The 57,671-nt window shown below is 55.3% G+C and carries 51 protein-coding genes (2 of these 51 running past the window's edge); 33 read left to right on the top strand and 18 right to left on the bottom strand.

All coding sequences use genetic code 11. From position 1 onward, the window contains the following. The 3 genes from ACT2B1_RS15205 to ACT2B1_RS15195 all read left to right on the top strand — a co-directional run. Positions 1-11, top strand: the 3' end of a protein-coding gene (locus ACT2B1_RS15205; protein WP_481668065.1) for an alcohol dehydrogenase. 1,030 nt of this gene lie to the left of the window's left edge; only the last 11 of its 1,041 coding nucleotides appear in the window; its start codon lies beyond the left edge, outside the window; it ends in the stop codon at positions 9-11. An 87-nt stretch (positions 12-98) separates the two neighbouring features. Continuing rightward, positions 99-1,706, top strand: a complete 1,608-nt coding sequence (locus ACT2B1_RS15200) for a GMC family oxidoreductase (protein ID WP_481668064.1) — start codon at positions 99-101, stop codon at positions 1,704-1,706. Positions 1,707-1,726: 20 nt separating this feature from the next. Continuing rightward, positions 1,727-2,215, top strand: a complete 489-nt coding sequence (locus ACT2B1_RS15195) for an acyl-CoA thioesterase (protein WP_481668063.1) — start codon at positions 1,727-1,729, stop codon at positions 2,213-2,215. Positions 2,216-2,337: 122 nt separating this feature from the next. On the opposite strand, the gene ACT2B1_RS15190 is transcribed toward ACT2B1_RS15195, so the two are convergent. From ACT2B1_RS15190 to ACT2B1_RS15160, 7 genes are all read right to left on the bottom strand, one after another. Beyond that, a complete protein-coding gene (locus tag ACT2B1_RS15190; RefSeq protein ID WP_171123383.1) occupies positions 2,338-3,066 on the bottom strand; it encodes an SDR family NAD(P)-dependent oxidoreductase in 729 nt (242 codons plus the stop codon). A 47-nt stretch (positions 3,067-3,113) separates the two neighbouring features. Further along, on the bottom strand, positions 3,114-3,728 hold the full coding sequence (locus tag ACT2B1_RS15185; RefSeq protein WP_171123381.1) for a 2-hydroxychromene-2-carboxylate isomerase: 615 nt from the start codon (positions 3,726-3,728) through the stop codon (positions 3,114-3,116). 44 nt (positions 3,729-3,772) lie between these two features. Beyond that, positions 3,773-4,543, bottom strand: coding sequence for an SDR family oxidoreductase (locus ACT2B1_RS15180; protein WP_171123379.1), 771 nt, complete (start codon positions 4,541-4,543; stop codon positions 3,773-3,775). A gap of 215 nt (positions 4,544-4,758) precedes the next feature. After that, complete coding sequence (locus tag ACT2B1_RS15175) at positions 4,759-5,541, bottom strand: crotonase/enoyl-CoA hydratase family protein (RefSeq protein WP_171241231.1); 783 nt, start codon at positions 5,539-5,541, stop codon at positions 4,759-4,761. Positions 5,542-5,782: 241 nt separating this feature from the next. Then, positions 5,783-6,649: an acyl-CoA thioesterase gene (locus tag ACT2B1_RS15170; RefSeq protein ID WP_481668062.1), complete on the bottom strand. Its 867-nt coding sequence runs from the start codon at positions 6,647-6,649 to the stop codon at positions 5,783-5,785. 36 nt (positions 6,650-6,685) lie between these two features. Next, positions 6,686-7,153: a MaoC family dehydratase gene (locus tag ACT2B1_RS15165; protein WP_171123374.1), complete on the bottom strand. Its 468-nt coding sequence runs from the start codon at positions 7,151-7,153 to the stop codon at positions 6,686-6,688. Further along, entirely contained in the window at positions 7,150-9,033 is a 1,884-nt protein-coding gene (locus ACT2B1_RS15160) for an AMP-binding protein (protein WP_481668061.1), read from the bottom strand. The genes ACT2B1_RS15165 and ACT2B1_RS15160 overlap by 4 nt, the downstream gene beginning before the upstream one ends. Before the next feature lie 248 nt (positions 9,034-9,281). On the opposite strand from ACT2B1_RS15160, the gene ACT2B1_RS15155 reads away from it, so the two are divergent. From ACT2B1_RS15155 to ACT2B1_RS15135, 5 genes are all read left to right on the top strand, one after another. Then, positions 9,282-9,854, top strand: coding sequence for a TetR/AcrR family transcriptional regulator (locus ACT2B1_RS15155; protein WP_171123370.1), 573 nt, complete (start codon positions 9,282-9,284; stop codon positions 9,852-9,854). Between the two features lie 121 nt (positions 9,855-9,975). After that, a protein-coding gene (locus ACT2B1_RS15150) for an IS3 family transposase (RefSeq protein ID WP_481668060.1) occupies positions 9,976-11,102 on the top strand; the annotation gives its coding sequence in 2 pieces (ribosomal slippage) (positions 9,976-10,240 and positions 10,240-11,102; 1,128 coding nt in all). 786 nt (positions 11,103-11,888) lie between these two features. After that, positions 11,889-13,346: a xylulokinase gene (gene xylB, locus ACT2B1_RS15145; RefSeq protein ID WP_481668059.1), complete on the top strand. Its 1,458-nt coding sequence runs from the start codon at positions 11,889-11,891 to the stop codon at positions 13,344-13,346. Continuing rightward, complete coding sequence (locus ACT2B1_RS15140) at positions 13,343-14,296, top strand: aldose epimerase family protein (protein ID WP_171241227.1); 954 nt, start codon at positions 13,343-13,345, stop codon at positions 14,294-14,296. Before xylB ends, ACT2B1_RS15140 begins: the two co-directional genes overlap by 4 nt. Beyond that, positions 14,293-15,594: a cytochrome-c peroxidase gene (locus tag ACT2B1_RS15135; RefSeq protein WP_171241226.1), complete on the top strand. Its 1,302-nt coding sequence runs from the start codon at positions 14,293-14,295 to the stop codon at positions 15,592-15,594. The genes ACT2B1_RS15140 and ACT2B1_RS15135 overlap by 4 nt, the downstream gene beginning before the upstream one ends. Here the strand turns inward: ACT2B1_RS15135 and ACT2B1_RS15130 are convergent, their stop codons facing one another. Further along, positions 15,595-17,106 carry a CRTAC1 family protein gene (locus ACT2B1_RS15130; protein WP_481668058.1) on the bottom strand — a complete coding sequence of 504 codons (1,512 nt, stop codon included), beginning with the start codon at positions 17,104-17,106 and terminating at the stop codon, positions 15,595-15,597. Further along, positions 17,096-18,313 carry an ROK family protein gene (locus ACT2B1_RS15125; protein WP_481668057.1) on the bottom strand — a complete coding sequence of 406 codons (1,218 nt, stop codon included), beginning with the start codon at positions 18,311-18,313 and terminating at the stop codon, positions 17,096-17,098. The genes ACT2B1_RS15130 and ACT2B1_RS15125 overlap by 11 nt, the downstream gene beginning before the upstream one ends. 151 nt (positions 18,314-18,464) lie before the next feature. Between ACT2B1_RS15125 and xylF the strand changes: the two genes are divergently transcribed. The 4 genes from xylF to xylA are packed head-to-tail and all read left to right on the top strand — an operon-like array spanning position 18,465 to position 22,963. Continuing rightward, a complete protein-coding gene (xylF, locus tag ACT2B1_RS15120) occupies positions 18,465-19,484 on the top strand; it encodes a D-xylose ABC transporter substrate-binding protein (protein ID WP_171123347.1) in 1,020 nt (339 codons plus the stop codon). A gap of 60 nt (positions 19,485-19,544) precedes the next feature. Continuing rightward, positions 19,545-20,843 carry a sugar ABC transporter permease gene (locus ACT2B1_RS15115; RefSeq protein WP_171241222.1) on the top strand — a complete coding sequence of 433 codons (1,299 nt, stop codon included), beginning with the start codon at positions 19,545-19,547 and terminating at the stop codon, positions 20,841-20,843. Next, the gene (locus ACT2B1_RS15110; RefSeq protein WP_171123344.1) at positions 20,843-21,646 is read left to right on the top strand and encodes an ATP-binding cassette domain-containing protein; all 804 of its coding nucleotides are present in this window, start codon (positions 20,843-20,845) and stop codon (positions 21,644-21,646) included. Before ACT2B1_RS15115 ends, ACT2B1_RS15110 begins: the two co-directional genes overlap by 1 nt. Positions 21,647-21,655: 9 nt before the next feature. Continuing rightward, positions 21,656-22,963, top strand: a complete 1,308-nt coding sequence (gene xylA, locus ACT2B1_RS15105) for a xylose isomerase (protein ID WP_481668056.1) — start codon at positions 21,656-21,658, stop codon at positions 22,961-22,963. Between the two features lie 315 nt (positions 22,964-23,278). Here xylA and ACT2B1_RS15100 read toward each other — a convergent pair whose 3' ends face one another. Together ACT2B1_RS15100 and ACT2B1_RS15095 are read right to left on the bottom strand one after the other, a co-directional pair. Then, positions 23,279-23,494 (bottom strand): hypothetical protein, encoded by a 216-nt coding sequence (locus ACT2B1_RS15100; RefSeq protein WP_171123340.1) that lies wholly within the window; start codon positions 23,492-23,494, stop codon positions 23,279-23,281. 312 nt (positions 23,495-23,806) lie between these two features. After that, positions 23,807-24,589, bottom strand: coding sequence for a lysophospholipid acyltransferase family protein (locus tag ACT2B1_RS15095; protein WP_171126027.1), 783 nt, complete (start codon positions 24,587-24,589; stop codon positions 23,807-23,809). Between the two features lie 281 nt (positions 24,590-24,870). Between ACT2B1_RS15095 and ACT2B1_RS15090 the strand changes: the two genes are divergently transcribed. The 3 genes from ACT2B1_RS15090 to ACT2B1_RS15080 all read left to right on the top strand — a co-directional run bounded on the left by ACT2B1_RS15090 (position 24,871) and on the right by ACT2B1_RS15080 (position 26,736). Further along, a complete protein-coding gene (locus ACT2B1_RS15090) occupies positions 24,871-25,929 on the top strand; it encodes an adenylate/guanylate cyclase domain-containing protein (RefSeq protein WP_481668055.1) in 1,059 nt (352 codons plus the stop codon). A 21-nt stretch (positions 25,930-25,950) separates the two neighbouring features. Next, positions 25,951-26,199 (top strand): nucleotidyl cyclase domain-containing protein, encoded by a 249-nt coding sequence (locus ACT2B1_RS15085; protein WP_481668054.1) that lies wholly within the window; start codon positions 25,951-25,953, stop codon positions 26,197-26,199. A gap of 198 nt (positions 26,200-26,397) precedes the next feature. Beyond that, positions 26,398-26,736: a hypothetical protein gene (locus ACT2B1_RS15080; protein ID WP_481668053.1), complete on the top strand. Its 339-nt coding sequence runs from the start codon at positions 26,398-26,400 to the stop codon at positions 26,734-26,736. 3 nt (positions 26,737-26,739) lie between these two features. Here ACT2B1_RS15080 and ACT2B1_RS15075 read toward each other — a convergent pair whose 3' ends face one another. Further along, the gene (locus ACT2B1_RS15075; RefSeq protein ID WP_171211892.1) at positions 26,740-27,753 is read right to left on the bottom strand and encodes a LacI family DNA-binding transcriptional regulator; all 1,014 of its coding nucleotides are present in this window, start codon (positions 27,751-27,753) and stop codon (positions 26,740-26,742) included. A 109-nt stretch (positions 27,754-27,862) separates the two neighbouring features. Between ACT2B1_RS15075 and ACT2B1_RS15070 the strand changes: the two genes are divergently transcribed. The 8 genes from ACT2B1_RS15070 (at position 27,863) to ACT2B1_RS15035 (ending at position 36,267) form a co-directional block, all read left to right on the top strand. Continuing rightward, complete coding sequence (locus ACT2B1_RS15070) at positions 27,863-28,711, top strand: sugar phosphate isomerase/epimerase family protein (RefSeq protein ID WP_481668052.1); 849 nt, start codon at positions 27,863-27,865, stop codon at positions 28,709-28,711. Then, positions 28,708-30,228 carry a sugar ABC transporter ATP-binding protein gene (locus tag ACT2B1_RS15065; protein ID WP_481668051.1) on the top strand — a complete coding sequence of 507 codons (1,521 nt, stop codon included), beginning with the start codon at positions 28,708-28,710 and terminating at the stop codon, positions 30,226-30,228. Before ACT2B1_RS15070 ends, ACT2B1_RS15065 begins: the two co-directional genes overlap by 4 nt. Continuing rightward, the gene (locus ACT2B1_RS15060) at positions 30,225-31,190 is read left to right on the top strand and encodes an ABC transporter permease (RefSeq protein WP_171126012.1); all 966 of its coding nucleotides are present in this window, start codon (positions 30,225-30,227) and stop codon (positions 31,188-31,190) included. The genes ACT2B1_RS15065 and ACT2B1_RS15060 overlap by 4 nt, the downstream gene beginning before the upstream one ends. After that, positions 31,187-32,140 (top strand): ABC transporter permease, encoded by a 954-nt coding sequence (locus ACT2B1_RS15055; protein ID WP_481668050.1) that lies wholly within the window; start codon positions 31,187-31,189, stop codon positions 32,138-32,140. The genes ACT2B1_RS15060 and ACT2B1_RS15055 overlap by 4 nt, the downstream gene beginning before the upstream one ends. A 32-nt stretch (positions 32,141-32,172) precedes the next feature. After that, complete coding sequence (locus tag ACT2B1_RS15050; protein WP_171211887.1) at positions 32,173-33,297, top strand: substrate-binding domain-containing protein; 1,125 nt, start codon at positions 32,173-32,175, stop codon at positions 33,295-33,297. A gap of 62 nt (positions 33,298-33,359) precedes the next feature. After that, positions 33,360-34,421 carry a sugar phosphate isomerase/epimerase family protein gene (locus ACT2B1_RS15045; RefSeq protein WP_481668049.1) on the top strand — a complete coding sequence of 354 codons (1,062 nt, stop codon included), beginning with the start codon at positions 33,360-33,362 and terminating at the stop codon, positions 34,419-34,421. Beyond that, positions 34,418-35,548 carry a Gfo/Idh/MocA family protein gene (locus tag ACT2B1_RS15040; RefSeq protein WP_481668048.1) on the top strand — a complete coding sequence of 377 codons (1,131 nt, stop codon included), beginning with the start codon at positions 34,418-34,420 and terminating at the stop codon, positions 35,546-35,548. The genes ACT2B1_RS15045 and ACT2B1_RS15040 overlap by 4 nt, the downstream gene beginning before the upstream one ends. Positions 35,549-35,949: 401 nt before the next feature. Further along, entirely contained in the window at positions 35,950-36,267 is a 318-nt protein-coding gene (locus ACT2B1_RS15035) for an SMP-30/gluconolactonase/LRE family protein (RefSeq protein ID WP_481668047.1), read from the top strand. Positions 36,268-37,024: 757 nt separating this feature from the next. Here the strand turns inward: ACT2B1_RS15035 and ACT2B1_RS15030 are convergent. Continuing rightward, a complete protein-coding gene (locus ACT2B1_RS15030; RefSeq protein WP_481668046.1) occupies positions 37,025-39,082 on the bottom strand; it encodes a DEAD/DEAH box helicase in 2,058 nt (685 codons plus the stop codon). Positions 39,083-39,436: 354 nt separating this feature from the next. Between ACT2B1_RS15030 and ACT2B1_RS15025 the strand changes: the two genes are divergently transcribed. Next, complete coding sequence (locus ACT2B1_RS15025; protein ID WP_481669030.1) at positions 39,437-40,099, top strand: substrate binding domain-containing protein; 663 nt, start codon at positions 39,437-39,439, stop codon at positions 40,097-40,099. Between the two features lie 766 nt (positions 40,100-40,865). Here ACT2B1_RS15025 and ACT2B1_RS15020 read toward each other — a convergent pair. Both ACT2B1_RS15020 and ACT2B1_RS15015 read right to left on the bottom strand, forming a co-directional pair. Then, positions 40,866-42,986 (bottom strand): glycosyltransferase family 2 protein, encoded by a 2,121-nt coding sequence (locus tag ACT2B1_RS15020; protein ID WP_481668045.1) that lies wholly within the window; start codon positions 42,984-42,986, stop codon positions 40,866-40,868. Next, positions 42,983-43,885, bottom strand: coding sequence for an FkbM family methyltransferase (locus tag ACT2B1_RS15015; RefSeq protein ID WP_481668044.1), 903 nt, complete (start codon positions 43,883-43,885; stop codon positions 42,983-42,985). Before ACT2B1_RS15015 ends, ACT2B1_RS15020 begins: the two co-directional genes overlap by 4 nt. 247 nt (positions 43,886-44,132) lie before the next feature. On the opposite strand from ACT2B1_RS15015, the gene ACT2B1_RS15010 reads away from it, so the two are divergent. Further along, on the top strand, positions 44,133-44,459 hold the full coding sequence (locus ACT2B1_RS15010; protein ID WP_481668043.1) for a hypothetical protein: 327 nt from the start codon (positions 44,133-44,135) through the stop codon (positions 44,457-44,459). Positions 44,460-44,986: 527 nt separating this feature from the next. Here ACT2B1_RS15010 and ACT2B1_RS15005 read toward each other — a convergent pair. Next, entirely contained in the window at positions 44,987-45,940 is a 954-nt protein-coding gene (locus ACT2B1_RS15005; protein WP_481668042.1) for an SDR family oxidoreductase, read from the bottom strand. Positions 45,941-46,101: 161 nt separating this feature from the next. Here ACT2B1_RS15005 and ACT2B1_RS15000 point away from each other — a divergent pair, with 161 nt between their 5' ends. The 4 genes from ACT2B1_RS15000 to ACT2B1_RS14985 all read left to right on the top strand — a co-directional run bounded on the left by ACT2B1_RS15000 (position 46,102) and on the right by ACT2B1_RS14985 (position 49,339). After that, positions 46,102-46,992 (top strand): AraC family transcriptional regulator, encoded by an 891-nt coding sequence (locus tag ACT2B1_RS15000; RefSeq protein ID WP_481668041.1) that lies wholly within the window; start codon positions 46,102-46,104, stop codon positions 46,990-46,992. Positions 46,993-47,656: 664 nt separating this feature from the next. Further along, positions 47,657-47,848 carry a hypothetical protein gene (locus tag ACT2B1_RS14995; RefSeq protein WP_481668040.1) on the top strand — a complete coding sequence of 64 codons (192 nt, stop codon included), beginning with the start codon at positions 47,657-47,659 and terminating at the stop codon, positions 47,846-47,848. A gap of 40 nt (positions 47,849-47,888) precedes the next feature. Next, a complete protein-coding gene (locus ACT2B1_RS14990) occupies positions 47,889-49,193 on the top strand; it encodes a DUF6538 domain-containing protein (protein WP_481668039.1) in 1,305 nt (434 codons plus the stop codon). Beyond that, positions 49,190-49,339, top strand: coding sequence for a hypothetical protein (locus tag ACT2B1_RS14985; RefSeq protein WP_481668038.1), 150 nt, complete (start codon positions 49,190-49,192; stop codon positions 49,337-49,339). Before ACT2B1_RS14990 ends, ACT2B1_RS14985 begins: the two co-directional genes overlap by 4 nt. 225 nt (positions 49,340-49,564) lie before the next feature. Here ACT2B1_RS14985 and ACT2B1_RS14980 read toward each other — a convergent pair whose 3' ends face one another. Next, positions 49,565-51,937, bottom strand: coding sequence for an autotransporter family protein (locus ACT2B1_RS14980; protein WP_481668037.1), 2,373 nt, complete (start codon positions 51,935-51,937; stop codon positions 49,565-49,567). 607 nt (positions 51,938-52,544) lie between these two features. On the opposite strand from ACT2B1_RS14980, the gene ACT2B1_RS14975 reads away from it, so the two are divergent. Continuing rightward, positions 52,545-54,155 carry a hypothetical protein gene (locus tag ACT2B1_RS14975; RefSeq protein WP_481668036.1) on the top strand — a complete coding sequence of 537 codons (1,611 nt, stop codon included), beginning with the start codon at positions 52,545-52,547 and terminating at the stop codon, positions 54,153-54,155. Positions 54,156-54,747: 592 nt separating this feature from the next. On the opposite strand, the gene ACT2B1_RS14970 is transcribed toward ACT2B1_RS14975, so the two are convergent. Continuing rightward, the gene (locus ACT2B1_RS14970; RefSeq protein ID WP_481669029.1) at positions 54,748-55,269 is read right to left on the bottom strand and encodes a HupE/UreJ family protein; all 522 of its coding nucleotides are present in this window, start codon (positions 55,267-55,269) and stop codon (positions 54,748-54,750) included. A 224-nt stretch (positions 55,270-55,493) separates the two neighbouring features. On the opposite strand from ACT2B1_RS14970, the gene ACT2B1_RS14965 reads away from it, so the two are divergent. The 3 genes from ACT2B1_RS14965 to ACT2B1_RS14955 all read left to right on the top strand — a co-directional run. Continuing rightward, positions 55,494-55,892 (top strand): nuclear transport factor 2 family protein, encoded by a 399-nt coding sequence (locus ACT2B1_RS14965; protein WP_481668035.1) that lies wholly within the window; start codon positions 55,494-55,496, stop codon positions 55,890-55,892. Between the two features lie 554 nt (positions 55,893-56,446). Beyond that, positions 56,447-57,655: a site-specific integrase gene (locus ACT2B1_RS14960; RefSeq protein WP_050602988.1), complete on the top strand. Its 1,209-nt coding sequence runs from the start codon at positions 56,447-56,449 to the stop codon at positions 57,653-57,655. Continuing rightward, positions 57,652-57,671, top strand: the beginning of a protein-coding gene (locus ACT2B1_RS14955) for a hypothetical protein (RefSeq protein ID WP_050602987.1). 484 nt of this gene lie beyond the right edge of the window; the window shows 20 of its 504 coding nt (coding positions 1-20); it begins with the start codon at positions 57,652-57,654; its stop codon lies beyond the right edge, outside the window. The genes ACT2B1_RS14960 and ACT2B1_RS14955 overlap by 4 nt, the downstream gene beginning before the upstream one ends.

Here is a 57,671-nt window from a genome sequence, read left to right as displayed (position 1 = left end):
TGACCCCATGAAAGCGGTCTGAACGCGACCCGCAGTTTGAAAGCAAAGCAGGCCTTGGAGCCGGATTTCATTGATAGGTATTGGGAGGTGCCGGGCAGGTGGACGCGGATTACATCATTGTTGGGGCAGGTTCAGCGGGCTGTGTGTTGGCCAACCGGCTGACTGCTGACCCAAAAAACAAGGTCATATTGCTGGAGGCCGGGGGCAAGGATAACAGCCCCTTCATTCATGCGCCTGCGGGCTTTGTGAAAATGCTTCGAAATGAGAAGTATAACTGGTGCTATTCAACCGAACCTGATCCCGGCTTAAACGGGCGGCGGCTTTTCTGGCCGCGCGGCAAGACGCTTGGGGGGTCATCGTCGATAAACGGGTTGCTATACGTGCGCGGGCAGCCGTCCGATTATGACCGTTGGCGGCAATTGGGCAACGAAGGCTGGGGCTGGGAAGATGTCCTGCCGCTGTTCAAAGCCACCGAAGGGCGCGAGGAAGGTGCTGAGGATCAATACGACTCTGACCTGCGGGGTAGCGACGGCGAAATGACGGTCAGCACCCCTCGTTCGCGCCATCCGCTGAGTGAGAAATGGGTCGAATCTGCAGTTGCAGCGGGTTACCCGTATAACCCTGATCACAATGCAGAGCGGCAGGAAGGGGTCGGCTTTTTTCAGACAACCATCGCCTATGGCAAACGTCATTCGACGGCGAATGCGTTTCTGAAACCGATCAGGTCGCGCCCCAATTTGCGTGTGATCACGCATGCCCATGTGCAGCACGTGGACCTGGATGGCAAACGCTGTACAGGCATCACCTACAAGGATCGCTCGGGTAGATTGGTGTCGCTTAGGGCCGGGCGCGAGGTGATCTTGTCGGCCGGGTCGATCGGGTCGCCTCAGATACTTATGCTGTCGGGGATTGGAAATCCCGATCACTTGTCTGAAAACGGCGTGCAGCTCCGTCACGAGCTTCCGGGTGTGGGGCAGGCGATGCAGGATCATCTTCAGGCCAAGATGGTGCATCGGATGTCGGTGCCCACATATAACCGCGAAGGTAAGTCGCTGATGCGTCAGGCGGCCATCGCCGCCCAATACTATTTCGTGGGCCGGAACGGGCCTTTGTCGATGCCAGCGGCGGATGCTACCGCTTTTCTGAAAACGCACCCTGATCTGCAAACGCCAGACATTCAGTTTCACGTGCAGCCCTTTTCTTATGATGCGGAAGGGAACCTGCATGACTTTTTCGGCTTCACTTCAACCGTCTGCCAGTTGCGTCCCGAAAGTCGTGGGCAGATTCTGTTAAATGGTCCTGACCCTGCCACTTATCCCAAAATTCACCCCAACTATCTGTCTACGGAAACCGATTGCCGTACGTTGGTCGAAGGAATTCGCATCGCCCGCACGATTGCGGCGCAGTCACCCTTGGCGAGCCATATCGCGTCTGAGTTTTTGCCGGGCAGCGCGATAGAAAGCGACGATTACGACGCGATGCTGGACTGGGCGCGCGGTCACGCTGTGACGATCTTCCATCCGTCAGGGACCTGTAAAATGGGACCGGGGCCGGATGCAGTTGTGGATGCCAAGTTGAAGCTTCACGGGATTGCAGGATTGCGGGTTGTCGATTGTTCGATCATGCCCGAGCTGACCTCGGGCAATACCAATGCCCCGACGATTATGATCGCAGAGAAAGCCAGCAGAATGATATTGGCCGGATAGCAGGCAAAAGACGTCAAAGTATGAACGAGCAAAAATTCAGAATCTCAAAGCATTATGAGCCGATAAAAGCCACCGACCTGCGCGGCTACGGGGTGCCGGAACCTTGGAATTTCGGGGTAGGTTTTCGGGCGACGTTCGGGGATTTGGATGCGCAGAACCATGTCTCGAACGTGAAATACCTGCGTTGGATCGAGGCGTTCCGCATGGCCTATCTGCGCGCCTACGGTTGGCCGGAATATGCGACGCCGGGGGCCAATCTGATGGTGATCCGACGGTTTCAGATCGACTATCTCAAGCCAGTTCATCTGGATGACGATGTGATCGTGACGGGGCGCACTGTGCAGGTCGGCCGCTCTAGCTGCACGATGGAGTATGCGATCTGGGGGAATGGCCAGATTGCAACCGCTTCGGCGGTGTTGGTTTTTCTGGATCAGCACGGGACAAAGTCGGACCTTCCAGGAACGTTGCGCCCGCTCATGATCGAATGGGACGGGGCGCAACCCCGCTAGGGCAGTGGTCAACGGGGCATGGGAATGCCCCTGTGACCGCATTGCGCGGCTGAGGGCGGGTAGCTTTTGTCATTCCCGACTGTCTGCCGATGCAAGAGTCGACCTAAACGACTACTTCCGCTTTACCACGTTTCCACGCTTGGTCGTATCTGCGTCTCAAACATCCACGCGTCTTTGGGCTGTTTCCAAAGCTGGATATAGGTCTTTGCCACGGACGCGGGATCCATCAGAACCCGGTCTTCCGGGTTGCCTCCGCGGGCGGCGATCATTTCGCGCACCCATTGGGTATCAACGCCGGAATCAATGACCAGATGCGCCACATGGATGCCTTTGGGCATCAATTCACGGGCGGCGCATTCAGCGACGGCGCGGATGCCAAACTTGGCGCTGGCAAAGGCGGCAAAGCCTGGATTGCCGCGCAACCCGGCGGTGGCACCAGTGAAAAAGATATTGCCGGTTCCGCGTGGCAGCATCGCTTTGGCGGCTTCGCGCCCGGTTAGAAAACCGGCGTAGCAGGCCATTTCCCAAACTTTGCGGAAAACCCGTTCCGTGGTTTCTGTGAATGGGAAATTCACATTCGCGCCGACGTTGAAGATGCAAACTTCGATCGGGCCAACCTCTTCGGCGGACTTGATGAAGTCGATGACCTGATCTTCGTCCCTGGCATCCAGACTTTTGCCGATTATTCGGCCTCCGGCGGCTGTGACCTCATCCACCAACGGTTGCAGTTTATCCCCGTTGCGCCGACCGGCGATCACAGTAAAGCCTTCGGCGGCGAAGGCCTTGCAGATGGCCGCGCCGATGAAATCACCGGCTCCAACCACGACAACAGTTTCTGCTCTTTGTTCCATAAGGAGTGTCCTTCTTTAGGGTAGGTCGGCTGACCCAAATGCATGTGTCAGTTATCCAGACCGGCCAGATGCTGTTCCAGATCGCGGATACGATCCTTTCCGAAATAGATTTCCCCGTCATAGTGAAAGGTCGGTGCACCAAAATCACCAGCGGAAACAGCCATTTCCGTGTTCGAGATCAGTTGGGTTTTGACTTCGGGGTCTTGTATCAGTGCGAACAGGGGTTCGGCTTCTAGCCCGCCATCTGTCAGCCAGCGCGACAGCACCTCAGGGTCGCCAAGGTTCTGTTCGAACTGCCACATGCCGCGAAAGACGCGTTCCATGTACAGCTCAAAAACACCCAACCGTTGCGCCGCAATGCAGCCGCGCATCAGTTGCAGGGTGTTGATCGGGAAATAGGGGTTGAATGAGAACTCATCGACGATTCCGTTGCGTTCGGTAAAGCGCAACAGGTCGCGCCGTTCGTACCGCAGCTTGTTCTCGATCCCGGCGTTGGTTTCACCCGGTGCCCGGTTGCCAGTGGCGCGGAAGATACCGCCCAATAGCACCGGCACATAGGTGAACGTCGCGCCATAGGTCTGCGCGAGACCGGGTATTAAGAGATGCGCTAGGTAAGAGTTCGGGCTGCCAAAATCGAAGTGAAAGGCGACGTGCTTCTGCATCAATCTTTCCTTTTGAAAGTGGTCTACGGATAGGTCGGGCGCTTTCAGATCGCGGTCAGCCCGCCATCAATGGCCAAAGTGGTCCCGGTGATCATGCTGCCTGCGTCCGAGCAATAAAGCAGCGCCGCCCCCTTAAGATCTTCGCTGCCGCCAATCCGCCCCAGCGGGTTCTGCGCCGCGACGTTTTCGCGCCCCAGCGCATCCAGCGTTCCCGCGGTCATCTTGCTTTCGAACATGCCCGGGGCCAGCGCATTCACCGTTATTCCATGCTCACCCCATTCGTGGGCCAATGCGCGGGTCAGGTTCACAACAGCCGCCTTCGAAGTGTTGTAAGCCACAATTCCCTTGTTGCCCTTTAGCCCAGCAATCGACGCCAGGTTCAGTATCCGGCCGTTGCCATTCGGGATCATCGAGTCTCTTGCGATTAGCTGGCTAAGGCGAAACACAGAGCGGACGTTAAGGTCCATCAGCTTGTCCCAGGCTTCCATCGCATGATCGACTGCGGGGCTTCCCCAAGTGGCCCCGGCATTGTTGACAAGGATATCGACCCGACCAAGCTTTGCTATGGACTGATCTGACAATGCCACAAGGTCATCGTCCTTACGATTATCCGCCACGATGTAGTCCACACTGATCCCGCGCGCTTCGAGATGCGCCTTGGCATCCTGCAAATCCGTTTCCTTGCGGGACGAGATCACCAATCGCGCGCCGTTGTCACCCAGCACTTCGGCGATCTGCAGACCCAGCCCGCGTGACCCCCCGGTTATCAGGGCGGTCTTGCCACTCAGGTCGAAAAGCTCATTTGCCTTGGTCATCTTTCTTTCCTTCTTCGCCAGATTGTATCAGCGGGCAGTTTCATCGGCCCCTTGCGTAGAGGTGTTTAGAATTCCGATCTTCGTCAGCTCGCAGTCGAACCCCTAATGGCCGGAATTCGTTTTTACCTTACGAAAACCCCTGCCAGCCCCGTATCCTTTGCATCAAGCGCGCCATTACGGTTCCGGTGCTGCCCCGGCAGCCGGGCGCGTTCGTTTCAACGGCCTTTAAAGACGGCCTCGCGCCGTTCCACGAATGACGCTATGCCTTCGCGCATATCCTCGGTCGCAAGCATACGGTCGCGAAGCTCTGGAATGCAGGCAATCGCAGCCTGTTCCCCGTGTTCAATAAATTTGCGTCCAGCCACTTTCATGGCCTGAATGCCAAGCGGAGCGTTTCGGCAGATCGTTTCCGCAATCTCCATTGCGCGCGTGGTTTCATGCCCCTTGGCTACAACCTCTTGGACCAGCCCGATGCGATGGGCTTCTTCCGCGCTGAACTCGTCGCATAGCATCAGGTGGTACATGGCGTTTCCCCAACCGGCGCGGCTGATGTATCGGAAGTGCGCGCCACCGAAAGGAGCAATGCCGCGCTTTGATTCCAATTGGCAAAACCGGGTGTCATCGGCGGCAACGGCGATGTCTCCGGCCAGCATCATTTCGATTCCGATTGTGAAGCATATCCCTTTTACGGCCGTGACAATCGGCTTGCTACACTGTCTTTGCAGGCCAAACGCATCAACGTTTCCCTCGGGAATATCTGGGGGTGTGCTGTTGGGGCCGAAGAACTTTGGCATATCCAGCCCCGCTGTAAAATCTTCGCCTTCTGCGCAGATCACCCCTGCCCATAGGTCGGGTGTTTGCTCTAGCAGGGTCAGGGTGTCTGACAATTGTTCCATCATCTGCGGATGAAAGGCGTTTTTCTTTGCCGGGTTGTCGATCGTGATCTTTAGCACACGGCCTTGGACCTCGTGCCTGACTTTGCCCTGAATATCCTGCATTTCGTCATCCTCCCCTGCCGTTCAAACAAGGCTGTCAATCGGCCTTGTCTCAGCTTTTTCAGAATGACGGTCATCATTCAGATGTCAAGTCCACTGTCCGGTAAGCCTTATGTGGACTGGTGATTTAAGATTATCAATGTCATGCAGAACCCAAGTGGAGCCCAGTGGTTAACGGGCTTGTGCCAAAGGCGGTGAACCGCACAAGATGCAGAAAGGGGGCTTCGATCAAGAATGACGCGGCTCAGTTGCGTTTACGCCGCAATAGCGATTCCTGGGCTGTACTTGCGACCAGTTTGCCGTCTTCGGAAAAGATCATGCCGCGGGCCAGTCCACGGCCGCTGCCCGTCCAGGGGCCATCCATCGCGTAAAAGTGCCAATCCTGTAAACGGGCAGGTGCGTGAAGCCAGATCGCGTGATCCAGACTGGCGCCTTGCGCTGTGTTCTGCGACCAGCTCAACCCGTGGGCGCGCAAACCTACGCTCATCAAACCCATATCGGACGCATAGGTCAGATAAAGCTGCTGCAGGTTGGCATCGCCATTTTTGGCTGCGGGTATACGAAACCAAAACCCGCGCTGATCGCTGACAGGTACGGGATTTGCCTCATTCCTGGGATCGACGTCGCGAATCTCGAACTGTGTCTGGTGGATGCGCCTGTTGTCTGCTTCGGCTGAGCCATTTGCGGAACGGGCGGTCGCGGTGCTTTGGTCCGGGGCGCAATCCTGTGGCCCCGGAGCGTCCGGTTTTTCGTGCTGATAGTCCCAGCCTTCATCGGGCACATGGAAAGACCCTGTGAAATTCAGGATTTGCTGATCGCCCTGCGTGGCGATCACCCGTCGCGTGCTGAACGATCCACCATCCCGTGCATTTTCAACCCGGAAGATCAATGGTTGGTTCGGATCACCCGCGCGCAGGAAATACGAGTGGATAGAATGGCAGCGACGCTCTGCCGACACGGAATGGCGTGCAGCGGCTAGGCATTGGGCAATGACCTGCCCTCCAAATAGGCGCGTCGGCACGACATCGCCGGAAAAGGCGGCCGCGCGAAACAGGTCAGGCCCAACTTGTTCTGGCTGTAATATATCCGCCAGAGAAGGCATTTGCGTCATTTTGGTCCCCGGTGGGATAAGAGGCAAAAGCGCGGATCAGAAATAGGATAGCCCTAGCCACTCCGCGACTAGCGCGGGCGAGTCTTTACCTTCGATTTCGACCGTGACGTTCATTCGGGTTTGGATGGATCCATCGTCCCTGTCCGTCAGCCCAGCAAGGTGAAAACGTCCACGAATACGTGCGCCTGCGGGCACCGGCGAAACAAATCGGATCTTATCGAAACCGTAATTCACACCCATCGTGCGACCAGCGATCTTTGGGACGCCGTTCTGCACCAGTGGCACCAATAGTGACAGCGACAGAAATCCATGCGCAATCGTGCCGCCAAAAGGTGTTTCTGCGGCCCGGTCCGGGTCTATGTGAATGAATTGGTGATCGTCGGTGGCATCTGCAAACTTGTCGATCCGCGCCTGATCCACCGTAAGCCAGTCTGACACGCCAAGCTCTTTGCCGACCCGGCCGCGATAGGCGTCTAGGCTGACTTCCAAAGATGTCTCTTTCATTGTTGTGCCACCACCAGAAAGTCCTTGCGGGTTCCGTTGTAAAGGGCGTCAACAGTGTCTGCGCGGCGTTTGAGAACTTGGCGCTGGTTGACGTAGCCTTTGTCGTTGATTTCGTTTTCCGACAGCGACGGTGGCTCGGCCAGGATGCCAATTGCGCGCACTTGCCGGCTGGAGCCGCTATTGTTCTGGTTCCACCGATCCAAGGCCTGTTGCACCTGTTCAAGGTCTTCAGGAGCAGGTTCAATAAGTGCACCGTCCACCCGTGTTGCACGTGCGCGGGCCGCATCGTTCAGCCAGACCATCGCGACGATATGCGCGCGGCCTTCGCCGACAACAACCGTGTCGCGCACCAGCCCACCACATTCTAAATTCAATCCCGTTCGGATCGCGCCAACCTGAACAAATGTACCGCTGTCGAGCTTGAAATCTTCGCTGACCCGTCCGGCATAACGCAGGTCATTTGCGATTTTGTCGATGTCTTCAAAGCGGATCGCGTCACCGGTGATGAAGAACCCCTCATCGTCGAAAAGTCGTTTGTTCAGTTCGGGCTGATCTACATAGCCGGGAAAGACATTCGGTCCCTTGATCCGCAGCTCGTAACGGTCGTCGCTGAGTGAGATCAGTTTGATTTCAACTTCTGGCACAGGCATTCCGATACGCCCAACCCCGTCATATGGCCAATGGACCGTCGTGACAGAAGGCGCTGCTTCGGTCATGGCAAATCCACCCGATAGCGGAATTCGGCAGCCCCGATACGTCATGGCCAGTTTTTGCAGCCGTTCATAGGTTTCGCCGGGGAATCCTGCTCCGCCGTAATGTACGAAAGTCAGGTTCGAAAAGAACGCTTCGGCCAGCTCGGTATCCTGTTCCATTGCGTCCAACAACATGCCGTATGCCAAGGGCACGTTCGAGAAATTGGTTGGTTTCACCTCGCGGATAGCGGTCAAGCTGCGTTCAAAATCCGGCCCGGAGACTGGACGGCCCGAGTCGATATAAAGCGCTGATGCGTGAAACAGCATTTCGTGCAGGATGTGATTACCCCCGAACGTATGGTGCCACGGCAGCCAGCATAGCCGTCGACGTTGGGCGTGAGGAATGCGGATTCCAATCCTTTGCGACATGGCGATATTTGCGCACATCATGCGCTGTGTGTTGATCACACCCTTGGGGTTGCCTGTCGAGCCAGAGGTGAAAAGGATCTTGCCAACGGTTTCTTCGGTCACGGCTGCGTGGGCAGCGGCAACAGCTTCGGTAACCTTGGTGCCCAGCAACTCGGCGACGTCAGTATCACCGGGTCTGGGATGTTCGGACACCAGCTCGCATCCGTTCAGATCCAGCTTGTCCAATGCAGCGGACAGCGTTTGGGCGTCATCAACAAAAAAGAGTTTCGCTTTGGACTGCGCAAATGTGCTTTGCAGACGGGGAAAAGCCTCTGAGAATTTTGCATAGCTTGGCGAGATCGACGCAGCGGTAATGCCGGCCATCATTGCCCCGAACAGAATCTGAGCGTGGATAATGCTGTTGCGCGACAAGACGGCTATGCAATCTCCTTGCTTTAAACCACGGTTGAGCAAAGCTTGCGCGATGGCCTCGCAATTCGCCTTTAGCTGCCGAAAAGTTGGCCCATCCCACCCCTGTGGCCCGCGTTCAGCAAGCGAAAGGCGGTCGGGGTGTGCGCTGGCGGCTGCAAACAGGTAGTCGATGACACTGGTTGGATAGTCCGGCAGCTTGTAATCTTGGCGAAGGTAAATGGCGTCGTTACTACGCCGCAGGACAGGTTTTGCCGGAAAATAGGTCAAGGGGCCAAAGACCGGATCGTCATGGGTTTCGATCCCGAGGGACGGGTCAAGTGTGGTGTTAGTCGTTGTGTCGGTGATCACGGCATGTCCTGATTTTAGAATCCTCGGGGTCAGGCCGCGTGGCATTTGGCAATCTGAAATCGCCGCCGGGCCGCTTAGTCTGTAACGGATTGTGTATGATAGACATCATGCAAGTCAATGGGTGCCGGAAAGTCGCGTGAAAACTGGACCACACTGGGGATTTCTGTATTATGACTCCAATGCAGATTGACCCTGTTAGTGGTCGTCGACGCACTAACTGGGGCAATGGATTCCGAAGGCCAGCATCAATGGGGTACTCTCAAGCGCAAAAGGAACGTCATCGCGAGGAGATCCTTTCGAACGCAGGTGAACAACTGCGCAGCGGTGGGTTTTCAGCGATTAATGTCGTGTCTTTGATGAATTCCGTAGGATTGACGCATGGCGGGTTCTACGGCCATTTTGAAAACAAGGAAGACCTGCTGGATCAGGCGCTTGAACGCGCGTTGCGAGAAGGTCGTTTGACCCAAAAGCTTAATGCAAGCCCGAAAAAGCCATCCTTTGCGCGCTATGTTGGTAGCTATGTCAGCCCCAAACATCGCGACCTAAAAAGCAGTGGCTGCGCGATCCCCGCGCTTGTGTCGGATGTCTCACGCAGGCCCAAGGCGTCGCGGGACATCATGCAAACTCATATTGATGGCTTCATAAACACCGTCGCCGATTATCTTGACGGGGATCGCAGCAAGGCAAATTTGGCGGTGGCGGCTATGGTCGGTTCGATTGCGTTGTCCCGGGTCATGACAGACGATGCCAAAGCTTCTGAGATGCTCAAAGCAACCAAGGCCTATTTGCTGACGCTTGAGGACGACGAAGAACAGGGCTGATCCCAGCTTCCATGCAGTCCGCGCCGTCAACAGCTCTGTAGATTGTTCAATAGGGTTGGTGGTCCTGAGCCTCCCCCACTGAACTGGTCCACCGTTATGTTTAGGAAACGGAGGACCACGAATGGCAAACAAGAGACCAAAGCCCGAAGAGATTGTCTCGAAGTTACGGCAGGTTGAAGTTCTGATGGGGCAAGGCATGTCCCGTCTTGATGCGATCAGGCAGATCGGCGTTGTTGAACAAACCTATTACCGCTGGAGAAAGAAGTACGGTGGAATGGGTGTAGATCAGTTGAAAGAACTCAAGCGGCTTCAGAAAGAGAACGAGCGACTGAGACGCGCGGTTTCAGATCTGACGCTGGACAAACTGATCCTGACGGAAGCCGCAAAGGGAAACTACTGAGCCCCGCTCGTCGTCGTGCCTGCATCGATCATGTTCGTAGCCATCTGAACGTTTCCGAGAGACGCGCCTGCCGCGTGCTTGGACAACACCGGTCCACGCAACGGCGTGTCCCAGAAGGTCGCGCAGACGAAGACCGATTGGTGGCCGACATGATCGAGCTGACCCGTCAATACGGTCGATATGGCTATCGCAGGATCGCTGCACTGCTGAGAGAGGCTGGCTGGTCTGTCAGTGATGGGCGGATTGAACGGCTTTGGCGACGGGAGGGGCTGAAAGTGCCAGTGAAACAACCGAAGAAAGGACGGCTCTGGCTGAACGATGGGTCGTGTGTTCGGCTACGGCCAGAGTTTCGCAACCATGTTTGGTCGTATGACTTCGTCCATTGCCGAACCGATGATGGAAAAGCCTTCCGAACGCTGAACATCCTTGATGAATACAGTAGGGAATGCTTGGCAATCAGGGTCGAGCGGAAACTGAACTCGACCGATGTAATCGACGTTCTGACGGATCTGTTCATACTTCGCGGCGTGCCGAGTTTCATACGTTCTGACAATGGGCCGGAATTTGTCGCCCAGGCTGTCCGAGACTGGATTGCTGCCGTCGGCGCCAAGACGGCTTACATCGAACCCGGCAGCCCATGGGAGAACGGATATTGTGAAAGCTTCAATGGCCGGTTCAGGGATGAGCTACTCAACGGAGAGATCTTCTACAGCTTGCGCGAAGCACAAATCCTGATCGAACAATGGAGAAAACACTACAACACAAAACGACCCCACAGTGCTCTGGGTTGCCGCCCGCCAGCGCCCGAAACCATCATCCCGATGGATCACAGGCCGATGATGCACTAACAATCAACTTGGACCAGTCAGTTGAGGCTGCTCAGAACCAAAGCTTAGTCTGATCCGCGCTAGCGGGGCAAGTTTTCAAGCTCGTTCCAATTGGTGAAGCGATCATTCAATCAGCCCCATGCCAACGTCTGATCTGGGAAATAGAAGTTAAAGTGAGAGGCTGCCGCCCCCGGCACCTTACTACGCGAGGCCCTCTCAACTCCACCGAGCCTTTATTTGGCAAGGGTTGTGCATGTTTTCGGCGTCCTGATGAAACCGCCCATGACAGCTTGGGCACACAGCAAATGTGGTGAACAGTTTCAGTCCCGTTGAGATGTCAGAGCAATATTCCTCACCGCAAATCTCAAGGACCTCTCCGCGTGACATGAGCTCATTTGTGGTGATACCACAGTGCTGGCACTGCGCCTCTTCTAAGGCAGATTTGACTTCTTCGACTGAGGCGATTTGTTGACAGTTGCATTCAGTATCGGTCACTCTCTTGCTCCGCGTGATCGTTTACAACTTAACCCTGTGCAATGGGCCTGCTCCGGCCTCGACCAGTAACTGCTTTGGGATATGCAGGCTAGCGCAACTATTGCGTGTAGACAAGTCAACGGAAGCTTCAGTCTGTGATGGTGGACATGAGGGCCGTTCAACTCGGCAAAACCGTTTCCTGCCGCAAACTATCCACTCGCTGATCTGGCGTGGGCTTGTCGCTATGGGAGGCCAATTGGGCTTAAACTTCTGTTGACAAAATCTGCTTAGATATTAATTTTAGCAACTAAAAAAAATGGATGAGGTCAAAAAATGTATCTCGGATTGGACTTGGGAACATCCGGTCTCAGAGGGATCCTTGTCGACGACACAGGGTCCGTCGCAGGCAGTGCCGAGTCCAATATCACAACGTCTTCGCCAAAGCCGGGATGGTCTGAACAGTCGCCTCTGGATTGGGTGGAGGCGTGTAAGGACGTTGCCGGTCAGCTTCGATCTGCGCACGGAACTGCGTTCTCCGCGCTACGCGGCATTGGTCTGAGCGGGCACATGCACGGTGCGACCCTTTTGGATGCCGAAGACAACGTACTGCGGCCTTGCATTCTGTGGAACGACACGCGGGCCTCGAAAGAGGCGCAGAGGCTTGATCAACTGCCGGGAATGCGTTCAAGTTCTGGCAACATCGTTTTTCCGGGGTTTACAGCTCCCAAGTTGGAATGGGTCCGCGCAAATGAGCCTGACCTGTTTGCCAAGATTGCCAAGGTACTGCTGCCGAAAGACTATTTGCGACTCTGGCTGACTGGGGATTACGTCAGCGACATGTCTGACAGCGCGGGAACGTCATGGTTGGACGTCGGGGCGAGGCGATGGTCAGAAACCGCCTTGGAACAAGGTCATATGAGCATCGAACAAATGCCGCGATTGGTTGAAGGCAGTGAACCGGGCGGTGAGTTGCGACCCGAACTACAGCGAGAGTGGGGAGTGTCTGAGCCGGTCGTAGTTGCGGGCGGAGCAGGGGACAACGCCGCTGCTGCCTGCGGGATAGGCAGTATCAGCGACGGGGCCGGCTTCTTGTCGCTTGGAACCTCGGGTGTGCTGCTGGTGTCCAGGGATAAGTACGCGCCAGCGCCGGAAACGGCGGTACATTGTTTTTGTCATTCCGTTCCGGATAGGTGGATTCAGATGGGTGTCATCCTGTCTGCGACGAACAGCTTGAACTGGCTCTCCCGTAACCTGAGCCAGTCCGTTGGGGACCTGGTCGCCTCGCTGCCGGACGATCTGGATGGCCCATCAGAGATCACGTTTTTGCCCTATCTTTCGGGTGAGCGGACACCGCATAATGACAGTGCGATCCGAGGGGCATTCCTGGGTGTCGATATTTCCTCAGGCACTGCGGACTTGACGCGGGCCGTCATGGAAGGCGTCGCCTTTGCAATGCGGGATTGTCTGGAGGCCCTCAAGAAAACCGGAACCAAACCAACGACCCTTATGGCTGTTGGCGGCGGTGCGCGCTCCCATTATTGGTTGAAGAAACTGGCCACCGTACTCAATACGCCTCTTACCTTGCCGCAGGGCAGTGAATTTGGAGCCGCCATCGGTGCCGCTCGTCTGGCAATATGCGCCGTCAATGACGCAGATCCGGACACGGTGATGATGGCACCCAAAATCAACAGGGTCATCGAACCTCGTGAAGATTTGGTCGATGCGTTCGAAAGTGAATACCAGCGGTACCGGCAATACTATTCAGCCTTGGCACCTTTCGTAAAAAGATGAGCGTAAGGCGGGACATACCTCCTCGGATCGAAACGGCCGTTCTGAGTGATGGCGACATGCGGGTGTCGCTGCTCAGCTACGGGGCGACAACACAGGGATGGTGGTACAAGGGTTTGCCAATGATCCTTGGGTACGAAAGTCCGCAGGACTACGTTACCGACAAAAGCTATATGGGTGCAATCGTCGGCCGTGTCGCCAATCGGATCGGAAACGCGCGTTTTGACATGGAAAATGTCCGTTATGAACTGGACGCAAACGAGGGTCGGAATTCCTTGCACGGTGGATGGGCTGGCCTCTCGCATCAGAATTGGGCCCTTGAGAAAATAGCGGCAAACGAGGCCGTGTTGCGCCACACATCCCCAGAGGGTGCCAGCGGCTTTCCGGGAGAAGTCAGATTTGAGGTGCGCGTAAAACTGGACGAAACGCGCCTGATCTATTCGATTTCAGCGCAGCCTGACCGACCGACCCCCATAAGTATAGCGCAGCACAACTACTATAGCCTGGGTAGCGCGAGGGGCATTTCCGGGCATAGTCTGCGGTTGGCCTCACACCGCTATCTTGAAGTGGACAATCAAGGGATTCCCTCGGGCATATTGAACGACGCGAGGAAAGGCGGGATGGATTTCTCCGAACCCAAGGCGATCAGCGCTACTTTGACGGATTTGGACAACTACTTCGTTTTCGACCCCGCACGAGAGAACGGGCTTCCGGTCGCTGACCTTACCGCGCCTAACGGTTTGCAACTATCTGTTTGGTCTGATCAGGCGGGGGCGCAGGTTTACTCGGGGGCTCACCTTTCGGAACCTTTCCGCAAAAACGCTGGCGTGTGCATCGAGCCGTCGGGTTATCCCAACGCGGTTAACATCCCTGAATTTCCGTCGATCATATACTCTCCTGAAGCGCCATACGCGCAGACATTGATAATTGAGATTTCCGAGGGTGAGACATGAGGTTCGTTGCACCGATTGTTGCTTTCGGCGTGGTGGTCGTGTCCATTATGCCCGCAGCGGCTCAGGACCTCGGGCCAAAACCAGAGTTTGTTGAGCCTGATCTGGACGAGGTCGAACTTGGGCGGCTGCTTTTCTACGATCCGATCTTGTCGGGGAACAAGAACATAAGCTGCGCAACGTGTCATCACCCCAAACTCGGCACGTCCGATGGGCTTTCGCTGGGGATCGGTGAGGGTGGCGCGGGTTTGGGGGAGAAGCGGAAACTCGATGCGGAAAACCCGCCAGAGCAACGAATCCCGCGCAATTCGCCGGGTCTTTGGAATCTTGGCGCGACCGAGTTCACAACCTTCTTTCACGATGGCCGCCTTGAAGCCGATCCGACACGCGAGAACGGTATCAGGACGCCACTGGGCACGCATATGCGGTCAGGTTTCAATTCCGCTCTGGCCGCTCAGGCAATGTTTCCGGTGCTGTCCCCTGATGAGATGGCAGGCCATTACTCCGAGAATGACGTCAGCCAGGCCGTGCGCCTTGGGTTGCTAACGCAGGAAGGCGGGGCGTGGGACCTGATTGCTGCTCGCATCGCGGCCATCCCGGAATACGAACAGCGATTTTCCTTGATCGCACCGGGGGATGCGATCACCTTTTCTGCTATTGCGAATGTAATTGCCGATTTCATTGCCTTTGAATGGCGCGCCGACAACAGCCCGTTTGACCTTGCGATGCGGGGGGAAGCCGACCTGCCGGAAGAGGCAGCGCGCGGAATGCAACTGTTTTATGGAAAGGCAGGGTGCAGCACCTGTCATTCGGGCTGGTTTCAAACGGACCACAAGTTTCACTCTATCGCGATGCCGCAGATAGGGCCCGGCAAAGCAGCAAGGTTTGAAAGCCATGTCCGGGATGATGGGCGCCTGCGCGTGACTGGCGACGCAGAGGATTCATTTGCGTTTCGCACGCCTTCGTTGCGCAATGTAACGCTGACGGCCCCCTACGGGCATAGCGGTGCCTATGCGCGGCTTGAAGACGTCGTGCGTCATCATCTCGACCCGGAAGGCTCATTGCACACGTATACCTTGGAACTGGCGGTGTTGCCTGACTTTCCGGGTGCAAAGGATCATCAGGCGTTTTCCGACCCCGAGATTATGGATGCGATTGCCAAAAGCAGCGACCTGCCGAAGATAAGTCTGACGGATCAAGAGATCAGCGCCCTTCTGAGCTTTTTGGGTAGTCTGGAAGACCCCACTGAACGTCTTGGTGTTCCGGAAAAGGTTCCAAGTGGGTTGCATGTCGACCAATGATCATCGTTCAATTCGAATGATCTGATTGGGGTGGTATTCCTGCCAATCCCCCGCTTCGCCATCGGGCCAAATGACCCGAACTTCGATCGTCTTCGCATCCGTCAGCCCAAAATGATGTAGCCCTACGATGCCGCTGGCGTGCCCTCCGCCGATGGTGATTTCCCGGGTCTGCATACCCGCCGCAGTCGTCATCTCGATAAAGCCGCCGACGGCGAAACGGTTTGGCTGATCCTGCGCTATGTCCATCATCACCCAATTCCCAGTGCGAGGGTGGTTTTGATAGACCTCAAGTTCCGAGCCCCTATTGACCACCACCAGATCAAGCCAGCCGTCATTGTTGAAGTCAGCCAATGCCGCACCGCGCGACTTGGCCATAGAAGCAATGCCAGCCTTGGCCGAAGCTTCGTGGAATTGACCATTCTGCTGTTGCAACAGCAGGTTGTTGGGGTCATTCAGCGCCGCGTCCGGCATCTGCTCGACATTTCCTTTGGTGACGAAGATATCGTCCAGACCGTCGTTGTTGACGTCGCCAAACTGCGCATGCCATCCGGTCGATGGGCGACCGTCGCCTCCAGTATGTGGTCTGTGCGCGGTTGTGCCTTTGTCGTAGGTGGCGTCACGCCAGGTCGGGCCGCCAGTTTTGGGGTCGAAGATCTGCAATTTCTGATCGCCCATCGAAGTTAGATAAACTTCGGGAAAGCCGTCGCCTGTCAGATCCCGCGAAGCGATGCCCATTCCCCAGATCGAATATGGCAACCATCCGTCTTTTTGCGAATAGGTGCGTGGGGTGGCCTCCATAGCCCATAACTGCTCTTGCCCACCGCGCACATAGTAATGGCGATCGTTACTGACCCGCAAATCCGCTTGTCCGGAGCGGGACCAGTCCGAAAACAGGACCGACAGCGCGCAGTAACCCGGCTCGAGATATTCCGGCGGCTGATAGCTGCGGCCGTTGGGGCGGTATAGGACCGTGGGTCCGCAGGCCTCAAACGGGCCATCGGGATTCCGGAGATCAACATAGGTGCCAAAGGCCAGTGTTGGAAGGGTCTGATCAACTTCCCAGGTGGCAGAGAACCCGGTTGTCCAATGGTCCACTGATTGGAAACTAAGGGTGTCGAAAGGGCGGAAATTGCAATCAGATTCGCCCTTCAAAAGCAGATCAGGGCCAACGCGTAAAACGGCCAGATCCAGAACGCCATCATTGTCGACGTCCAATGGGTAAGCCCCGGTTACGCTGGTCAGTGACAATTGCTTGGGCGTATCAGCACGAAATGAAACGCTGTCGAGCGATGTGTTCCTAAACAGTTGGGCAGGATTGGTCCCACCCGCGGCGAAAAGCTCGGGCAGCCCGTCCCCGTCGCAATCGAAAACGGCGACCCCACCGCCCACAAAGTGCTCCCATCCGCCATCATAGGTATGGGCGCCTATGTCAATCTTCTGGAATTGCGGAGCTTGGGCTTCTGCCGTGGACGCAGATGCAAAAGCGAACAGGATACAAAGCTCAGGACGCATGTGTCGCCAGTTCCTTCACCTTCAAGATCGAGACCTGCTCAATCCCGTAAGCCGCAGCACCCTTGGCCCACATCAGGTCGCCCCAGTGATGGACTTTGATTTCCGGCAAGGGGGTATCGACATTCACTACGCCACTTCGAATTCGGGTCATCACCTCGTCGGAATACAGGTGTTCCAAGTCCATCTGAGCGCCTGACAATATAATGCGTTCCGGGTCAAACAGGTTAATCAGGTTGGATATCCCCAGACCAAACATCTGTCCCGCGCGGGCCAGAACGGACTTGGCCCTTTGGTCTCCGGAACGCGCGTTTTTGTGGATTTCCGTTACGGTTTCCGTTCCAGTGCTTTGATCGGCAACGGTTGCTTCCCGGATGAGCGCATAGTCACCGACATAGGCCTCAAGGCAGCCCCGCTGGCCGCATTGGCAAAGCGCGCCGTCCAGTTGAACTTTTGTATGGCCAAACTCTGCTCCGCAGCCACGTTCCCCGCGATACAGCTTGCCGTCCAGCACAATACCAAGCCCAACGCCGTGTTCGATCGTGACGACAAGAAAGTTCTTTAACCCCTTACCTAATCCAAAAAGTTGTTCCGCCTTTGCCACCAGATTGGCGTCGTTTTCAATGAAGGCGGGGCAGGGCAATTCAGTTTCCAGAAATTGACTGAAATCGACGTTTCTTTCGGTCAGGGAAGAGGACCAGTGGACAAAGTTCCTTTCTGCATCCACCAGACCGGCAATCCCAATTGACACGCCGGACAGGGTGTCGATGGTTTCGTTAATCTGAGCGCAAGCCTGATCCATGGCTTTGCGAATGGTCGCCACAAAAGCGGTTGGGGTCATTCGGGCGTCGTCCAGCGGATGTTTGCATGACGTAACCTCATTGCCTTCGAAATCCACAAGAATGACCGAGATCATGTGGCGCGCCACCTTAAGGCCCGCAACAAGGTATGAGCCGCCATTCAACTGAAGCAGGACTCTGGGCCGCCCCCTTTTGGCAGACTTGGATTGTTGTTCGGTTTCGATCTCTTTGATCAGCCCCGCAGAAATGAGGTCGGCCGTGGCGGCGGTAACCGTCGCCGGGCTGGTCTGCAATGCGCTGGCGATATCTATCCGTGAAATCGAGCCTCTGGTCCGGATATGTTCCAGCACCCGCAGGCGGGTAATGTTCCGCTGGTCTGCGGCATTTTGAGAAGCTTTGCTTTTCAGCATCTTGGCCTCGCGAATCTGGTCTTGTCCCCAATCTATTTGGATTTCACCGCTTCTAATAGACTAAATATTTTACCGACTGAAATAAATATGGTATTCAAATTCGTGAGAGCCGCGAATCGAAATGCGATGGCTCCGCAAATGGGAGGAAATCATGAAACGAATTCTCAGCTTTTCGGCTGTGGCCACTTTGTTGGCTTCGACCGCATTCGCAGAGCCAGTGGTCGGCGTAAGCTGGTCGAACTTTCAGGAAGAGCGTTGGAAAACGGATGAAGCAGCCATCAAGTCTGCGCTTGAAGCAGGAGGCGCCGAGTATATTTCGGCAGACGCGCAATCGTCTTCCGCAAAGCAGCTTTCGGACATTGAAAGCCTGATCGCCCAAGGTGTAGACGCGCTTATCATTTTGGCGCAGGACGCGCAGGCAATCGGGCCGGCTGTTCAGGCTGCGGCAGACGAAGGCATTCCGGTCATCGCTTACGATCGCCTGATCGAAGACGACCGTGCGTTTTATCTGACCTTTGACAATGTAGAAGTCGGCAGAATGCAGGCCCGCGCTGTTTTTGAGGCAATGCCCAAGGGCAACTACGTGATGATCAAAGGCTCTCCTACGGATCCGAACGCTGACTTCCTGCGGGGCGGACAGCAAGAGATTATCGGCGCGGCAGTCGACAGCGGTGACATCGTAATCGTTGGAGAAGCCTACACCGACGGCTGGCTGCCCGCGAATGCGCAGCGGAACATGGAACAAATCCTGACTGCAAATGAGAACAACGTGGATGCAGTGGTTGCGTCGAATGACGGCACCGCAGGCGGCGTTGTCGCTGCTTTGACAGCGCAGGGTATGGAAGGCATTCCGGTCTCTGGTCAGGATGGTGATCACGCGGCGCTGAACCGTGTCGCGCTGGGTACTCAGACTGTTTCCGTATGGAAAGACGCCCGTGAGCTCGGCAAGGCCGCTGGCGAAATCGCCGTGGCTTTGACGGGCGGTACAAGCCCCGCTGACGTCGAAGGTGCGATTAGTTGGACATCACCGGGTGGCACCGAGATGAGTTCGGTCTTCCTTGCGCCTGTTCCGATTACCAAGGACAATCTTTCCGTTGTTGTGGATGCCGGATGGATCCCGTTGGAAGATTTGTGCCAGGGCGTTGAAAACGGACCGGCCCCTTGTAACTAAGCTTCAAAGTCCCTGGCCCTTTCGGGGCCAGGGACCATTGCTGAATATGAAAGATCGGAAATGACCGAAACTTCGTCTCAGCCGGTACCTGAAAAAGCGAAACCCAGCCTGTTCCAGCAGTTGGAACTGGACATGCGGCTTTTGGGAATGATCGGCGCGTTTGTCATCCTGTGCATCGGGTTCAACATCTTTACGGATGGCCGGTTCCTAACGCCTCGGAACCTGTTCAACCTGTCCATCCAGACGGTTTCGGTTGCCATTATGGCGTGCGGGATGGTGTTCATAATCGTCACGCGGCACATAGATTTGTCGGTCGGAGCATTGCTGGCGACAACGTCGGCAGTGATGGCAATGACGCAAACCGAGCTGTTGCCGCAGGTACTTGGGATGGGTTTGAACAATCCTGCAACCTGGGCGATCACCATTGTCGTCGGGCTGTTAGTGGGCACGCTGATTGGTGCGTTTCATGGCTGGATGGTCGGTTATCTGACGATACCAGCATTCATTGTCACGCTTGGTGGATTCCTGGTTTGGAGAAACGTGGCGTGGTATCTGACCAGCGGCCAAACGATTGGTCCGCTGGACAGTACATTCCTGATGTTCGGCGGAACCAACGGAACGCTTGGAACCACAACAAGCTGGCTGTTTGGTTTGTTCGCTACGGCGGTCGCCATTTGGGCTTTGTGGAGCGGTCGACGTGCAAAAGCGGCACATGGCTTCCCCGTCAAACCTGTTTGGGCCGAGGCCACTCTGGCCGGGATCATCGCACTCGCCATACTTGGGTACGTCTACATCGTAAACAGCTACGCCATTCCGACACGTCGGCTGCAACGTATGTTCGAAGCACGCGGCGAAACTATGCCGGAGGGGCTGGTCGTCGGGTACGGCATACCAATTTCTGTCCTCATCCTGATCATCGTCGCGGTAACCCTGACGATCGTAGCGCGGAAAACCCGTTTTGGACGCTATATCTTTGCCACCGGTGGAAACCCGGATGCGGCAGAGCTTTCCGGCATCAATACGCGACTGCTGACCGTTAAGATTTTTGCGCTGATGGGCTTTTTGTGCGCCGTTTCTGCTGTGGTCGCCTCGGCGCGCCTTGCAAACCACTCGAACGATATCGGAACGCTGGACGAACTACGGGTTATCGCGGCCGCTGTTATTGGTGGGACCGCGTTGTCTGGTGGCATCGGCACCATTTATGGTGCGATCCTTGGCGCATTGATCATGCAGGCGCTGCAATCGGGCATGGCAATGGTTGGCGTTGACGCGCCGTTCCAGAACATTGTCGTCGGCAGCGTTCTGGTGTTGGCCGTCTATATCGACATCGTCTACCGCAAGCGATTGGGGACCAAGTGATGCAAGCTCAGGATACGCATGAAACCTCTGTGAAGTCTGGACGCGGCTCTGGCGAAGCGCCATTGGTCGAGATGCGCGATATTTCGATCTCCTTCGGTGGAATCAAAGCCGTCGACCATGTGTCGGTCGATCTTTATCCGGGTGAAGTCGTGGGGCTGCTGGGGCATAACGGGGCCGGTAAGTCCACGCTGATCAAGGTCCTGTCGGGCGCTTATCAAATGGATCACGGCGAGATTTTGATTGATGGCAAGCCGGTCGAGATCGCTAACCCTCGCGATGCGCGCGCAAATAACATCGAGACCATCTATCAGACGCTCGCCTTGGCCGACAATCTGGACGCGACATCGAACCTGTTCCTAGGGCGCGAGATGACGACGCCTTTTGGTTTGGTCAACGACGCAGCCATGGAGGCCGAATGCCGCAAGATCATGGCGCAACTCAACCCGAACTTTCAGAAGTTCAATGACCCTGTCTCTGCGTTGTCGGGTGGTCAAAGACAATCTGTGGCGATCGCGCGAGCCGTCTATTTCAACGCACGCATTCTGATTATGGACGAGCCAACAGCAGCGCTTGGGCCGCATGAAACTCAGATGGTGGCTGATCTGATCCACCAGCTAAAGGCGCAAGGCATAGGCATATTCCTGATCGACCACGACGTGCATGCCGTTATGGAACTGTGTGACCGCGCCTCGGTCATGAAGAACGGCAAATTGGTTGGGACGGTCGATATTGCGGACGTCACGGATGACGACCTTTTGTCAATGATCATTCTGGGCAAGCAGCCAGCACAAAAAGCAGAATAGGGGGCAGACATGCCAAGTGGATTTTTTGATGGGATTGAGCAGATCCAGTTTGAAGGCGCAGACAGCAAGAACCCATTGGCGTTCCGGCACTACAACCCGGACGAAATTATCATGGGCAAGCGGATGGAAGACCATCTGCGGTTTGCTGTGGCGTGGTGGCACTCATTCGCATGGGAGGGGGGCGACCCCTTTGGCGGGCCTACATTCGAACGCCCGTGGTATCCACAAGATGACATGGGTCGCGCGCGCCTAAAGGCGGACATTGCTTTTGAACTGTTTGATCTTCTGGGCCAGCCATTCTTTTGCTGGCACGATGCTGATATTCGGCCAGAGCAGGGCAATTTTGCCGATAATCTGAGAACCCTTGAGGAAATCACCGATTACATTGGCGAAAAAATGCAGGCGTCTGGCACCAAGCTGCTTTGGGGTACGGCCAATATGTTCAGCCACCGCCGTTGGATGGCTGGTGCCAGCACAAACCCTGATCCTGAAGTGTTTGCATTTGCCGCAGCAACAGTGAAATCGTGCATGGATGCGACCCACAAGCTGGGCGGTGAAAACTATGTTCTTTGGGGTGGCCGGGAAGGCTATGAAACCCTTTTGAACACGGATTTGAAGGCCGAGTTGGACCATATGGGCCGGTTTTTGAACATGGTCGTTGAGTACAAGCACAAAATTGGGTTCAAGGGCACTATTCTCGTGGAGCCCAAACCGCAGGAGCCGTCCAAACACCAGTACGACTACGACGCGGCGACGTGTATCGGATTTCTCAGGAAGTACGGTTTGGAGGGCGAGGTCAAATTGAACCTCGAGCAGGGGCATGCGATCCTGGCCGGGCACAGTTTCGAGCATGAAATTGCGGTCGCTGCTGCCGAAGGGATGCTTGGTTCGATCGACATGAATCGAAACGATTACCAGTCCGGGTGGGACACGGACCAGTTCCCGAATAACACGCCAGAGGTTGCCTTGGCTTATTACTACATTCTGAAGGCCGGTGGTTTTACGACCGGGGGCACAAACTTTGACGCAAAGGTACGGCGCCAATCCATTGACGCAGAAGATCTTGTCGCAGCCCATGTTGGTGGAATGGACATCTGTGCCCGAGGCTTGAAAGCTGCGGCCGCCATGATTGATGACGGCGGTTTGGAGGACGCGTTATCAGAACGGTATTCAGGTTGGAGTACACCAGAAGCGGCGTCCATGTTGGACAGCAGTCTGGAAGAAATTTCCGCTCGTGTTCTGCGGGATAATACCAACCCTGAACCGCGATCCGGGCGTCAGGAAATTCTGGAAAATTATGTGAACAGGTTTGTGTAGCCAAGAAAAACTGCAACCGGGTACTGTCAAAAGAACATGGATCAGAACGGCCTAAGTCGTTCGTTGCTTTCGTTCATGAATAAGCGGTTCCCATCAGAACATTCCGGCCGGGAAGGACCAATTTCCGGCCTCGTGCGCTTAGTTTAATGATGCGAGTGGCTTGCGTAACTTGCTGCTCAACTCTTAACGCCCGATAAGTCCCAAGAGACTTTCCCGCTAGCCAGAGTAACTGTGGCCGTTTCAGGTGCATTTCGAGATTGAGCACGAGGTCGACTGATACAGGCTCCAAATTTCACGACTGTGCATTCAGGTTCATCAGATTTTCATGCTGCCGATTTGCCGAGCCAAAAGCTTCAATTCGTTAGCGTAAGCTAGACGAACCACACCGACCCGGTCACGGGTTTTGATCGACCCGCGTTTGGCTGAATGATGGCGCATATCTGCCTCTGCAATGCGACGCATCTTGAGCTGGCATTGCATGAGGTCATTGCGCACTTCGTTCAAAATCTGCTGCCGATCAGCCTCGGTCATGGCGTCAACTCCTTTTGGAGGGCAAATCATAGATGGGGTGTATGACTTGCCCCTCAGGTAGGGGTAGACACCTGAATTGACTTGTGAATTTAAGTCATTTTATTGGAGTTCTGGCGATTAGCTGACTGAAAAAGTTAAACCCGCGCCACCAACTTGCTAGCGGGGGCACAGTTGGCGACACGGGTCGCCACAGGTGCCGGTGGGTTGGGGCGGAGCTGTCGGTCAAGCCTAATGCAGCGCGAAATCGATGCGTGCCCAAGGCGGACCTTAGTCAGGCTGTTGGAAATGCCGGGGCAGCGAAGGATCACAGACCTACTTACTTAACCCTGCGTCGAAAACGGTCACCATTTCGTTTCTAAGGCGATCCACGTCTTCGTCCACTGAAACGGAGTGATCGCAGGTGAATGACGGCAGTACCTCGACCCGGATCGTCCCGCTTTTGGGCAAGTGTTTGTCGCGCGGCATAAGCGCGTCGGATGCATGAATTACAATGGGCCGTATCGTGCGACCGGTGGCGCGCGCGACTATGACAGCTCCGGCTTTGAACGTGCCGAGGCTTTCGGAACTGGTGCGCGTGCCCTCTGGGAACAACACGACAGAGCGGCGTTCAGGCATAGCTCGGACGGCCTCGGTAAGCGTCTCAAGCGCCACCGCGCCACTTTTCCGGTCAATCTCTACCAGCCCTGCGCCCTTGAATCCACGGCTTAGCAGAACCGCATCGCACAGCTCCTTTTTGGCGGCGAAGGTGATCCACTTGGCGTCGGGCATGACGTCCATCAAGGCGAACCCATCCAGATGGCTGCGGTGGTTGATCACGATGATGCTGTTGGTGTCGGCGGCCAGTGCGGCCCTATCCGCTTGTGTCATCTCTGTTCGGATACTCAGCAGCCACAGAAGCCGCGAACAGGCACGTTTGACCAGCGGCCAGTACCAGCCGCGAAAACCTTGTCGTTTGCCGCAAAGCAGGGGCACAAAGGCGATGTACAGAAAATAGAATGGACCCAGCAGAAACAACGCGGCGCGTTTTATGACCCGCAGGCGAGCCGGGTCAATGGCCGCTAGTGCAGACCTTTCCTTTTGAGGCTGGAGTGACATAGGTTCCCGTCCGGTGTGATGACTGCCGGGAGAGGTTCAAGAGGTTTCTACGTCTGGCATTTGCTGCCTGCCCTCTGGGCGCACGGCCCGACAAGCACCCTGCACCCCGCCTCTATGCGGCAATGGTCAGGGTACATCAACAGAAAGTCTGACTTTGACGATTGAAATGGCAGGCTAAAGCCTGAAACCAGCCATTGCAATCGGTTGTTTCCTCACCCGGCACTTGTCGCAGAAACGGCATTGGTCCATTTTCAACAAATCAACGTCTTGGGGCGCAGGAGATGGAAAAACCGCAGACTAAGTTCACATCTGCTGGTAACGTCGCGGTAGCCTACCAGGTCGTAGGTGATGGTCCTGTGGATTTAGTTTACGCATCCGGGTGGCTTCACAACATAGATGTTGTTTGGGAACACCCTGGGTACAACCGTTTCCTTTCAAAGTTGGCTGGGCGTAGCAGACTTATCTTGTTCGATAAGCGCGGAACTGGGATATCCGATCCTGAGGTGGGTGCCCCAACGCTGGAAGAGCGCACCGATGACATACGTGCTGTTCTGGACGCGACGGGCTCGGAAAAAGCATCAATATTTGGTGTTAGCGAAGGCGGCAACATGACGACAATGTTCGCTGCCAGCTATCCAGAAAGGGTCAGCAATGTCGTTCTCGTCGGTTCCTATGCATGCCGCGCTTGGAAACCTGACTGGCCCTTCGGGGTGCGGCGGGGCGATTTCGAAAAGTTTCTCGAGAATATGCAACAGAACTGGGGCGATACTGCCGAGTTTCTGTCCGAGCGTGCCCCAAGCGTCTGGGAAGATCCCGCTGAACAAGCTTTCATGAGTTGGCTATTGGTCCAGTCTGGCAGCCCTGGAACTGCGGTCAACATCACCCGATTAAATTATGAACTCGATATTCGACCAATCCTATCCGCTGTGCATGTCCCTGCGCTGGTGCTCCATTCGCGCGGCGACCGTACAGTCTCGCTCGACGAGGCAGAGTACATTGCCGACACCCTTCCTTATGGAAGCCTGAAGATACTTGAGCGCGAAGACCACCTGCCATGGGTCGGCGACGTAGATGAAGTTGCAGACGAGATCGCTACGTTCGTAGGCGCCCCGGAAAGCGCTGAGTTTGGCGACCGTATCCTGGCAACGATCGTGATGACCGACATTGTAGGATCGACCAAAGCTGCGGAGGAAATGGGGGATGCCCGCTGGAGAGAGTTGATTGATGCCCATGACACCACAGCGGCTCGAATTATCGCCCGTCATGGAGGCAACCTCGTGAAGACAATGGGCGACGGTGTTTTGGCCACATTCTCTGGGCCGAGCCGAGCCGTCTGTTGAGCGCGCGAGCTTCAGTCCGAAATGTCAAAACTGGGGCTTACTCTGCGCGCTGGTGTTCACACCGGAGAATGCGAGCTTCGCGGTCAGGATGTTTCAGGCATCGCGGTCAACATGGCCGCTCGAATCCTAGATGTAACGCCCGGAGGTTCGTGCCGCGTGTCATCCATTGTTCGAGAACTGACGGCTGGTTCGGGTCTGGAGTTTGAGCAAGTTGGGACCCACCGTTTCAAGGGAATTCAGGGTGAATGGGTGTTGTACGCCATCGCGTGATCTCTCTGGGGTTGAAAATCAGTCGCTCATAAGGTCGCGTGTGATTGGTAGCGAGTGCATTGGGTCCTCTTTCCCCCAAACCCTCTTCGTCGTCTAATATAATGGATCAGGAGCAAGGATGCTCGGGACTCCCAGCCCTCTAGTTTTTATACATTTTTTATACTTAATCGGGCCCTGGTTACCATAAGGTTGGTGGTCGTGCTGGACGGAGTTAATGAGCTTTGGAACCTCGAATTCGGATCTGATGCGCAGATTGACAGCCGTCGCTTCCTTATCGTGACTCTGGTGGATGGCCGCGCGAGAGAGAACCTGGTGCTGGTTGGCGGCAAATTGCTATCTGGCTTGTGGGTCACGAGGGAATTGGACCGACTGATTGGTCAGCAGGACGCGCCCAAAACCATCATCTCGGACAATGGCACCGAATTCACCAGCCTCGCCGTGTTCGCATGGGCGCGTATCTTACTCGCTGGCGAATACAGGAGGCGACGGATGGGGCGGAAAACACTCAAAGAGGGTTTGGCCCTCGACCGCTCTTGACCCTTATGAACGCGGTCTGGCAACGCTGTTTCGTGTCACGATGGTGTGGTCCAGATACATCAATTCTGCAGGTGCTGTATTATCTTCGAGTAGGTCCAGAAGGATCTCCATCGCACGTTGCCCGATGAGATTCCGCGCCTGATGCACCGTCGTCAGTTCAGGCTGAAAAATCCGTGAAAACGGCACGTCGTCGAAACCCATGACGGAAATTTCGCCGGGGACCGAGTATCCATGTTTCTGTAGGCCCCGGATGACGCCCATCGCGGATTCGTCATTTGCGCAGAACGCAGCGGTGGTATCTGGATGCTGCGCGAACAGGTGATCCGCTGCCCGCTCTCCATCGCCGTAAGTGAAGCCGCCGGGAATGGTGCAGATTTGATCCGTTAGGCCGGTTTCCGTCATCGCCTGAATATATCCGGCCCGCCGGTCTTTGGTCAGCGCATTGCCTTCAGGTCCGGTGACATGCGCGATCCTCTGATGCCCCTGGGCAAGCAGATATTGCGTGGCATCAAACGCGGCCTTCTGGTTGTCGGTCCCGACATGCGCGTAGCCTGCGCCCTCTGGACGTTCCGAGATTGACACGATCGGAGTGCCCTCGGGCAGCATTCCGTCAGGGGGGGCAGTTCCGTTCAGAATCAAGGCCCCGTCCGCGCGCCCGTTGCGCAGGTTTTCGAGGATATTTTCATAGCGCGCGTCGTCCCCATTGGTGTTGCCGATCAGGATCGTCAGACTGGCGCGGGTCGCGACTTCTTCAATGCCCGACAGGATCTTGGAAAAGAATGGGTTGGCAATATCCGGAAGGATAACCAAAACCGTACCCGACCGGTTGCGCCGCAGCATCTGTGCTGCTGTATTGACGCTGTATCCTGTCTCGGAGACTGCCGCAAAAACCGCATCCCGAGTTTTTTTGGACACGATATCAGGAGATTGCAATGCCCGGCTGACCGTTGCGGTTGAGACACCGGCAACTCTGGCAACATCCCGAACTGTGGGCCTTTTGGTCGAACTTCTTGTCATGTTGAAAGCTTATAGCAGCGTGAAACAAAAAATGTAATGGTTTACATTCATCATGAAAACGATTACATAGATTCGCGGCAAAGATGCTTTTTTGGCCTTGGGAGGGGAAATGAAGCTGGGAGTTAATCTTCTATGCGTTGGCGGGCTGATCGGCGAAGCGCAACTGGATTTCTGTCAGCTTGCTGCTGAGGCCGGGTATGACGGTGTCGAAATTCCCGTCTTGGAAGGGCAGCCAGACCACTACGCCTGGCTGGGCGCTCAACTCGATGCACTCGGGCTTGAGAGGACCTGCACCGCGATTGTTCCTGACCCCAAAGCAGATCCAACCAGCCCAGATCCTCTGGTTCGGGCCAGAAGTGTCGCACATCTGAATTGGATACTGGATTGTGCGACAGCACTTGGCGCGCAAACGATCGGCGGGCCTTTTTATGCGCCCATCGGACACTTTACCGGCAGCGGCCCGACGGCTGACGAATGGCAGCGCGGCGCAGAAGCCCATCGCGACATGGCAGGCACAGCGGCCAAGCGCGGCATGCTGCTGGCTTTGGAGCCTTTGAACCGGTTCGAAACCCATTTCCTGAATACTGCCGAACAGGCCGCGCAGTATTGTGAGCTGGTCGGCCACCCGGCTTTTGGGATCATGTACGACACCTTCCATGCGCATATTGAGGAAAAGGATCAGGCACAGGCGATTGCCTCCCTGTCCGGTCATATCAACGTTCTGCATGCCTCGGAAAACGACCGGGGCACGCCCGGCACGGGACAGATCGACTTTGGTGCGGTGTTCTCTGCTGTCAAGAAGACCGGATTTGACGGATGGGTGGTGATGGAGGCCTTTGGCGCAGGCGTCCCTGAACTTGCTGCAGCCACCCGGATCTGGCGGCCGATGTTCGAGGATCATCCGCAGTTGTTTCGCGACAGTGCCATGTTCATTCGCAATGGGTGGGCGCAGGCATGAGCGGCGATATCATCTTTGAGATGAAGGGGATCACCAAGGTGTTTCCCGGCATCAAGGCACTGGACGGGGTCAGTTTTTCCGCCCGTGCGGGCGAGGTTCACGCTCTGGTCGGCGAAAATGGCGCGGGTAAGTCCACTTTGATGAAGGTGCTGTTGGGCGTCTATCAGGCTGAAGAGGGCGATATTTTCCTGCGCGGTCAGAAGGTCCGGTTCCAGCACCCGCTTGAATCGCTCGCGCAAGGCGTCAGCGTGATTTATCAGGAATTCTCGCTGCTGCCCGACCGAACGGTTGCCCAGAATATCTTTCTGGGACGTGAACCCACAGGCAGTTGGGGCCTGCTGGATACCGAGAAGATGCGGCGCGAAACGCAGGACGTGCTGGCGCTGTTTGGCGACCGTCATCGTTTCGGCCCGGAAACTTTGGTTAGCGATCTGGATGTCGCGCAACAGCAAATGGTCGAGATTGCCAAGGCTTTGTCGCTGAATGCGCAAGTGATCGTCATGGACGAGCCGACTGCGGCCCTCAACGATACCGAGTGTGATCTGCTATTCCAACTGGTTGATGATCTGCGCGGTCAGGGCCGCTCGATTGTCTACATTACCCACCGTATGCGCGAAATCCGTCGTCTGGCGGACCGTGTCACAGTGATCAAGGATGGCAAAGTCGCTGCTGCCTTTGACCATGTGCCCGAAACCGGCCGGATCGTCGAAGCCATGGTCGGGCGCGATATTGGGCACTTCTATCCCGAACCTGCGACACCGGAAGAAATCGGCGATGCGGTTCTGACAGTGCGTGGTGGCGGTAATGACCGGTTGTTCGACATTGATCTTGAGCTGCGCGCAGGCCAGATCACCGGGTTTGCAGGCGTTCAGGGGGCAGGTCGCACAGCGTTGGCGCTGGCTTTGTTCGGGGCAGAGCCTTTTGAAACCGGCACCGTGACAGTCGATGGGAAATCTGTCCCTCTTACCAGCCCGCGCAGCGCCGCCAAGGCCGGGATTGCGATGCTGCCCGGCGACCGCAAGGCCGAGGGGTTGATGCTGATGCAATCGGTCCGTGACAACGGCATGATTTCGGCCCGGGCCTTTTCCGGCACCTTGGGCGCGCCGGATAGAACGCCGATCACAACGCTCGATCAGATGGACGCGCTTTTTGATGCGTTCGATCTGCGCGCTGCGAATTACGAGGTCGAGATTCAGTCTCTGTCCGGTGGCAATCAACAAAAGGCCATCGTTGCGCGCTGGCTGTCCTTGGCCCCTAAGGTTTTGATCTTTGTCGAACCAACCCGAGGCATCGACGTCAACACCAAGGCGGGGATTTACGCTCAGATGCGCAAACTGGCGCAACATGGGGCGGCGGTCATGGCGATCTCATCCGACCTGCCCGAGGTGTTGGGCATCTCGGACCGGGTGCTGGTTATGAGCGACGGCAAGATCGTGGCCGAGTTCGGACATGGCGCCAGCGAAACCGAAGTCATGCACGCCGCGACAGAGGCGCATCTGGAATTGGAAGCCTCATGAATATCCCAAGACCTAAAAATCTTGCCGCGCTGGCCCCATTCCTGCTGCTTTTGGCGGCTATCGCGGTCTATGTCTCTGTCGCGATTGCAACCGGGCAGACCCAATATCTGACTGCTGAGAATCTTCTGGGCCTGCTGGGGCGCTCCATCGCGTTGGGGATCACAGCGATTGGGCAGACCTTTGCCATCCTGATCGCCTCGATCGACCTTAGCGTGGCTAACCTGATCTCGGTTTCGGCGGTGCTTGCGTCCTCTATCATGTCGGGTGATCCATCCATGATGCTGCCTGCAATTGCGGCGGTGTTGGCCGTGGGCGTTGTGGTCGGCCTGATCAACGGTCTTGTGATCACCCAGTTTGAGGTCAATCCGCTGATCGCCACGTTGGGCATGGCGCTGATCCTGCAAGGGCTGCTGAGCGCGACCTTCAACAACTTTGCCGGAGAGGTTCCGGAAGAGTTTCAGGTCTTTGCCTATGGGCAGGTTGGCGGCATCTCGATCAGTCTGATTTTCCTGATCGCGCTGACCGTGGCCGCGTGGGTTTTTCTGCGCTTTACCCGCGCAGGCTCCAATATCTATTCGGTCGGCGGCAACCCAGACGCATCCAAGCTTGCGGGGATGCGGACGACGCGCGTCGTTATCATGGCGCATGTGATCTGTTCGGTCTGCGCCACTATCGCGGGGCTGTATCTGGCAAGCCGCTTACGCTCGGGCGCGCCGTGGATCGGTCGGGACGGGGTTTATGATCTGGAATCCATCGCTGTGGTGGTGATTGGCGGAACGGCTCTGTCCGGCGGTCGCGGCGGGGTTTGGGGCACGCTGATGGGCGTGATGATCTTTTCTCTGATCGACTCGATCTTCAACATTGCGGGCGTTGATGCCTTTGCCAAACAAATCCTGCGCGGGGTCATCATCGTGGCCGCGGTCGCCGTCTACGCCGTGCGCAGCCGGAGGATCGAGGCATGATGGCCCGACTGAAACAGATCAACCCGGTCTTTATGGTTCTGGCTCTGCTATTCGTGGCGATCGCGATCCTTTCGCCGTACTTCCTGCAACCGGCCGGGTACATGAATTTCCTGAAACGGGCCGCGCCAATTGCGATTTTGGCGGTGGGGCAGCTTTACGTCATCAACTCGGGCGGGTTCGACCTGTCGGCGGGGGCATTGGTGACGCTGACGGTGATCGGAAGCTCGATCCTGCTGGACGGGGATGCCAGCGCGACGTGGTGGGTTATCCTGGCCATGCTGGGGGTTGGTGTGATCGTCGGCACGGTGAACGCGCTGGTGGTGTCGTGGCTCAAGGTGCCGTCGATCATTGCTACGCTGGGGATGATGATCACCCTCAGCGGGATTGCCCTGACATGGTCGGGCGGAGCGCCGCGCGGATACCTGCCCGAAAATTTCCGGTTCTTCGGCCGTTATCTGATTAAGGACTTGCCGCTGATCAAAATCCTGCCCGTTGCGGTGATCGTGATGGTCGTGGTCTGCGTCGCGATGTGGTGGCTGATGCACCGCACCAACTATGGCAAGCGGTTGATCGCCATGGGCGACAACCCAAAGGCCGCATTGTTAGCCGGAGTCCCACTCACGGAAACCCGAATTGTCGCCTTTGTCATGTCTTCGGTCTCGGCTGTACTCGCAGGAATATTGCTGGGCGGGTTCGCGGGCGTGTCCACCGATGTGGGGGTCGGGCTGGAATTGCAGGCCATCACCGCTGCCGTCATTGGCGGGGCGCAGTTACTTGGCGGGCGCGGCACCGTGGGGGCCACCATCGCAGGCGCGCTGGTGTTGCAGGCGATGTTCACGCTGCTCAACATTTTGGGCTTTCCCAAACCCATCCGTGACGTGGTGCAAGGGCTGATTTTGATCTCGGCGGTTGTGATCGCCGGATACCGACGACGCCGATCCGGGGGATAGGCGCCCCAAACAATTCAGAGGAGGAAACAAGAATGATCAACAAATTCACGGCAACAGCCCTGACAACGCTGGCGTTGGCTTTGCCCGCCCAAGCGCAGAACTTCGACGACCCGGTCGAATTCGCAAAACAAAAAGACATGCTGGGCGCGGCAGCCAATGGCGATGCGACAACCCCTTGGCTGCAGTACTATGGCGACGTGATGGCGGATACTTCGGGCTTCAAGAAAGATGGCCCGCACACGATCTGTTTCTCGAACGCAGGCGTGAACAACCCTTGGCGCGTGGTTGGTTGGAACACCATGCAGGCCGAGGTCGAACAACATGACAACATCGCCGAGTTCGTTGTAACCGATGCCGAAGGCTCGGACGATAAACAGATCGCCGATATCGAGGACCTGCTGGCCGGTGGCACCTGTGACGCGCTGATCGTGTCCCCCAACACAACGGCTGCCTTGACCCCTGCTGTTGAAAAAGCCTGCGAGCAACTGCCAGTGATCGTGTTTGACCGTGGCGTGAATACCGATTGCCCGGTCACGTTCATCAAGCCAGTCGGCGGCTATGGCTTTGGCATCCAGTCCGGTGAATTCATCGCCGCCAATGCGCCCGAAGGCTCGGACGTATTGATGCTACGCATCCTGCCCGGCGTGGACGTTCTGGAAACCCGCTACTCTGCCGCCAAGCGCATTCTGGAAGAAGCCGGTCTGAACATCGTCGGTGCCGAGTTCACTGATGGCGACCGCGCCAAGACTAAGGCGATTGTCGAGGACTATATCCAGCGCGGCAACCAGTTGGGCGCGGTCTGGATGGACGCGGGCGCAACCTCGGTCGCGGCGATCGAAGCGTTCGAGGATATGGGTCTGGACGTGCCGATCGTCACTGGCGAGGACCAGCAGGACTTTTTGCAGAAATGGCAGGAGATTGGCATGAACACCATCGCGCCGACCTACCCGACCTATCAGTGGCGCACGCCCATTCTGGCAGCTTTGAAAATTTTGGATGGTGAGGCGATCCCCGGACCGGAATGGAACCTGCCGCAACCGGCGATCACCAATGACAACCTGGGTGATTTCGTAAACGCATCCATGCCTCCGCTGCACTATGCGGCCTGTGGCTGCGAAGGCATGCCGGGCTATCCGGAACGCTGGGGCGGCAAGTAATCGCCTTAACTCGTCAGGCCCCGGTCGGGGCCTGACACACAGGATTTTCATGGGAGGCTGATATGCCGGGTACGATCAAAGGACCGGGGTTATTTCTGGCGCAGTTTGCGGATAATGTTGCTCCGTTCAATTCGCTGGGATCGATTGCGGAATGGGCAGCGGGTCTGGGGTACAAAGCCGTTCAGATCCCGACATTTGACGGGCGGCTGTTCGATCTGGACAAGGCCGCAGACAGCCAGACCTATTGCGACGACCTGCTGGGCACCTGCCGCGATGCGGGCGTTGAGGTCAGTGAACTGTCGACCCACCTTCAAGGCCAATTGGTCGCCGTTCATCCCGCTTACGATCAGTCCTTTGACGCCTTCGCGCCCGAGACCGTGCATGGAAACCCTCGGGCGCGGCAGGACTGGGCTGTGGACCAGGTCAAGAAAGCCGCCGTCGCTGCACGGCGCATGGGGCTGGATACGACCGTCAGCTTTACCGGATCGCTGGCCTTCCCCTATCTTTATCCGTGGCCGCAACGCCCGCAGGGTCTGATTGAGGAAGCTCTTGCCGAGCTTGCCCGCCGCTGGCGTCCGATCTTCGATGCCTATACCGATCAGGGCGTTGCCATTGGCTTTGAAATCCACCCCGGGGAGGACGTGTTTGATGGTGCCACCTTCGAGATGTTCCTCGACGCCGTAGACGGGCACGAGGCCTGCCAGATCAACTATGATCCCTCGCATTTCCTGCTGCAGCAGATGGATTATCTGGAATTCATCGACCTCTATCACGAGCGCATCTGCGCCTTTCACGTCAAGGATGCCGAGTTCAACCCGACTGGGCGGCAAGGTGTCTATTCTGGCTATCAGGGCTGGACCAATCGGGCCGGCCGCTTCCGCTCACTTGGCGACGGACAGGTGGATTTCAGCGCGATTTTTTCGAAACTGACGCAGTACGGCTATGACAGTTGGGCGGTGCTGGAATGGGAATGCTGCCTGAAATCCCCCGAACAGGGGGCCGCCGAGGGCGCGCCTTTCATCGCGCGCCACATCATCGAAACCACGGACAAGGCCTTTGACGATTTCGCAGGGGGCGAGGTCGATCAGGCCATGATCCGATCCATGTTGGGGTTGGGCCAATGAAAACGTTGAAACTGGGTATGGTCGGGGGCGGGCAGGGTGCCTTTATTGGTGGCGTCCACCGCATCGCCGCCCGACTGGATGGACAATGGGACCTGGTGGCGGGGGCACTGTCATCCGACCCGCAGCGTGCGGAAACCTCGGCACAGGAGTTGGGCATCGAACGGTCTTATTCTGATTTCCGCCAGATGGCGCAGGCCGAAGCTGCCCGTGACGACGGCATCGACGCGGTGGCCATCGTATCGCCCAACCACATGCACGCGGACCCGACCATCGCGTTTCTTGAGGCCGGGATTCACGTCATTTGCGACAAACCATTGGCGGCCACGGCTGAGGATGCCGCACGGATCAAAACTGCAGCCGAAGCGTCGTCTGCGCATTTCATCCTGACCCACAATTACACCGGTTATCCGATGATCCGTCAGGCGCGTGAGATGGTGCGGACGGGCGATCTGGGCAAACTGCGGCTGGTGCAGGTGGAGTACGCGCAGGACTGGCTGACGGAACCCGCCGCGTCTGACAACAAACAGGCCGACTGGCGCACCGATCCCGCGCGATCCGGGGCAGGGGCCATCGGGGATATCGGCACCCATGCCTTCAATTTGGCCCATTTCGTAACGGGTGAGGTCCCCTCGCATCTGGCAGCAGACCTGTCCAGCATGGTTCCAGACCGGCAGGTGGATGACAACGCCCATATTCTGCTGCGCTATGCCAGCGGCGCGCGGGGAATGCTATGGGTCAGTCAAGTTGCCGTCGGCAACGAAAACGGCTTGCGCCTGAGGGTCTACGGTGATCGCGGTGGGCTGGAATGGTCGCAGGAACATCCAAACCATATGCACTTCACCCGCTTTGGACAGCCCACTCAAACCCTGACACGCGGCGGTGCCGGAGCCTCTGATGCCGCCAACGCAGTCACGCGCGTGCCGGGCGGCCACCCTGAAGGCTATCTGGAAGGTTTTGCAACGCTTTATGCCGAGGCCGCCGCTTTGATAAGAGGAGACCAAAGCGTCGACTTGCTGCCCGACCTGCAAAGCGGGTTACTGGGCATGGCGTTTATTTCCGGCGCGCTGGAGTCTTCAAAGAAAGATTCTTGCTGGTACCGTTTTCCTTCGAATGTTCTGGATTCCTGAAAATTTGCGCCAGCTTGCCGATAAGGGCAGAAATTCCCGTAATCGTCTTGTAGCTAGCTCAAGGCATTGTACGTGGCGTTCGATCTAGGGAAGAATTGCGAATAGGATCAGTATGAAGCGGCCTTGGACGCTCAGAAACCAACGATGGTTCTGATGTGAAATTCGATCCTGAGTGTCGAAATCATCATAGCGTAAGCTGAGCGTCTGGCCCCGCGTCAAGCATTCCCGGAAAGTTCAGCGGTGCGTGTTGGGCCTCGACCGTCAGTTCACGGTGCCCTGACAGGTCGGGCTTGAAACCGACCCCGCTGCCTGAGGTAATATGATGGCGCCACTGGCCTCCTAGCGAAGTCATCGGGAGCAGTATCGAGACCACTCAGCCCCGGCAAAAGTCCGAGTTCGTTGTGTTCGGCAAGGACGAAGACGGCATTCCTGACGGTGCAAGCGTCGATACCGAAGGCGATGTTTGGATCGCGGTACCCGGCGACGCGCAGGTTGAGCGCCGCTTGCCAGATGGGTGTCTGGATCTGGCCGTGAAAACACTGGCCACGTATCCGACTGTGTGGGCCATTGGCGGGGAAAATCGGGATCAACTTTACATCACCACGCAGTCAAAACATCTGGACGCCATGGGGCTGGCCGACAACCCCGACGAAGGCGCTCTTTTTGTGGCGCAGGCAGACTATCAAGGCCTGCCCGAAACACCGTTTGAACCGAAGTGACCAAAGACCTAAAGCTACACAAAGACAGAGCAAAATTGATCGAAGCTGTTGTCCCTAAGTTTTACGCCACCATTCTTTGAACGGCTGCATTCCGGGTTCTCAAAATATGCGACCATGCACTAAGGCCTGAGGACGAGATTAGCCAAGCGGAGCCAAGGCCGGTATCAAGCCATCTACAAGATACAGCTCGACAGTGGTTTATGTTGTGCTTTGAGATACGGAGGCCCTTCCGGCGCCGCATAGCGGAACAATCTGCCTTGGTACCTCTATTCGCTGAGTATGGTGTCCACGGGATGCGGCGGTTAACATGATTGACAGATCGGTATAATTGGCCGCCTTGAAATTTGGCGTGGACATCATTCTCTCGCTGCCCAGCCTATAGGATCTGTCAGTGTATTCCCGATCGCCAAAGTAGCGGTTTACTGGCCCGGAGACGACCGCTGACGACTGGTTTCAGGGTGGCTGAAGGCGGTCTCAGGTTCTGGCGGGTGGGGGGGCACTGTCGTTCAGGTCTAGTGTCGCAAAGGACTGTTAAGAGCTCAAATTGCTAACTGCTGGGCTCTACATGAATAACTACATACCGGCGATATCGGTGATTTCCAGAAAGTTGGTTAGGGTCGCGTTGAATTCAAATTTTTACCTTAAATTGCTGCCAAAAGACGTGGACGTGCCGCATGGGCATACTATTGTGGTTTGCCTGTGCGAAGAGACACATTCGATATCTTTTCCCAACACCTACCGACAGGTGTCTGAACGCTCAGCTTCTCTTTGAAGGCTTGCGGAACGGTCTTGCTTCTCCGCCCTTGCCGTTTCTGTGTTTTGAACGAGATGCGTTGGAACCTTTGTTTTTAGCCTTGTGAAGCGCTTTTCGTGCTCTCAGAGATTTAGATGAGTCAGAGGCGTTCTCGTCATGTTTTTGCCCCTTCTTTCCCTTCGCGGTGGGCTGTGATTTTTCCGTTCCGTTCTCGCTTGTCCGCTGCGAGCGCAAAGCATTTGCCTGCTTTGGTTTGTCTTCTCTAGCTTGCCTATCCGATGTGCTTGCCGCGGGCTTTCTTCTGTCCTTTGGGCGTTCGGACGCAATCTGGGCATTTTGCTCTGAGCGTTTGGAGGTGCGCGCAGCATTTGACGGTTTGCCTGAACCAGGCCTTTTGTTCTTGGCAGCGTCGTTTGATGAATGTGGTGCCGCAGGTGGCCCCTTAGGCGAGGCATCGAAATCTGGTGTGCCCGCCAGCTCAGTCAGCGTCGCACCTTGCTCTATGGTGAGTTCGGCACCCAATTCTTTTTTCATTGCAGGCACTGCATCATTGGCAATCTCGACAAAAGTCTCTTGGTATTGAACGCGGATTGCGCCGATGGCGTCTTTGGAGAGACCCGCATTGCGGCACAGCATTGGCAACAACCAACGCGGCTCTGCACGCTGTTTGCGCCCCAAGGAAAGTGAGAACCAAGTGCTTGGCCCAAACGCCGCGCGCGTTTCAGATTTGCTTTTTTTAGTCTCTGACACCGTTCCCAGAATCTCCGGCGCTGAGTGGCGCTCTCGGTAGAGGCGCAAATAGGCTGCCGCGACCTGCTCTGGTGTCCTTCCCTTAAGCAGCCGTTCTGCAAAAGCCGTTTCCTCGACGCTTGGCAGCTCATCTAAGGCAGGATTGGAAATGATGCGCGCCTCTTCCCGAGCGAGCACCTCATCCGCTGAGGGAGGGACGCCCCATTCGGCCTCCAACTTGGCCGTTTTCAGCAATCGTTGCGCCTTCGAGCGGTGCCGTCCTGGTACGATCAAGATGGACATTCCTTTGCGCCCGGCGCGGCCCGTGCGCCCCGAGCGATGCAGTAAAGTTTCCGCATTCGACGGGAGATCTGCATGGATCACCAACTCCAACCCTGGAAGATCAATGCCACGGGCGGCCACGTCTGTCGCAACGCAGACCTGCGCGCGCCTGTCACGCAAGGCTTGCAGTGCATTGGTGCGCTCTGTCTGGCTGAGTTCCCCTGAGAGTGAGACGACAGAAAAACCCCGATTGGAGAATTTTGCGGTCAGACGCGCAACCATGGATCGGGTATTTGCAAACACGATCGCGGTTTGTGCGTCGTGATAGCACAGCAAATTGATGATTGCTTTTTCGATATCTGACGGGGCTACGTTCAAGGCGCTATAGGTAATGTCCGAATGCTGTGCTTCTGCGTTTCCAACCTTGATCCGCTGCGCGTCTTCCTTCTGGTAAGTCTGGGCAAGCTTGGCGATTCCTCGCGGAACAGTGGCCGAGAACATCAAGGTGCGGCGGTTTTCAGGCGTTTGGTCAAGGATGTATTGAAGGTCTTCGGCGAACCCCATGTCCAACATCTCGTCGGCTTCGTCGAGAACGACAGTCCGCAAATCGCTCAGATCGATGACGCCAAGTGAGATATGATCACGCAGCCGTCCGGGTGTGCCGATCACGACATGCGCGCCGCGCTCAATCGTCCGGCGCTCGGTGCGGGCATCCGTGCCACCGACGGCTGACGCAGTGACTATTCCGGCCTCGGCAAACAGCCAGTCGAACTCTCGCCGGACTTGCAAGGCCAGTTCGCGCGTGGGTGCGATGACCATGGCCAGCGGCACGGCTGGTCGGTCCAACCGACCGTGCTTGTCGAGAAGCTCTTTCGCCATCGCCAGCCCGAAGCCTACGGTTTTGCCAGACCCGGTTTGCGCAGAGACAAGCAGATCTTTTCCCGCCAGCGCTTCATCTGACACAGCCTTTTGTACAGGCGTCAAGCCGCTGTAGCCTTTTTGGGAAAGTGCTATGGATAAGGTTTTCGGAAGGTCAGAGAAATCTTGCATGGGTCACCAAATGCCGGGAAAGACCTGGCGATAGTGGTATTTGGTGCGGATGTATAGTCCGTAAACTGCGTTTGAAAGAGAATGTGTCAATCACAGGAAATGGACTTTTTCACCCGCTCAACCGATGGCCGCCGTGAGAGTTTTGATTAAACCAAATTCGAAATCGTACGTTTGCCGTTAGCACGCATTTGAACAAAGGCTTCATGGGTAGTGTTTTCCTTCAAGGTGGGGCATTAGCCGTGCACGTGCCTTGCGCGCCTTTAAACCTGACTGGGTGCCCGTTTGCTGAATCGGACAACCCAAAAGATTAGCCTGACGGAACCTGGCCAGACGTATTTTGAAAACGCCCGCAGGATGATAGAAGAAACCCGCCCGATCGAAGGCCGACTTCATGCCATCGGGGACAGACCTTACGGCGAATTGCGCATGAGCGTTCCAGTCGTCTTCGCCCATGGATGCCTGAACCACTGGTTTCCCGAATTTCTTGAGCGCTATCCCGATGTCACTTTGAACATCGACGTCTCCGAGCGACGCGCCGACATGATTTCCGAAGGCATTGATCTATTGGTGCGGATCGGAGCATTGCGACCGTCGGACTTCATCACCCGCGAGTTGTTCAAGGCCAGACGTCTTACTGTCGCCGCACCGTCTTACTTGGAGCGCAAGGGGCTGCCGATCCATCCCAGTGATCTGACCAACCACGATTTGATAGATTTCACAGCACATGGAACTTCGCAGAGCTGGACATATCCCGGGCAAAATTCTGAAACGATTAATGTTCCAATCGCTCCCAAGGTTCGCTGCAATGACGCGCAAACCGAGAAAGCATTTGCGCTGGCGGGTCGCGGCATTACGCGCCTACCAGAACTTGCTTGCCAAAAGGAGAATTCGAGAGGCTTTTTAGTTCCGATCCCGGAAGAGTACAGCTCGCCACCCGCCGGAGTGAATGTCATCTATGCAAGCCGCTCAAATTTGCCGGCTAAGACCCGTGCAATGATTGATTTCTTGGCAGAATAGAGTAGCAAGTGTTCCCGTGACGGCGCATAAATTTCGCTGCGCGAACGAATTCCTTGGCTTTGGTACTTTTTTTGACAGCGGACTTTCAACGGAAATTGTTGAATGGCAACTATGTCCGCAGGGCAGTCATTCATGCCTGGCGTAGCGAATGGCGGCTTCCAGGAAAAAGAAAACAAAGCGGAACTCCGCCGGCAACCCGCTAGGCGCCGCCGAGGGTTATGTCTACGAGGGTGGTCTTCGGTTGACGACATAGCGGTCTCGTAATCGGGCCTCCAGCGGTCGACCTAGCGGTCAGAAGTGCCCCCGAAACCGAACCAATTTCTCGGGCTTCGCCAAAAAGCTGTGTCTAATCCTCGCACGGCAAGGATTCCTACCACCCCAGCCAGTTCATCAGGACATGGAACGAGACTAGGCACTTGGGATTAAACCCTCCGAGAAATGCCCCCGTTTATGCCCCCGTTCAGATCACACGCGTCTTGCTAGTTTGTCTTGCTGTCTGCACGTCAGCGGTGACCTCCCCCAAACAGAGTGAGAGGCCGATAGCAGTCATGGCTGAGTAACGTCGGATATAGGGTTAAGTAATTGAAAACGAATGATAAGTGAGAATGCTCAAAGTAGCAGCGGCCAAGACTAAACACCACTCACGGGTTACGCTTGAGTCGACACGCACCGATGTTTCTATTGGGTGATGAAGGCTTTGTACCGCTTAAGTTCGCGGCGTCTGCATCGAACCGAGGCTTGGTCGAACCCTGGTGGATAAACCAGTTCAGTCTCCTGTACCCAATTTAGCCAGGATAGAGGCCCGCATTTCTGCAAAAACCAGATTCCCTTTCAATTCTTCGATTTTTTTCCGCCGCCATTCCACCCCTTTGTCATGAAGAGCTTTGATCTCTGGATCCGCGAGCAGCGCATCCATTTCCGCCAGCATGCGGTCACGGTGGCGCAAGATACTGGAGTCCTTGGCGCCTGATCTATTCATTTTTGCCCAGTAGTCCATGTCCATTGTCTGCCTATAGTGGTTGACTCGTCCTCGGTCACGCTTAACGAGGAACGCGTCGACAGACCCAACAGCGTAATGGTTTATCTGGGCCACCTCATAGGAAAAGCTGCTGACTGGGCGCGTCAGGTTGTCGTCCTCCCCTAATATCCGCCCGTCGGGTGACATCCAGACGAAATCGGCACCCTCCACGACAATAGGGCCGTGGGTGCCGAACCGCTCGATATCATTGGTTGGCCGGAACAGCGTTTTTGCAAATCTGTTTTCCATGCCGCCGTCGCCGATGGAACGTTCACTATCAAAGAATGTGTTGGTAACCAGCTGATCGGCATATTCGATTACATCGCCGCACCCAAAAAGCTTCCAGGTCACAGGAATGGCATCAGCACCCGGAAGACTGTCAATCAATTCATCTACAGTGCCGTTGCCGATGTGAATATTCAGAAACTCGTCTATGTCAGAAACCAGAACCCAGTCCGCCTGTTCTGCATCCAGATGCTCGCGTGCATATTTCAATGCGCTTTTCTGCGGTCCCCGGCGCAAAACGCGGTTTTCCTCATGCGACAGGTATCCTCTCGCTTGTAGCGCCTCCAGAAGCTGGACTGTGTGGTCGCTGCAATCGTTAGTATACACGAGAAAATTATTAAAGCCGATGGCGCGATGATACGCTATCCACTCCAGAATAAATGAAGCCTCGTTTTTCATTGCGGTTACAATCAGCTTTTGTCGGTCCGCATTGTGGTGTCTGCTTAGGGGAACCAGCGGTGGCCGCCCCCCCCTACCGCCGAAAACGGCTGACATCGCGTCTTGCAAGGGCGAATACTCCTCAAGCGCCCCGCTACTGATGCTGCGATCCTCTTTCCAACCAGTATTCAAGTTTCGAAAATGCCAAAGTTCAAAATCTGGGTCGACCGGGTCCCGGCGGCTCTGAATGAAATGGGTAAGCCACTGTCGCCCCGCCTGCGACCCTGCAGGAGCGACAGCATATTTCCTGTTGGACTTCGGCTTGCCGCTTTTGGTGACGAACCCATGATGTCGGTGCCGTGGCAAAAATTCGCCTCTGGTGTCGTTGACATACACCCAACGAGCGTCGGCTCGGACATAACCGCTTTCACTTTCAGCAGTTGCGTCAAAGATCGAACGGCCTGATTTCGAATGGAAAAGCTCATCGACATCAGTGTTTATGACAGCTCGCGCAGCGCCCAGAAAACGGCGACGAAAAAGCTCTGCCAGCGAACGCTGCAGAAACAAGGCATTGTCATATTTTTCTTCCGTGGGGCCAAACCGGTACCGGGCCCGAACCACTGTTGCCTGCTCTATGCCCTCGACTGCGGAGATGGCGCGAACCAATTCGTCACGGCTGTACTTAGTCGACACGTTGTCCGCGAAAACAACCGCGTTTGCCCCATGAACTTTATGATTGTAATACAGCCAATCCTGAATCCACGATAGCTCGTTGTTCTTGGAAAGAGCGAACAGCGCATTGGTGTCGCGATACGCCTCAACAAAAGACGTGCCAACAGGAATATTGCCACCAAACCTGTCATGGCTGAGTGTCAGCACGGCAGGCTTTGCGCCTGCTGTTGGCAACGAAACGACGGAACATCTTGAGAGCTTCTCAACAGCTAGCGGCTTAACCGGTATCCCATCTAAGCGGAAATCCGTGTCTTCAAGGAGACGTTTCAGATTAAAAAGCCGTGGCCCAAGCAGGACGACCTGAGTTCCGGTTTGATCAAGAAAACAATCGTAGAAAAGTGTCTTTTGGTCGTATCTTTTATAATAGCTTTCCGGGTCAGCAATATCTTCGTGGATATCCCGGCGAATTAGTTGGTCGTCATCATAGGGTAAAGCAAACCCCGAAAGTTCAATGTCTTGCACTGTCAGGGTCATGAATGATTAAGCTTCTTTAAGGGGTCAGCCTTTACGCGGTTCGGCAGCATATCGACGTATTTGTCTAAGACGCTGGCGTCCAAGCTATTGCGCTTGCGGAGTGCCTCAAGGCATTTGAGTGTGACATCGAAACTTTCCACTACAGCGTCCGCTAGTATGGCAGCGCAGCAAAGCTGCTCATTTGAAACGGCCTCGACGTCCCGTAGATTCATCAGGAAGACACAATCGCCATCTAAAAGCTGGCTGCCAAAGCGTCTTTTCCTGAGATAGCCGATATGAGAATTGTGAATGGGGTTGGACTTCAGCGACATGAACTTGTGAATTGAGAACCCCATGCTACGAAGCACCCTTATTTGTTCGTCAAAAAGGTGTTCACCCTCATAGAGCTCATAAAACCGGACTTCCGAAATGATCATGACCGCATCACGAAGCTTCTCGCGGCCATTCTCGAAAATGTCGACCTCGGCGCCTTGAACGTCGATTTTCAACAGGTCCAAATTAGTAATTTCTTCGATATCGTCCAGCCGCGACGTCCGCATTTTAACAGAATCTAGCCGCTTCGCCGCACGCTTGGAGCGGCCCAGAAACGCACGGGTCTTTTCATTTAATGATAAAACGGAAGACAAGCCGGACCCGGAATATATATTCAGCTCAGCCTCTTTTCCGTTCCCCAACGCTAAAGGGAAGTAAGTTTCATTGTCCCCTTTGATCTTAAGCAGCTCCTGATAGGCGCTTTCTTGCGGCTCGAAACCGACCACATCGCATAACCCTTGGGTCATCAATGGTTTATAGGCTGGGTCTTCCAAAGGGTTTGCGCCAACATCAACGACAACGGGGTTTCGCTCAATAGGCAGAACCTCGTGCAAGAATGACCATCGTTCCGCCTGTGCTTGTATCATTTGGTTACTGTCTTTTTCAAATACGCGAGTTCCCAGTACTTCGACAAAATGGCTAGATCAAGCCGCGCCTTCTTGCAAGGAATCTCAAAGGCTGCGATGGTGAATGTGCCTGTGCCTCATTGCGGAACTGCACAACGTCGCGCTTAAAGTGTTGGTGTCTGCGAATAGAGGGTTGGCTTCGACACGACTAACAGTTGGTTCTGAAAGCGGGCGCGACTGCCGTGCAAAAAATCAAAAGCAGAATACTATGAAGCAGACTTCAAGCGTCAAAGTTAAAATTACTGTTTTTCCGTATAATAGGAGGCATAAATCGACCGTAAGTGAAATTGATATGCCCTATAGTAAGGCTGACGAGATGACTTTCGAAATGTTAAATTCTGGAATTACGGGGGCCGATGCATTTTCGCGCTGCCTGCGAGAGTTTCATTTCTCGATTTCCGGAAAAGCCTTAAGCTTCATGCAGGAAGAGTTCCCAAATCTGGCCCTTACCAATTTCCTAAAGTCTCATCTTGAGGGCAATGATGATCTTGAGGGAACAGTGTCCCTGTACTTCCCGAATCCTGTTTCAATGTGATGCCGGCACACTCGTCGAGAGTACCGTAAAGTGCAGTATAGTTGTCCTTCGGGTGTTGATAGACGAAATCGAACCAACCTAGCTTTCTTCAAAAACAGTGAACTAATACGGAACAAAGCTCGCGCCCCTCCGCAATAACGGTGGTGAATTTCTGCAGACTTCGCATACACTCGAAAAGTGACATGGCCCGGCCTCTTCGTCGGAAAGAGTGGGCGGCGTTCTTAAATGGGTTGTTGAGTGATCTGCCTGTGCATTGTTTTTCCGGGCAGCAATTTCGGGGAGTGCTGCTTTGAAAGATAAAAGCATTGTTATTAAAGGGGATTACTGCGAGAGATACCTAAAACACGCCATCCATCCACCCCTCGTGAACGATGTCTATTTCAGGAAGCGATTTCCAGCCTTCCTTCAATGAGTATACAAAATGGACCACTCAGGTGGGGCTGATCACCAAACCTCCTACATGCTGCCCAGCGGACCAATGTCCGCTCTCTGAACTGGTGCGCTGGTAGCTGACTTCAATCAAGAGGTCAGAGTTTCCACTCGAACCCAACAGCTTTTTCAAACTCCTCCCAAAGCCGTGTCATGACAGCTTTGTCATGGGCGTGAGCGTTCAGCGTGCCCTTGCCGACCGGGCCGACCGCTTCCATTCGGCCCGTCGGGCCGTAGAGCGCCCGTTGCTCGGTCAGGGCCTCTTCTGTCGCGCACATGACCTCTGGGTATGAGCCCTGTTCCGCAGTCTGTACCATCGGTGTCTTGGTCATCAGCCACCAGATGAACCGCATCGTGCGGCTGCCGCTGGTGGTTATCAGCGATGTGGCTGATGAGCCGGGATGACAGACGAAGACCTCGACTTCTCTGCGCCCTGCAGCGGCCAGCCGGTCCTGCAGCTCATAAGCAAACATCATCTGCGCCAGCTTGCTCTGCGAATAGGCGGTGTTCGCTCCGTAGTCCTCATCCCAGTTCATGTCGCCAAACTTGATGGTCTTGAGACCCATGTTGTAGCCGAGGCTGGCGACGACCACGATCCGGCCTTTGCTTTCTTCGATGCGATCAAAAAGCAGACCATTGAGCAGAAAGTGCCCGTAGTGATTGGTACCAAGCTGGCTTTCGAACCCGTCGACGGTCAGCTTGCGCGTCGGCACCTGCGCGATGGCCGCGTTGTTGATGAGCGCGTCGATCCGAGGCATCGTCTTCAGAACCTCTTCGGCAGCCTCGCGCACGCTGTCCAGGATTGACAGGTCCATGCGTATGTAGCTCACGTCGGCTTTCGCGCCGAATTCCTGTTTCAAGCCCGTGATGGCCGCCTCGGATTTCTCGGCTGAGCGGTTCAGCATCACCACCTTGGCGTTCTTCTTCAGAAGAATGCGCGCGGCTTGAAAGCCTGCGCCAGCGTTGGCGCCAGTGATGATGTAGGTCTTGCCTGACTGGTCGCCGAGGCGCTCGGGTGTCCAGCCTTTGGGTCCGAATGTCGTATCTGCCATTTTCTGTCTCCTGCCGGCCCAAGCTGGCGGTTTAAGGTGTTGTTGCTTGAATGCACAGATAGAACCTGACTGGGCACGGAAACAGGCGATATACTCTCGATTACTTGCCCAATCGTCTCAGCCCCATTGCAAAGATGAAAGTCCTCTGCCAGCTAGAGTGCATGAACAAAGACCAGATCAAAGACCTTATCGAGCGACGTCTGCCAAAGGCAGGCCTCGTCGATACCGCGTTGAAAGGCGTCCAGCTTTTCCGGGTGACCGAGGCCATGCCCTGCGTGCCTGCTGTCTACGAACCCACGGTGGTGGCTATTCTCAGTGGCAGCAAGGAAGCTGTTCTGGAGGGTGAGCACCACGTCTATGGCAGCGACAAATACCTGCTGTGCCCCATGACTTTACCGGTGGAGGCGGGCACGCCATTGGCGTCCAAGGACGATCCTCTGCTCGGCGTGGTGATTACGCTGGAGCCACGGATGATGCGCGAGCTCACCATGGAGATCGAGGCCGCCGCTGGTGGCAACAAACAATTGCGGGATGGCGCGCCATCGGCTTTGGCATTGGCGTCCTGGGATAGTGGTTTCACGCAGGCATTGCTGCGGCTTCTCGATCTGCTCGACAATCCGGTTGAGCTGGAGGTGCTCGGGCAGGGGCGAATGCGCGAGTTGTGTTACGCGGTGCTCATGGGCGAGGCCGGGGCCTCCGCTAGACGAGCCTTTGGCGTCGGCAACGAAATCGCGCGCACCATCGACTACGTCTCAAACCACTTGAATGAAAAGGTCACCATCGACGATATGGCCGACCACGTCGGCATGAGCCGGGCGGTCTTCCATCGGCGTTTCAAAGAAGCCACGACAATGTCTCCAATACAGTTCGTGAAATCTATGCGGCTGAACAACGCCGCCATGAAGATTGCCGAAGGAAAGACCGTGTCGGAGGCGGCATGGGACGTAGGTTATCAAAGCTCGTCTCAGTTCAGCCGGGAGTTCAAACGGATGTACGGCCAGTCGCCTCGGCAATGGAGCCATGCGGCGCAGGGGCCCGAACGAATGACCTAAGGTGCAACAGTGAGCTTACGTTTGAGACGAATGTCCGTTTGAGGTGGTGCTACGGTCATTAGGTGCGTTGTACCGAATGATGGATTTGTCCGCACCCCGGTCATTTAGCCAGTCCGCAACCAACAAAGTCTGCTTTGAAGAAAAAAACAAAGTGAGCACCCGCGGCAATCCGCTAAGGGCCGCCGAGGGTTTAGCCCCAAGTGCCTAGTGTCGTTCCATGTTCCGATGATCTGGCTGGGGTGGTAGGAATCCTTGCCCTCCGATGATTGCTAAGGGCTTTTCAGCGAAGCCCGAGAAACTAGGGCGGTTTCGGGGGCGGAGCGGATGTTCATGTCTTACGTAGCGAAGGACTTGTTAGGGATATTCGCCCTGGGACATTCACGCTAACGCAGGTGCCGTTCGCAAACCTGCCATCCGCGCGTAAAACCTGAACGTCCGCTTCCCAGCCAAAACTGAGCAACCTCCTGCATCTAAATAAAGAAGCAACTGCAGGAGTTTGATCCATGAAGTACCTGTCTGCCCTCGGCGTTCTCGTCGGGGGTTTTCTTTTGCACCCACCGCCCAGGGCCGTCCTGACGACGATGCTCTGGGTGGTCTCTCGGTCGCACCCCGCTGTCTCGGCCGCTGGTTCTGCTGGCAGTTCTCTGGACGTGGAGGTACCACGATGACTGAACTGGAACTGAACCCCGGTGACGTCGTGGTCGTCCGCGCCTTCGATGACGTCTCGGAGCATCACTTCCGGGTGGAAGAGTTGTTCGAAGACTGTGTGACCGGCTTTGCTGTCACCGGCCCTCTGGCTGGTACCTACGGCGAACCGGCCCTCGAGATGATCCTTCGGGTTGTCTCTAGCGCCTAACGGCAATCCCCAAAAACCAAAACAGAAAAGGAGGAGACCTATGTCTGCTCACATTCGCTATGCCTATCTAAAGGGCCATACGTGGCTGTTCAGACGTAACTATCCCGTTGACGTGGCTCTCGCGCTGGGCGCTCAGGCGCTGAAGCAGAGCCTTAAGACCAGTGACCGCAACACCGCCCGCGTCCGCGCCGCTCAAGTCAATGCCCGGTTCGAAACGCTGGTTGAACAAGTTCGGTCGCAAGCCGAAGAAGCCCTGTCTGCCCCTGAGAGCGCCGCTGACGTTCCTCAATGGGCTGACCAACCGGAGTCGTCTCTCGTCCATCTCCGGGCCACTCTGGAGGACTCTGGGTGTAATCTGGAGCGGTCCAGCTTCGGCAGACCATCAGCGCCGGTGAAGGTGCTAGTTCGTGAGTTAAGCCGAGCCTATCTGAACAAGCGAAGTAACGAGCTAAGACCCAGCGGGTTCAAATCGGTCCGATACTCTGTCGGGTTGTTCTCTAGTCGCTTTGCTGACCAATCTGTTTGCAGCCTGACCAGAGTAGACGGACGAGAGTTTCTGTCCGCAATTGCCCAACTGTCCCCGATGATCGGAAAGTCAGAGCGGAGCCGTGGACTGACCCTGGACCAACTGGTGACATACTCGTCTCGGGGATCGGTGACCATAACAGCCAGAACCCAGCGGCGTATCTGGTCTCAGGTCAACCACTTCCTCGACTGGGTGGTCTACGAGGGGCATCTGGAACAGAACCCCTTCCGAACCGTTCTCTTCGATCGCAAGGTGCGCCCTCAACCTTATGCCGTACCGACTGACGATGAAGTAGTGCGATTGCTGGGAGCCAAGGACCGGGACCTGCATCCGGTTCTGCTGACCTGTCTATTGACAGGGATGCGAGCGGGGGAAGCGGTCGGGTTACTCCGGGAAGACCTCGTGGCCAAGGGCAACCTCGGGTGCTTCGTTCATGTTCAGCCCAACGAACTGAGACTGCTGAAGACCGACGCGGCGGAAAGACTGGTTCCGGTTCACCCAGTGCTGGATGAGACCTTCCGGCAGTTACCTTCATCTGGTCCTCTGTTCCCTGACCTTACCGTGGCGCATGTCACCAAGGGGTTCGCGCGGCTACGACGGCGGCTAGACTTGGAGCGACCGGGACTGGTGTTTCATTCGACTCGCAAGTGGTTCATCACCCAGTGCGAACGAACTGGTGTCCCTGAGCACTTCACTGCTTCTCTGGTTGGTCACCAATCGGCACGGTCGGAGAACGGGATCACCTACGGCATCTACTCGGCGGGCATTAGTGACGAGCAACGGCGGTCGATCGTCGATCAGATACGGCTTCCGGTATGACCTTCCCTGACATCGACGCGTTTGAGGAGCGAGCTGCTATCGCTGAATACGATGTTGGTTGCACCCGTAAAGCGGCGGAAGACTTGGCTGCTCGGGCTCAGGGGTTTCGTGATGCTGAAGCCTACTGGCAGTGGTTGGCGGACTAAGTCGTCAACCGTAGACCACCCTGACAACTAACCCTCGGCGGCCCATAGCGGGTTGCCCGGGGGTGCTGACTTTGCTTTCTTTTTTCTAAATGCCGCCACTCGCTGCGCTAGGCATGAATGACTGCAATGCGGACAAAGATGGCATCCACACGGCTCACTGAAAAATGTCCCGACATGGTTGTTGGCCAGTTTCCTGCCTAAAGGAAAAACAACAGTACTGCCTTATCAGAACCGAACGCTTAAGTTTGCACCGAGGCCATGCTCTTGGCCGTTGGAGCGAACTGAGTAGCCATATCCTGCCGCTAGTCTCGCCAGATCAGAAATCTGATACCCTAGCCCTAGACCAAGCACGAAGCCATTTGCCCCTCGGTTTTGTCCGACTTGTGTGAACGTGCCAAATATCGGGCTCGTTACAGTGATTTCGTGCTCACTGTCTTTGTTGGCAAAGAAGTCATATTCATACCGGGCAAAGGCGATTGGGGTTAGCAAACCACTCTCTGTCAAGAAGTCGCGTTGATAATCAACTCCAATGGAAGCGACCAGGGACTCCGCGTTCGCTTTTTCAATTGAGTAGTTGAAATCACCACCGCCAGTCTCGGAGCCTGAACCTTGTTGAATACGCCCGTAGTTCAATCCAAAAACCGTAGAGACCCTTGCACCGCTGTCCAGGTTAAGCAGCTTCCGTGCCTGGATACCGGCGTGAATTCCTTCTTGGTCCAAATCAGACTTTGCCTCGCCTCCCGTAAAGCCATCAACAGAAGGGTTATTCCGGTTGGCGTCCGTTTCGCCGAACATGTAACCGATCAGCCCAGAGAACTCCCATGTTCCGGTTGTTGTACGCCCATAGACACCCACGTGATAGCTGTCGGTCGAAAAGTCCTGATCGACTTGATCGTGCTCATCCATGGAGGACGTCCCGAAGCCCGCATAGACGCCGACAACTCCTCTATCGGTACTTGCGACATCCGCTCCGACCAAAATGGTGCCCAGCGAATAGTCGAATGTGCCAAGGCCGTTACTTCCATCAACGTCCCCGCTCACATAGGCCGTGTCGATCCACCAGCGCCGATCAGAGCAGTCGATTGCGCCAGTCGGGCTCTGGGCCGTGTCGATGCCGCCTGATGCAACGGGTTGATCCTTGTTGCTGAAGCCGACCGCTTGATATTTGCGGCAGTCAGCGTGGCTCAGAACTGTGTTGGTTATCAGGTCTAATTGCTCAAGCCCGATGGTCAAGTTGGAGGAATAAGGTTCGGCGTGCACACGGTTAAACCCAGCCAGACCTGAATTGGTAAGTGTGTTTACGGCATTACCCAACGTTGACCCATTGGTCAGATTGGTTCCGGGTGACATGTTTGTGGTGTTGGCCACCGCGCCAGCCAGATTGCTGGCATTTGACGAATTGGTAACTGCTGGGTTCTGAGGTAAGCTTGAGACCGGTTGCGCCGTGAATGCTATATCAATCTGACCATCTGTGGTCGGCGTGTTGGCTATCGTCAAATTAGACAACGCAGGAAGAGATCCTCCTGCAACAAGCGTCGGTGAGTCTCCATCAAACCTGGAAGCCCGAAAAACAGTGTAATTGTTGCCAGCAGCATAATCTTGTGCAGTCAGACCAGGTTGGGCAGCCTCTACTTGAATTGTGGCGCGGTTAATTCCTGTAGCTGGCCCGCTGGATGACACCAAGTCAGCTTTCTGCCCGGCCATCGGATCGACTTCAGTTAAGAGCCGTGACCCAGTTTCAAAGGCGATTCCGCCACTGTTGTTGAGTGTACCAATTGAAAAGCCTGGCGAAAGCACCCCGCCGTTCTTAACTGTGAAGTTGAATGCGTTCACGGTTCCCGTTCCGGCCAGCGTGCCAAAGTTCTCAAAATTTACGGTGTTCAAACTGCTTGCCGCATCAAGCCGAACGGTTGTACCTGCGGCTATCGCCAGATCGCTGGTCGAAGAAATCGAACTATTCGTCAGCGTGAAGTCAGAAGCCTCTGCAATCCGGGTTTGGATAAAATACGCCCCGAAAACCACCTCGGTCGCTCCCATAACAGTCAGGTTGTCATAGGTTAACGGTCGGTCAGACTGGAAGTAGACTTCAGTGGGGTCGATATTCGCCCCGTTGAATGGAGCGAATGTCATTGACCTGCCGGAACCGATCGACGTTCCAATGAGGTTCACTCGGAGCTTCCCGTTGATGTTTGTCGCCAAGGCTTCTCGGGAAACAAAGTCTCCGCTGCCCGCCGCGACATCAACATTCAGAAGAGTTAAAACTGAAGCATTGCTTGGAACGGTATTTTGGCCGGGAACGTACAACTCAATTTCACCTGAGGACGTGATTGAGGAGTTTCCAATTGTTAGTCCTGTAATGGGCCCGTTTGGGATCGGAAGGCACGTGCGTTCCGTCGTTGAGATTGTTTGATTAACGCGAGTGCTTTCAGATCCAGAAGAGTACTCTATCCGAGGAGAACCCAATTCTACGCAGGCTTGCGAGCTTTGAGCTTGCGCGTCGTCCGTCACCAACACAAAAGCCAAGGCTCCCAGTGTTGAATTAATGAAAACTGAACGCTGAGCATGTTGTGCCGTCGGTGCCGAGCTCTTTGTTTCCATCACCTTTCTCCTCTTATTCCATCGGTGAGAGTACACCCAAATGTGATACACTGTGAGTCTTTTGGCGTGCTCGAAAAAAGTTGAACGATTGACTGCTTTGGGCTCGAAGCGGCCGTTCGCTGCAGTCTACTTCGACGCCCCCAACCGCCAGCACCAGCGACCAGTCTTCAGCACCCGGAACAGTTGTCGGCGGTTCTGTCAGCGCCGGTGGGCGGTTCTCTAGCGGTCAAAATGCCCCAGTAACCGCCCTAGTTTCTTCTGCTTCGTCAAAAAGCCGAGTCTAGTCATTGTACGGCAAGGATTTCTACCACCCCAGCCAGTTCATTCATACATGGAGCGAAAGCAGGCGCTTGGAGCTAAACCCTCCGAGCAATGCCCCCGTTTATAAGTTAGGAGCTAACGAATTTTTCGTGTAGCGTCCGTGGTTCCGTGATCTTGAGAAGAGACAATTCAAACGCAGAAATATGGCATGGCGGCTACACTGCCGAAAAACCAATGGTCTTCTTTTAGGATCAAGCTTGTTTATCAAATTGCGCTAGGAATACGTTTTACCGAGCACCTAAAGCTCGATTTCATCTCCTGGTATTTTCATTTTTTGGTATAGTGCATGACTAAATTGAACGTTCTGACAATTGGCGCTGGCTTGCTGATTTGTTGTGGATTTATCTTTTCTAGAATCGCTGTACCGGTCTTGTTGGACGATGGCTTCATTGTTGACACACTGTTTTATGGAAATCTTGGCTGGCGTGGGTTCAACGGGCTGCACCCGGTTCTTGACTATCCTCATCATTATGGTGGAGGTTTCACTTCTTTCATTGTTTTGGCATTTAATTCTTTTGGACCGACTTTAAAAGCGATTGATTACACATACGTATTGCTGTTCCTTTTTGCATTTATTTTTGGATCAACTGTACTGCTTGGACGCGTCTCAATAGATAACGCCATTATTCTTCTCACTTGCTCAGCCGCTATTATTCTCGGTGTTAATTGCATCGAAGATGGCTTTATAGACATAATCAGCCACAGCTTTGCGTATAACCATATCGCAATCTGCTTGATGATGTTTCTAACTGTTTTTGTAGCAACAACCTCAAAATTAACGAAAATTCTTGAATTTTTGGTCAGCCTTTTCTGCGGCGGCGTTTTATTTTTTCTTATGATTATGAAAACACCTTTCTTACTGTTTTCGCTGTTCTATTTTCCAGCTTTATGGGTAAACAGAGGTAAGAAAGTTTCTTTTTATACTCTTCTGGGGTTTGTGTCGGCCATTTATCTCTTTGATCCCGCTTTGACGCGAACAATCGTGTCGACTGAATTGCTATTTTCCAATGACATTAGAAGTGCGGCAGGAGGAATACAGGGCCGCGTCCTGCACGGGATTTACATTGTTCTTGCGGCGTCCCCAATACTTCTTGTTTGCGCGTCAAAGTGTTTAACGCTCTATCGCAACGACCCCACTGGAACGTCAAATTTCATATTTGCACTATCCACATGCACCCTCGGATATTTGGCCGCCTGCCTCTTTATGAATGGTTATGCCTACTTGAAACTGCTGCCGATATTGGTTGTGGTGTTGCTGCTTTTGTCGGAGCGTATTCGCGCGAGCAGCGCAGACACTTCCGCTTCGTCGGACCTAGTGGCCTTGGTTCTCGCAGCGCTGATCATTGCGCAAGGCGCGGTCGCTTCGATAAATTACGTCCGGATTTCTTCTGAACTGAAGGATTATTCCCTGATCGAGAAAGGTCCTGTCTCTATGTATGTGATGCCATATTTTTCGCCGGGAGAAAAAGCCGGGGATACGCGGGAGGAAAGACTTTCAAATGCATCAGAAGCTTTGGCCGCTCGGAGAAAGAACGGTGAACCAGAGCGCGGGGCTGATTCCTATGTTATTTTTGCGGACGGCATTCAATTGCTTCAGTCTGTGCCGGAAGTTCAATCTAAACGTATCGTGTCAACCGGTGGAGGATATGACTTCACACTCGCATTGGAAGCGCCACCTGTAGTCAGCTATCCTGTTTGGCCTTGGGACCGTGAAGGATCCGCTAATTTTCTGGATTTGGATGATGTAGACATCGTTTTGGAATCCTTGGACCCTTACAGAGCCAATGTGTTTTCGAGCGATGCGATGGCCAAACTTGAAGACGAGTTTGAACTATGCCGGACGTCCAAGTTCTTCAAAATGCATATCTCCAAAAACACCGGTGAAAACTTTTGTTAACCATTTTTTAGTGGATATTACCCAAACTCCAGGGTTTCGCCTTCGCAAACCACAAAAAAGGGTAACCATGCTCACGGTTTTACCGAGCGGCCATGCTCATCTCCAACCGAATGTGTGACTGCCATCGGCACTTCTGGCCTGATGCAGGTAGACCGCTCCAGATTTAACAACAAGCGCCTGCTGTCGTTCCATGTTCTGAAGGACTGGCTGGGGTGGTAGGAATCCTTGCCGTCCGATGATTGTTATAGGCTTTTCCAACCGGTGGCCGAAACTGGGGCGGTTCCGGGGGCATTTTGCGGAGCGAAGCGATGGCGGAATGAGGGCGAAGGACGAGTGAGTACGGGGCATTTGACCGCTAGATCGACCGCTACGGGACCGCTAGAGAACCGCCCACTGGCGCTGAGACGACCGCTGACGATCGTTTCCGGGTGCTGACGGAGGTCGCTGGTGCTTGCGGGTTGGGGGGTGAGCGGATGTTCATGTCTAGTGCAGCGAAGGACTGGTGGGAGCCCAATCTGTCTTATGCTGGGGAACAGCCGAATGTCCGCTTTTCTCCCAGGTGACCATCACGGCACGCGCCATTGCAATAACCTTAAGTCAGCGTGGAATAAACCTCGGCAACTCGCTGAAAGGTCCAAAAGCAGGCGATAGCCGCACATCCACCGGCCAAGCCCACTCGTAGGGACATCCACAAACTGGAGTTCACGCGCCGACACATTACCAAGGCAGGCCAGAGTACAAGAACAATTGCAACTTGGCCAAGCTCGACGCCAAGATTGAATGCAAGCAGGCTTTGCCAGATGTTTGGGGATGTAACCTGCAAAATCTTGTGCAACACAAAGCTAAACCCAAGCCCGTGCAAGAGACCAATCATCGTTGTCAGAAGCACCATCGTGATCTCAGAACGCGCGTTGTCCTTGAAACTCATAAACGCCGCTGCGGCTGCAAAAATGATAGAAAGCGCGATTCCGGTTTCAACGGCAGGAACAAACCAAGCGCCCGATGGCACAAACCCAAAAAACCCCAGCGACAGCGTTACGCTATGCCCAACGGTAAAGCCAGTCGCACGCAACAATAGTGCCCTGAGTGTCTGCGCTCCAATGACCAAACACACAACAAACAAAACATGATCCAACCCTTCGAGGATATGTCGTATACCAGGGCAGCACCCAGTGACTTCATACTGTTTGTGGAGATAACGCGGCGGTTTGCTAAGCTTGGCGTGAGCGACTGCAATGCTCGCAAAACAGAATTATTGCGTCGGAGCATCTAGGATAAAGTCTTGTGCTATACTTTGGAACCATAGGGTAAGCATTACGTGAACAAGGGGAAACCGAAATGCTTTTTGCAGAGGCACTAGAGAAAGCTTCTTCGTATGCTGCTGCATGGAGTTCCAACGATCCAATGCAGGTGGCCGCTCACTATGCAGAAAACGGGGTCGCAAGGCTAAACTCAGGCAATGCGATCCAAGGCCGAGCGGCGATTGCCTCGGATTACGCTAAACCATTCTTTCGTGATTTTCCTAAATCTTCCGTATTGCTGCATGATTTTCGTATATCCGGGAACCACGCCCTTTTTACGGGTATGCTCGTCGGCCCTGGAAGGCCTGAAGAAGCTCCGATCCGTCTATTGGGATGGGAGGAGTGGACCTTCAACGATAATGGGCTGATCCAGTTGTCGTTGGTTTGGTTCGATCGCGAGGACCACGCGAGACAGGGCGGTAGCGCTTTCTCATAGTGGATGAACAACTTTAAGCCTGCATAGTATCGTCTAGATTGGTCTCGTTAGGGTCATTCAAAGCAGTAAGATTAAACTGCTCCTGCAAAGCTCCGTATGGCTCTGTGGCTATGCTAACTGATGGTTGTTAAACCAGCTAACCCGCTCCTCCCTTCCTTCTTATTATTAACAAGGAACAAGGATACTGAGGTCTCTCTAACCTCCGGTTTCTATTCATTACTTATACCTATTCCCTAGCGCCCTAGTACCCCAGTTATGGAGAACCGTGGCATGGGCCTTCAACGACCTCTGAGGGCCCACCCTCAACACCCGAAACAGCTGGGGCATAAACGGGGGCATTTCTTGGAGGGTTTAGCCCCAAGAACCTATCGTCATTCCATGTTCTGATGAACTGGCTGGGGTGGTAGCAGCCATGACTGTTTCCAAAGCTTTCCAGCTGCTTCCAAATTACTATTGTAATTATTCTCATTTAGGTTGATTTTTCTTCCAACGGGTTCCAACGAGAGGCGGTGAGTTCTACGTTTTTCTGTGGGGCAGATTGTGGGGCAGATTTAGTGACGCGGAAATCGGATAGTAAGAGTTTGACGGCGCGAAGTGTCGCTGCGCTACCGCCGGGGCGTTACCCAGACGGGCAAGGGACAGGGCTCATCCTTCGGGTTCTGGACAGCGGTCGCCGAAACTGGATGCAACGCCTCACGATACACGGGCGGCGTCGCGATATCGGGCTGGGCGGATATCCTGCAGTTTTGCTGGCAGAAGCCCGTGAAACTGCACTGGCAAACAAGAGGGTTGCCGCTGCCGGCGGCGATCCTATTTCGGAAAAACGGAAAGCAAAGGCCGAGGCCGCGAAGCGACTGACATTTGCCGAGGCTGCACTGCGTACCCGCGATGAACTGGCGCCTTCATGGAAGGGAAAGAAGGAGCCGCAGGCGTTCCTGTCGTCGTTAAAAACCTACGCCTTCCCGTATTTCGGAAGCACCGACGTTGCCGATGTAACCTCTGCCGACATAAGACGTGCTGTTCTAGCTTGCCGTGAAAAGGTGCCGAACCTGAGCGTGAAGGTGCAACACCGCATTCTCAGCGTGTTCAAGTGGTCGGTTGCCGAGGGGTTGCGAGACACCAACCCGGCGACCGGTGATGCGCTTGCACTGCCGAAACTGGAACTCAAGCAAAAGAACAACCGTGCGCTTCCCTACGCTGACGTAGCCGATGCCATCGAGACCGTTAAGGCATCCAAAGCCTGGGCGTCCACCAAGCTGGCAATCGAGTTCACGATTCTGACTGCCGCGCGTAGCGGCGAGGTGCGCGGTGCCCGTTGGGAAGAAGTTGACCTTGGGAATGCTGTGTGGATCATTCCGGCAGAGCGAATGAAGATGAACCGCGAACATCGGGTGCCGCTATCGCGCCGTGCTGTCGAAGTTTTGCGGCAAGCGGAAGTTCTGCGCGATGGAACCGGGCTGGTGTTTCCATCCGCCCGAGGCAAGCAGCTTTCCGACATGACCCTTTCCAAGCTGGTGAGGGAGCTCGGTATCAACAGCACGGTTCACGGTTTCCGCTCATCTTTCAGGACGTGGGCGCAGGAACGCACCAACGTTCCCGGCGAAGTTGCCGAGGCAGCCCTTGCCCACGTGAAAGCAGACAAGGTTGAAGCCGCGTATGCCCGCTCAGATCTGTTCCAGAAGCGGCGCAAACTGATGGAGCAGTGGTGCAATTATCTCTTTGCCTTGCGCGGCGAGGTTGTCAGGATAGGAGCGCAGTCATGAGCGATGATCATCAGCC

The organism is Ruegeria sp. S263 (genome assembly GCF_056780525.1).
The sequence above is the reverse complement of the archived record's forward strand: the minus strand, read 5'-3'. Positions and strand labels throughout refer to the sequence as shown.

Coding starts and splice junctions, on each gene's coding strand:
- ACT2B1_RS14980 (WP_481668037.1), bottom strand. CDS start 51,937: ATGGAAACAAAGAGCTCGGCACCGACGGCACAACATGCTCAGCGTTCA.
- ACT2B1_RS14975 (WP_481668036.1), top strand. CDS start 52,545: ATGACTAAATTGAACGTTCTGACAATTGGCGCTGGCTTGCTGATTTGT.
- ACT2B1_RS15170 (WP_481668062.1), bottom strand. CDS start 6,649: ATGACGCAAATGCCTTCTCTGGCGGATATATTACAGCCAGAACAAGTT.
- ACT2B1_RS14965 (WP_481668035.1), top strand. CDS start 55,494: ATGCTTTTTGCAGAGGCACTAGAGAAAGCTTCTTCGTATGCTGCTGCA.
- ACT2B1_RS15095 (WP_171126027.1), bottom strand. CDS start 24,589: ATGTCACTCCAGCCTCAAAAGGAAAGGTCTGCACTAGCGGCCATTGAC.
- ACT2B1_RS15130 (WP_481668058.1), bottom strand. CDS start 17,106: ATGCGTCCTGAGCTTTGTATCCTGTTCGCTTTTGCATCTGCGTCCACG.
- ACT2B1_RS15115 (WP_171241222.1), top strand. CDS start 19,545: ATGACCGAAACTTCGTCTCAGCCGGTACCTGAAAAAGCGAAACCCAGC.
- ACT2B1_RS15195 (WP_481668063.1), top strand. CDS start 1,727: ATGAACGAGCAAAAATTCAGAATCTCAAAGCATTATGAGCCGATAAAA.
- ACT2B1_RS15175 (WP_171241231.1), bottom strand. CDS start 5,541: ATGCAGGATATTCAGGGCAAAGTCAGGCACGAGGTCCAAGGCCGTGTG.
- ACT2B1_RS15005 (WP_481668042.1), bottom strand. CDS start 45,940: ATGGCAGATACGACATTCGGACCCAAAGGCTGGACACCCGAGCGCCTC.
- ACT2B1_RS15190 (WP_171123383.1), bottom strand. CDS start 3,066: ATGGAACAAAGAGCAGAAACTGTTGTCGTGGTTGGAGCCGGTGATTTC.
- ACT2B1_RS14990 (WP_481668039.1), top strand. CDS start 47,889: ATGTCTGCTCACATTCGCTATGCCTATCTAAAGGGCCATACGTGGCTG.
- ACT2B1_RS15180 (WP_171123379.1), bottom strand. CDS start 4,543: ATGACCAAGGCAAATGAGCTTTTCGACCTGAGTGGCAAGACCGCCCTG.
- ACT2B1_RS15185 (WP_171123381.1), bottom strand. CDS start 3,728: ATGCAGAAGCACGTCGCCTTTCACTTCGATTTTGGCAGCCCGAACTCT.
- xylF (WP_171123347.1), top strand. CDS start 18,465: ATGAAACGAATTCTCAGCTTTTCGGCTGTGGCCACTTTGTTGGCTTCG.
- ACT2B1_RS15165 (WP_171123374.1), bottom strand. CDS start 7,153: ATGAAAGAGACATCTTTGGAAGTCAGCCTAGACGCCTATCGCGGCCGG.
- ACT2B1_RS15020 (WP_481668045.1), bottom strand. CDS start 42,986: ATGACCCTGACAGTGCAAGACATTGAACTTTCGGGGTTTGCTTTACCC.
- ACT2B1_RS15070 (WP_481668052.1), top strand. CDS start 27,863: ATGAAGCTGGGAGTTAATCTTCTATGCGTTGGCGGGCTGATCGGCGAA.
- ACT2B1_RS15025 (WP_481669030.1), top strand. CDS start 39,437: ATGATAGAAGAAACCCGCCCGATCGAAGGCCGACTTCATGCCATCGGG.
- ACT2B1_RS15075 (WP_171211892.1), bottom strand. CDS start 27,753: ATGACAAGAAGTTCGACCAAAAGGCCCACAGTTCGGGATGTTGCCAGA.
- ACT2B1_RS15055 (WP_481668050.1), top strand. CDS start 31,187: ATGATGGCCCGACTGAAACAGATCAACCCGGTCTTTATGGTTCTGGCT.
- ACT2B1_RS15015 (WP_481668044.1), bottom strand. CDS start 43,885: ATGATACAAGCACAGGCGGAACGATGGTCATTCTTGCACGAGGTTCTG.
- ACT2B1_RS15140 (WP_171241227.1), top strand. CDS start 13,343: ATGAGCGTAAGGCGGGACATACCTCCTCGGATCGAAACGGCCGTTCTG.
- ACT2B1_RS15060 (WP_171126012.1), top strand. CDS start 30,225: ATGAATATCCCAAGACCTAAAAATCTTGCCGCGCTGGCCCCATTCCTG.
- ACT2B1_RS15065 (WP_481668051.1), top strand. CDS start 28,708: ATGAGCGGCGATATCATCTTTGAGATGAAGGGGATCACCAAGGTGTTT.
- ACT2B1_RS15010 (WP_481668043.1), top strand. CDS start 44,133: ATGAAGCAGACTTCAAGCGTCAAAGTTAAAATTACTGTTTTTCCGTAT.
- ACT2B1_RS15000 (WP_481668041.1), top strand. CDS start 46,102: ATGAACAAAGACCAGATCAAAGACCTTATCGAGCGACGTCTGCCAAAG.
- ACT2B1_RS15085 (WP_481668054.1), top strand. CDS start 25,951: ATGTCAAAACTGGGGCTTACTCTGCGCGCTGGTGTTCACACCGGAGAA.
- ACT2B1_RS15155 (WP_171123370.1), top strand. CDS start 9,282: ATGGGGTACTCTCAAGCGCAAAAGGAACGTCATCGCGAGGAGATCCTT.
- ACT2B1_RS14985 (WP_481668038.1), top strand. CDS start 49,190: ATGACCTTCCCTGACATCGACGCGTTTGAGGAGCGAGCTGCTATCGCT.
- ACT2B1_RS15045 (WP_481668049.1), top strand. CDS start 33,360: ATGCCGGGTACGATCAAAGGACCGGGGTTATTTCTGGCGCAGTTTGCG.
- xylB (WP_481668059.1), top strand. CDS start 11,889: ATGTATCTCGGATTGGACTTGGGAACATCCGGTCTCAGAGGGATCCTT.
- ACT2B1_RS15110 (WP_171123344.1), top strand. CDS start 20,843: ATGCAAGCTCAGGATACGCATGAAACCTCTGTGAAGTCTGGACGCGGC.
- ACT2B1_RS15040 (WP_481668048.1), top strand. CDS start 34,418: ATGAAAACGTTGAAACTGGGTATGGTCGGGGGCGGGCAGGGTGCCTTT.
- xylA (WP_481668056.1), top strand. CDS start 21,656: ATGCCAAGTGGATTTTTTGATGGGATTGAGCAGATCCAGTTTGAAGGC.
- ACT2B1_RS15135 (WP_171241226.1), top strand. CDS start 14,293: ATGAGGTTCGTTGCACCGATTGTTGCTTTCGGCGTGGTGGTCGTGTCC.
- ACT2B1_RS14995 (WP_481668040.1), top strand. CDS start 47,657: ATGACTGAACTGGAACTGAACCCCGGTGACGTCGTGGTCGTCCGCGCC.
- ACT2B1_RS15090 (WP_481668055.1), top strand. CDS start 24,871: ATGGAAAAACCGCAGACTAAGTTCACATCTGCTGGTAACGTCGCGGTA.
- ACT2B1_RS15125 (WP_481668057.1), bottom strand. CDS start 18,313: ATGCTGAAAAGCAAAGCTTCTCAAAATGCCGCAGACCAGCGGAACATT.
- ACT2B1_RS15050 (WP_171211887.1), top strand. CDS start 32,173: ATGATCAACAAATTCACGGCAACAGCCCTGACAACGCTGGCGTTGGCT.
- ACT2B1_RS15100 (WP_171123340.1), bottom strand. CDS start 23,494: ATGACCGAGGCTGATCGGCAGCAGATTTTGAACGAAGTGCGCAATGAC.
- ACT2B1_RS15030 (WP_481668046.1), bottom strand. CDS start 39,082: ATGCAAGATTTCTCTGACCTTCCGAAAACCTTATCCATAGCACTTTCC.